The organism is Arthrobacter sp. P1_B9 (genome assembly GCF_056406495.1).
In genome coordinates, this window is record NZ_JBFUAA010000018.1 from 1 (window position 1) to 57,671 (window position 57,671).

The window sequence follows — 57,671 nt, forward strand, 5'->3', positions numbered from 1 at the left end:
GCCGGAAGGACCCTTCTGTGTTGATGGGCTACGGTGTTGCCGCGCTGCCGCTATTCGACGACGAGCAGCAGATCCCCGCCCTGGACCTGTTCGATCCCGGCGACGGCGAGCCGCGCGACGGTGCCGGCCACCGGCGTCGTGATGGACGCCTCCATCTTCATGGCCTCGATCGTGGCCACGGTGTCGCCGGCCTTGACGGTGTCCCCGGCCTTGACGGTCAGCGTGACGGCACCGGCGAACGGCGAGGCGACCTGGCCCGGCTGGGAGGTGTCGGCGCGTTCGGCGGCCTTGACGTTGCTCACCACTGAACGGTCGCGGACCACCACGGGCCGGGACTGGCCGTTGAGCGTGCACATGACCGTGCGCATGCCCTTCTCGTCCGGCTCGGAGACGGCCTCGAGCGAGGCGATCAGCCGGACGCCCTTCTCGAGCTCGATCTCGTGCTCCGCGCCGCGCTGCAGCCCGAAGAGGTAGTCCCGCGTGTCCAGCACCGAAAGGTTGCCGTAGGCCTCCACGCTCTTCTGGTAGTCCTTGGTGGGACCTGCGAAGAGCAGGCGGTTGAGCGTGCCCCGCCGGGTCTTGGAATCGCCGTTGAGCGCGGCGCTGTCCTCGGCGCTGATCTCGACGTCGCGGACCTTGACAGTGCGGCCCTGCAGCGCCTTGGTCCGGAAGGGCTCGGGCCAGCCGCCGGGCGGGTCACCGAGCTCGCCGGAAAGGAAGCCGATCACGGAATCCGGGACGTCGTATTTTTGCGGGTTCTCGTTGAAGTCTTCCGGGTCGGCGTTGAGGCCCACCAGATGCAGGGCGAGGTCGCCCACCACCTTGGACGACGGGGTCACCTTGACCAGCCGGCCGAGGATCCGGTCCGCCGCGGTGTACATGTCCTCGATCGCCTCGAAACGCTCGCCCAGGCCCAGCGCCATCGCCTGCTGGCGCAGGTTGGAGAGCTGGCCGCCCGGAATTTCGTGCTGGTAGACCCGGCCCGTGGGCCCCGGCAGTCCGGACTCGAACGGCGCGTAGACCCGGCGGACGGCCTCCCAGTAAGGCTCGAGGGCGCAGACGTTCGCCAGGCTGAGGCCGGTGTCGCGCGGCGTGTGGGCCAGCGCGGCGACGAGGGCCGATGCCGAGGGCTGGCTGGTGGTTCCGGCCAGGGAGGCCGAGGCCACGTCCACAGCGTCCACGCCGGCATCCACGGCCGCGAGGAGCGTGGCCAGCTGGCCGCCGGCGGTGTCGTGGGTGTGCAGATGGACGGGGAGGTCGAACCGCTCCCGGAGCGCCGAGACCAGGCGCGCCGCGGCAGCCGGACGCAGCAGTCCGGCCATGTCCTTGATCGCCAGGATGTGCGCCCCGGCGTCGACGATTTTCTGCGCCAGCTCCAGGTAGTAATCCAGGGTGTAGAGCGTTTCCTCCGGGTCCAGCATGTCCGCGGTGTAGCAGAGGGCAACCTCGGCGACGGCGGTACCGGTCTCACGGACGGCCCGGATGGCCGGGGCCATCTGGTTGACGTCGTTGAGGGCGTCGAAGATCCGGAAAATGTCGATGCCCGTGGCGGCGGCCTCGTTGACGAACGCCACCGTGACCTCTTCCGGGTAGGGCGTGTAGCCGACGGTGTTGCGGCCGCGGAGCAGCATCTGCAGGCACAGGTTCGGCATGGCCTTGCGCAGGGCGGCAAGCCGGTCCCAGGGGTCTTCGCCGAGGAAGCGCAGGGCGACGTCGTAGGTCGCCCCGCCCCAGGCCTCGACCGAGAGCAGCTCGGGGAGCAGCTTGGATTCTGCGGGACCGGCCGCCACGAGGTCCCGGGTGCGCACCCGGGTGGCGAGCAGGGACTGGTGCGCGTCGCGGAACGTGGTGTCCGTGACGGCCACGGCGTCCTGCGCGCGCAGGGCACGGGCAAACCCTTCCGGGCCGAGTTCCTGAAGACGCTGGCGGGACCCTGGCCGGGCCGCGGCGTCATCCAGGGCCGGAAGCTTGTCCGCCGGGTCCGTGTGGACCTTGAGTTCGCCGTTGGGCTTGTTGACCGTGACGTCGGCAAGCCAGGTCAGCAACTTGGTGCCGCGGTCGGCCGAGACCCGTGCCTTCAGCAGCTGGGGCCGTTCGTCAATGAACGAGGTAGCCACATCCCCGGCGACGAAGTCGGGATCGTCCAGGACGGCCTGCAGGAAGGAGATGTTGGTGGACACGCCGCGGATGCGGAACTCGGCGAGGGCGCGGCGGGCCCGGGCGACGGCGGCCGGGTAGTTGCGGCCGCGGCAGGTCAGCTTGACCAGCATGGAGTCGAAGTGCGGGCTGATCTCCGCGCCCGAGTAGACGGTGCCGCCGTCAAGCCGGACGCCTGCGCCGCCGGCCGAGCGGTAGCCGGTGATCTTGCCGACGTCGGGCCGGAAGCCGTTGGCCGGGTCCTCCGTGGTGATGCGGCACTGCAGGGCGGCGCCCTTGAGCTGGACGCTCTCCTGGGACAGGCCCAGGTCCGCGAGGCTCTCACCGGCGGCGATGCGCAGCTGCGCCTGGACGAGGTCGACGTCGGTGACTTCCTCGGTCACCGTGTGCTCGACCTGGATCCGGGGGTTCATTTCGATGAATACGTGCTGGCCAGCCCGCTCACCCACCGTGTCGACAAGGAATTCGACGGTACCGGCGTTGACGTAGTTCAGCGCTTTCGCGAACTTCACGGCGTCGCGGTACAGCGCCTGCCGGATGCCTTCGTCCAGGTTCGGCGCCGGGGCGATCTCGATGACCTTCTGGTGGCGGCGTTGGATGGAACAGTCACGCTCGAAGAGGTGCATCACGTTGCCCTCCGCGTCGGCCAGGATCTGGACCTCGATGTGGCGCGGGCGCAGGACGGCCTGCTCCAGGAACATGGTGGGGTCGCCGAACGCGGCGTCGGCTTCGCGCATGGCGGCCTGCAGGGCCTCCGGGAGCGCCTCGCGGGTGTCCACGCGGCGCATGCCGCGCCCGCCGCCGCCGGCGACGGCCTTGGCAAAAATGGGGAAGCCGATTTCATCCGCGGCGGCGATCAGTTCGTCCAGGTCCTTCGACGGCTGGCTGGACTTGAGGACCGGGACGCCGGCCTTGCGCGCGGCCTCGAGGGCGGCAACCTTATTACCGGCGAGTTCCAGAACCTCGGCCGGCGGGCCGACGAAGGTGATGCCGGCCTCCTTCGCGGCCCGCGCCAGGCGCGGGTTCTCGGAGAGGAAACCGTAACCGGGGTAAATGGCGTCCGCCCCGGACTCCTTGGCGACGCGCACCACCTCATCAACGTCCAGGTAGGCCCGGACCGGATGTCCCTCCTCGCCGATCAGATACGCCTCATCGGCCTTCTGGCGGTGAATGGAGTTGCGGTCCTCATGGGGAAACACAGCGACAGTCTTGGCACCCAGCTCGTAGCTCGCGCGGAAGGCGCGAATCGCGATTTCGCCGCGGTTGGCCACCAGAATCTTAGAAAACATACTTCTCCTGCTTCATCGCGGGCGTATCGGTAAGTGCTCACAGTGTCTAGGACCTGTGCGGGCAAACACAAATCATTGTGGCGACTGTCACAGCATTATCCGTCACGGACGCCGCGATGGGCAGGGCCTTGGCCTTGGAGCTTTCCCCGTCCGTCCGATTGGCGAGGTTCTGGCGCCCCACGCCGGATGAAACGGGTTTCGCCGGAGCATCAACATATGATGAGTGGGTGGGTGGCGCATGCACGCCCCGGCTCCGAAGAACGCAGGAGCCGGCACGACCCCGTCTCGGCAACCGGCGTTAGGTATTGGTTTTTCAAGTGCAAGTAGTGAGCATCAGCAGCCTCAAAGGCGGTGTCGGCAAGACATCCGTGACCACCGGACTGGCGTCGGCGGCATTGGCCGCCGGCATCCCCACCCTCGTCGTCGACCTTGATCCGCATGCTGACGCCAGCACGGCCCTGGGCGTGAGTCCGGACGATCAGCTCGATATCGGCAGGATGCTGAGGTCGCCGCGGCGGGCACATCTGGCGGACAACGTGGTCCCCAGCGGCTGGGTGGAACACGCCCGGATCAACGGCCGCAGCAACGCCAGCGGCAGTGCCAACGGCAGGATTCAGTCCGGCGCGGCAACCTCCGTCCTGGACGTGGCCGTCGGCTCTGCCTATACCGGCATCTACGACCGCCCCGACCTGGGCCGCCGCGACCTTCGCCGGCTTTCCACGGTCCTGGCCGGCGCCACGAACTACGAACTCGTCCTGGTCGATTGCCCCCCGTCACTGAACGGCCTGACCCGGATGGCGTGGTCCGCAAGCGACAAGGTGACCCTGGTAGCCGAGCCCGGGCTTTTCTCGGTGGCCGGCACGGAACGCACCATGCGCGCCATCCAGCTCTTCCGGCAGGAATTCGCCCCCAAGCTGTCCCCTGCCGGCATCGTGGCCAACCGGGTGCGCAGCAGTTCGGCCGAGCACACGTTCCGGCTCTCGGAGATGGAATCCATGTTCGGCCAACTGCTGTTGAGCCCGCATATCCCGGAGCAGGCCAACTGGCAGCAGATCCAGGGCGCCGCCCACTCCATCCACCACTGGCCCGGCGACTCGGCCAAGAATGCGGCCGGGCTCTTCGATGCCCTGCTGCAGAACCTGCTGAACCAGGGCGGCGTGGCCCCGGCCGGCGCTGTCCGAGACCGCAGCCTTCGGTAGCCCCGGACTGCCGTACACAGCCCAACAGAAATGAGGCCGCCTTCCCTGTCCGGGAGGCGGCCTCATCTTGTTGTACTCAGTTTCTGTGCTCAGTCGTTGCTGTGCTCAGTCACGTCTGCAGCTGCGGGCGCTAGCCGATCTTGCGGGCCGCCCGGCGTTTGCTCAGCTCGTCGTCGGGAAAGGACTGGTCCGCGGCGTGTTCGCTGGGAAGAGCTGCGAGGCTTCCTTCAACTTCGCGCCATACGCGGCCGACGGCGATGCCGAACACCCCCTGGCCGCCCTGGACGAGATCGATGACTTCATCTGCCGATGTGCACTCGTAGACGCTGGCGCCGTCGCTCATGAGCGTGATTTGGGCGAGGTCCTCGACGCCGCGCTCCCGCAGGTGTTCCACGGCGGTGCGGATCTGTTGCAGGGAGACGCCCGTGTCCAGGAGCCGTTTGACCACCTTGAGAACCAGAATGTCGCGGAAGCCGTAGAGCCGCTGCGAGCCGGAGCCGGCCGCACCGCGGACGGCGGGCTCAACGAGTCCGGTGCGCGCCCAATAATCGAGTTGGCGGTAGGTAATGCCGGCCGCCTTGCAGGCGGTGGGTCCGCGGTAGCCCGCGTCCTCGTCCAGAACGGGGAGATCCTCGGTGAACAGCAGGCCTTGGGCACCGCTGGCGGGCACAGCAACGCCGGCCGTTGAGGCCTGCTTCAGCTCGCCTGCTTCGCCTTTCGGACTCACGTGGACCCTCCTTGTCGTGGGTTCCCCTGGGTTTGTTGCATCGGCAGCAATAGATGTGAACAGCTGCATGACACCGGATGAATATTTCATCCGTGTAATTCAGCCGGACTGCACCTTCCAGTGTGACTTGCGCGGCTACCGTATGCAATGGGAACTTGTACCTTCGACGTTAGGCCTGCCGGGGCCCAAGGTCAAAGACGTTGGGGCTATTCCAAGGGCGTGTCGAAAGTTTCATCCTCGACTTTAACGTTTGGTGCCGCCACAGCTGTCACGCACGTATCAGAAACACCAGCAGTCACAGGCACGCCCGCAATCGCGGCAGGTTCCCTGGCGCCGGTTGCCTGGGCCGGCTCAGCCGCCGAAGTCTTCGGGTTCGACGTCGTCGAGGAACTCGCGGAAGCGCCGCAGTTCGACTTCCTCGTCCACGGCGGGTCCGGGGTGCGTGTCCTCGCCCTCGTCGTGTTCGGTGATCCGGACGCCGGCCTCGTCCATGACGGCGTCGGCGCACCAGATCCGGCACTTGGCGCGCAGGGCAACGGCCAACCCATCGGAGGCCCGGGAGCTCACGGTGGTGCCGTTCTCGAACTGCAGCTGCCCGTAGAAGATGTTGTCCTCCACCGCCACGATGTTGACGCTGACGATCGTGTGGCCCAGGGCCTCGACAACGTCCACCAGGAGGTCGTGGGTCATCGGCCGGGGCGGGATGACCCCCTGCTGGGCCAGGGCGATGGCGCTGGCCTCCGGGGTCCCGATCCAGATGGGCACGTGGCGCTCACCATGGATTTCCTTGAGCAGGACAAGCGGCTGGTTGGACGGCAACTCGATCCGCACGCCGACAATCTCCACCTCAATCATCAGATGTCCATCCTTGAGATGCGGTCGTGGACCAGCGCCTGGTGCAAGGACAGGCAGAGGTCGCTGATTTCCCGGGCCGCCTCGGCGGCGCGGGCGTGGGAGGCTGCGTCCTTGCGGGAGGTCAGGGTGGCCACAGCACGCTCCACGAGCCCGAATTCGCGGTCGGCAGCCGCCTGGAAGGGCCGCAGGTGGCGGGGTTCCAGGCCATGGCTCTCCAGCTGGACGCAGGCCCGCGCGACCTGCAGCGCGTGTTCGTCGAATTTGCCGTTGACGTGCCCGATCAGGCCGTAGCTCAGGAGCGATTCCAGCAGCGGGACGCTCGCCCCGGATTCGGCGCGCAGCTGCTCCTCGCTGAGCCTGCGTGCCCGGCTCTGCAGCTCGGAGGCGAGCTCCTCGGAGACAATCCGCGGGGACAACGTGACGCCTGCCGGCAGGTTCTCCGGCCGTTCGCCCCGGTCGATCGCATCCAGGTAGTCCTTGATGACCTTCAGCGGCAGGTACTGGTCACGCTGGAGTGAGAGGACGAAGCGCAGCCGTTCGACGTCGTTCTCGGAGTACTGACGGTAGCCGGCAGGTGTCCGCTGCGGGTTGATGAGTCCCTTTTCTTCAAGGAACCGGATTTTTGACGCAGTCATGCTGGGGAAGTCGTCGCTCAGTTGAGCCAGGACTTCCCCGATGTTCAGAACCTGGGGTCCGCGCCGATCCGCATGTGCCGTGGCCACAGGCAACTACCCCGGAATCAGACGTTGCCTGCTGCGCGGGCAGGGCTGAGGTAGAAGGTGAGGCGGAATTTGCCGATCTGGACCTCGTTGCCGGACTTCAGTTCCACCGAGTCCACGCGGTCGTGGTTGACGTAGGTGCCGTTCAGGCTCCCGGTGTCCACAACCTCAAAGCTGCGCGCAGTACGGCGGAATTCGACGTGCCTGCGCGAAACAGTGACGTCGTCGAGGAAGATGTCGGCGTCCGGGTGGCGGCCCGCCGTGGTGACGTCGGAGTCCAGCAGGAACCGCGCACCGGCGTTGGGGCCGCTGTGCGCGACGAGCAGGGCCGATCCGAAGGGAAGGGCCTCAACCGCTGCCCGTTCCTCAGTCGAAAGCTTCGGCGTGAAATTGGGTTCGTCGCGCACCGGAGTGAGGTTGATCGACGTGGTCTCCGAAGCCTTCACTCCACCCGTGCCGTAACCGTCACCGGTGTCGTTCCGTTCGTGCCCAAACATTGAGTCCTCCTCATTCGTTGCAGGTGTCCCCCCTGCAAACAACGCATGCCGTCCGGAAAAGCCTTGCAGTCCCGGTAATGAGGCCCTTCGGCTGGGCGCGGCCTTGTTTTGTTATCCCAACAACACGCGCCGGCGGCCCCGGCCCGAATGACCTCTGCCTTTAGCCTACCTGCTGTTCATACTCGGATGCACTGAGCAAGGACTCGACCGCGTCGGCTTCCGCGAGCTTGATTTCGATCAGCCAGCCTTCACCGTACGGATCGGAGTTGATAAGGGCGGAATCGGTGTCCAGCGACTCGTTCCTGGCGACTACCTCGCCCGTCACCGGGGCGTAAATGTCACTGACGCTCTTGGTGGATTCGACCTCGCCGACGACGTCGTTGGCCTTGATGGTGGTCCCGACCTCGGGCATCTGGGCGTAGACGACATCCCCGAGGGCGTCCTGGGCAAAATCAGTGATGCCCACGCGCACAACCCCGTCGGCGTTGGGGGCCGAAACCCATTCGTGTTCTGCGGTGTAGGACAGGTCTTCGGGAATGATGCTCATGACGGGCCTTTCATCGGGTCAATCACCTGGCGGCGGCAGTCGTTTGTTCTAGCCGCCGCTGAAAGTATAGGCACATCGGGCAGGGGCCGGGGAGGCATCTGCGAAGATGGTGCCATGGCAGAACATGCTCCGCTGAAGGGCGGGAATGTGAACAACCGGGGCGCCGGGACCGTCCGGACACGTGAGGGCTAGGCCGTGCCTGAGCTTCCTGAAGTTGCGGCCCTGACGGACTTTCTGGACGAGCACCTGCGCGGAGCAATGGTGCGGAAAATCCAGCCGGTCTCCTTCGCCGTGCTCAAGACGGCAGCCCCTCCCTACTCCGACCTCCAGGGCAAGGCCGTCAGCGGCGTGCAAAGGTTCGGCAAGTTTGTCAGCCTGGAAGCGGACGGGCTGCATTTTGTCTTCCACCTCGCCCGGGCCGGCTGGGTCCGCTTCACGGACTCCCCCACCGACGCCCAGCTGAAAATGGGGAAGGGCCACATCGCGCTGCGGCTGACGTTCTCGGGCGATTCCGGCCCGGTGGGCATGGACCTGACCGAGGCGGGCACGAAGAAGAGCCTGGCGGTCTATGTGGTCCGTGATCCGCACGACGTGCCCGGCATCGCGGCGCTCGGACCGGATCCGTTCAGTCCGGACTTCGACGTGGATGCCCTGGCCGGGATTCTCGGCTCCAGTTCCCAGCAGATCAAGGGCGTCCTGAGGAGCCAGGGCATCATCGCCGGGATTGGGAACGCGTACAGTGACGAGATCCTGCATGCCGCCAGGACTTCGCCGTTCGCGATCGCCAGGTCGCTGGACCGGACGGACGTTCAGCGCCTCTACGACGCCATCCACACCATTCTGGGAACGGCGGTGGCGGAGGCCAAGGGCAAGCCGCCCAACGAACTCAAGGACACCAAGCGGAGCCACATGCGGGTCCACGGCCGGACCGGCGAACCGTGTCCGGTGTGCGGGGACACGGTCCGGGAGGTTTCCTTTGCCGATTCCGCCCTGCAGTACTGCCCGACGTGCCAGACCAAAGGAAAGATCCTGGCCGACCGCCGGACGTCCCGCTTCCTGAAATAGCGGATCACCGCGGACCTTCCTGGGAACACCACGGAGCGGATGTGTCCGGGAAACAGAAAACCCCGCCATTCCTTCATCAGGAATGGCGGGGTTTCAGCTGTTGGTCGGGCTGACAGGATTTGAACCTGCGACCCCTTGACCCCCAGGTATCGGTAAGGCATTCACCGGTGTCCGCCAACGTCCATGAAAGAGCTAGATTCGGGAAGCTAGGCCGATGGCGGACACCCACGACCATCCACAAATCCTGATGCGTTGCTACACCCGTTGCTACATCTTTATTACCGACAGCTTAATGGTGCGCTCATTTGAAGTCCTGTTCCACGCCTGGAAACGTACGGCTATCCGTGGCCTTTCAAAGGGTCGTCAATGCGTGAGCTCATAACCTCGGTCCTTCAACTCTTTTGGGCCGCCATCCCCAACCAGCTGCATGAGCTGGCTGTAGTCGGTCACAACGTCGTAAGTCACCGCGTCAGCATGCTGGTGGTTCAGCTCGGCGAAGAACTTTCGGGCGCATTCGATCTTGGCCTCCTCAACTCCACGAAGCTGCATCGAGGATAGCGAGCCTTTCGTCTCTGCGACGAAGTAGACGTGCTTGACTGCGGCTTCCTGGAAGGCAATCGCCCAGTCGGGGTTATAGTCGCCAACCGGAGTCGGTATGAAGAAGCCGCGTGGGAGCTTGGCGTAGACGACAACCTCTTTGCTGGTGTCCAATTCCGTGACGAAGGCGCGTTCGCCTTTGGAGTCGGTGACGACGTAGTCGTAGATGTGCTTTGTCAGCTTCTCCCCCGCCTTGGCGAAGTCCTGCTTCGTCTGGTTGGCGGTGAAGATCGCGGTGTCGTGCCGCTCGGCAAGGGTGTCGTACGTCAGGTGCTCGATGATCACAGTTGCTTTCTGCTCGTTGATCAGGCGGGCGGCCTCGGCAATGAAGTGCTCTGGGTTCTGCCGGTATTTGGCGAACGTCGTCGGCCTTACCTTGGCCAGGACTGCACTGGCCGTCCGGCGGGTGAGCTGAGTCTTGTCTGCGATCTCCCCGAGTAGGTCGTACCTGACCTGTGAGTCCGCCGAGACGGTCTCTGTACGTGTACTTGTCGAGCCAACAGAGAATCCCGCCCCGGTCGCCAAAGCGTCAGCGTCAAGTGCAGCCCGCTGCTCGCCGGCTTGGACGACGTACTGCATCGCTGTGACGTTCAAGTGGGCGTCGAGAGCCACTACACACTTCTTGATCAGCTCGGCCGAGTCGAACTCGACCTGATAGACAGCCTTGTGATTGATCCGACCCCAGAGTTCCTTGAACTCCTTCTTTGCGAAGTTCTCTTCGTTTAGCGGGATGCGCTTGGGCTTTCGGCCGTCATCAGGCAGTGGAACGCCCACGAAAAGCGCATCGACGATTGGCAAGAGGTAGTCGACAACCGATTTCAGCACGTCGGAACTCGGCTCAGCGAGGGTACCGGTGGCGCGGGCGCTCCTGTAAGCCTCGGAGATGGTGTCATCGTCGTTAACGTAGTCGTTCTTGACCAGGTACTTGTACAGTGCGTTCGCCAGATGTTCCTCGAGGATGCTCTCGCCCGATTCAGTAGTAAACGTCTTACCTGAGAAGTATTTGACGCTGGCCTTCCGCGGACGGGAAACCAGCGATTCGCTGATCTCCTTCTGAAGGCCCGTCACGAAGTCGGTGTAGGACTCGTCGGTGACGACGGTCAGCTCGTTGATGTCGTGCACGGTGGCAGGGTTGTCCATCCGCTCGCCATTTTGGTCGACTGCAAGCCGCAGACCGCGACCGATTTCCTGGCGACGGGACACGGTATTGTCGCTTTTCTTGAGCATTCCCATGACAAATACGTTGGGGTTGTCCCAGCCTTCGCGCAGGGCCGAATGGCTGAAGATAAACCGCACTGGCTCGGCGAACGACAGTAGCCGCTCCTTGTCCTTAAGAATTAGGTCGTAGGCGCTGACATCGACGGACTGGCCCACATCGTCGCCCCGTTTTGCCACGCTCGGGTCCACTAGCCGCTTGGTCTTCTGATCAATCGAGAAGTATCCCTGATGCGTTTTCTCTACATTGACCGACTCCAGATGGTGCCTGTATGCCACTGCTTCGGTGTCGAAGTCCAACTGGCTCAACTCGTCGGCGACAAGCGCCCGGTACTCCTCCTCGAAGACTCGCGCATAGTCACCGAGCGTGTCTTCACGATCGTAGTCGCGGTACTTGGCCACTTCGTCGATGAAGAACAGCGAGAGCACCTTGATGCCTTGGGCGAAGAGCTCGCGCTCCTTGTCCAAGTGAGTGCGAATTACCTCACGGATTTGGATGCGGCGTTTGGCCTCTTCGGTCACGTCGGCGGTGATCTGCCCGACCGCCACGATGCTGCCGTTACTGAGTTCGATGACGTCCCGGTTAGCGTCTATTTCTGTGACAACGAGGTTCTTGTAGGATTCGATCCCACCCGAGATGTCATGGAGTCGGGTTCCGCGGTCGATGCGCTTGACCAACCGCTTGATGCCGCTCTTGGTCTGCACCTCCAGCTCCACCCGAGCACGCGGCTTCGCGCCCTTTGCAATCTCGATCGCATCTAGGTACAGGTAGGCTGTGCTTCCGGCCAGACCCTTGACTGTGATGCCGCGCACGGCGATCTTTTTCACGAGCCTCTGGTTGTAGGCATCGAGCGCGTCCAATCGGTGTACTTTGTTATGTTCCACCTTGTGGGTCGCTGAGTAGCGCAGCACCATGAGTGGAGCAAAGTTGGACAGCGACTCCAACGACTTTGGTGCGCCGATCTTCTGCGGCTCGTCAATGATGACGATGGGTCGATTCGCCGCGATGACGTCTATCGGCTTGCGCGAGTTGAAGTCATCGAGGCCTACCATCTCAACCACGCCGCGGGAGTTCATCTTTGGCGTTCCATAGATCCGACGGTTGTCCTTGCCGCTGGAGTTGAAGGCTTGGATGTTAATGATCATCACTTGCACGCCGGCGTCTGACGAGAACGTCTTCAACTCATGGAGGCGGGAGGAGTCGTAGATGAACGACCGCGGCTTGGTGCCGTAGGTCTGCTGGAAATGCTCGGCTGTGATATCAAACGATTTCTTGACGCCTTCGCGGATCGCCACACTCGGCACCACGACGATGAATTTGCTCCAACCGTAGCGCTTATTCAGCTCCATGATGGACTTAATGTAGACGTACGTCTTGCCCGTTCCCGTCTCCATCTCAACGTCCAGGTTGAGCGTGTTCGGTGTCGCCGCGGCTTTGCTCGGCACGAGCGCCTTCGAAAGTGGTAGGTTGCGGCTGCGCTGCACAGCCTGGATGTTCTCCAGCAACTGTCCAGGGCTTAGCGCGATCTCGGCGTTACGCAGGCCGGAGTCCGGCGTCTCGGAAATTGCCAACACGGGCTGAGCAGACTTTGTGATACGACCGGGGTCGATCCGATAGGTCACCCCATGGTCGCGAGGCTGACCGGCGAAGCAGTCGACCACCGCTTCCACGGCATCGGTCTGATACTGCTGAACCTTGAACCGAAATTTCATCGCTCAAATCGCCTTTACGTCCGTCGTCGGGGAGACCTCGGCAAATACCTGTTCGGCGTTGATGCGGTCCGCGTCGGTCGCGAATCCCGAGTCTCGGAACACAGCACGCAGCGGCTGGCGACGCGCGATTTCCCTTACGATGACGGGGCTCACCTCAGAGTTGAAGCAGGCGATCAACGTGCCGTTTTCGACGATGAATACGTCGACGTCTTCGATCTGCTCGATGGCGATGGGCATCGTCAGTTCCAGCCCCCAGTCGACCAGCACTTGGAACAGCAAGTCTTCACCCGTCCGGTCGGGCTTCACGCTGTCAGCAAAAAGGTCAAGCTCATCTTGTCCGAGCACGTCGGGCGTGCGAAGCACGTCAGCGAGGTTAGTTGAGTCGACTTTGAGTACGCGGAAGCCCACATCCCGATTCCACGCCGGACTGGACTTCCCCGCTAGCACACGTTCTCCGGAGAGTTCTAGACGAATCTTTGTAAGTTCTGATATGACGGTTGGCTTTCCGCGCTTCTGCAGGTACTTAATCGCATTCGAGATCGTCGTCTTGGCTGCGCCCGTCGCCGTGGCGAGATTGTCTTCCAGACGCTCAGGAAGCTGAACAAGAACTACGGGGCAGTTTTGACCGGTGCGAGCACACAGGTCAAATACCGCCTCCCCAGTTGTACCCGAGCCAGCAAAGAAGTCCATGACGATCCCCTCTGATCCATCAAGAACGTACTCGAAGAGGCGGGAAAGCTCCGCGTGATCCTTAGGATTATTGAATACCTTCCCGCCCATCAGGTCGCGCAGATGACGAACAGCGACTTGTGACTGCTTGTAGAAATAACTCCCACGAACCTGGTTAGCCAAGTCCACTTCGTCTGCTTCGTTTTCCTCTGATTCCGTATCCGCTTCTCCAGTAACCGGCCTTAGATGAGCCTTTCGGAATGGGGGCTCGGTATGGTCTTCACGAAATACAACGAGTCCTAGGTCGATATGTCGCTGCATCTCTGCGGGGTCGCTGTAGATCCAGCCACGCTCGGGCACCTTGCAAGGTTGGCCAGTTACGGGGTGGATGACATCGTATCTCTCGCCATCTCCACCGGGCCATGAGATGTCGCGGTCTCTCCACGGGCCGGCGGAGTCGATACGTCGATATCGCGACCACTTCTTCGCGGGCTCCGACTTAGGGAGGTCCGCGAACCACCGCGTTAGGTCTCGTTCGATCGCCGCGTCGTCTTCTTTGTGAATCTCCCGAAGACGAATGTACTCATCCCATATCTCCCGCGCACCCGGCTTTTCTTCACGCCACGATGTCCCTCTTTCCCGCAGCAGCGCCTTTGATTTCGCGTAAACGAGCACGTACTCGTGGCCGACAGAGAAAAACTTTGCATCGTTCTTCCGGCCTTTCTCCCAGACGAGCTGCGCAACGAAGTTCCGCTCGCCGAAGATCTCGTCCGCCATTCGCCGCAGCGACGCTTGCTCGGCGTCGTCGATGCTGATGAGGATCACCCCGTCATCGGTCAGGAGCCTACTTGCCAGCTTCAGGCGCGGGTAGACCATCGTGAGCCAGTCAGAGTGGAATCGCCCGTTGGACTCCATGTTGGCAACGAGCCGATATCCAGCTTCGTCGACCTGGCCAGACTTTGCCTCGTACGCGTCCTTGCCTTCCGAGAAGTTATCCCGGTAGACGAGGTCCGATCCTGTGTTGTAGGGCGGGTCGATGTAGATGAGCTTTACTTGTCCGAGGTAGGACTCTTGGAGGAGTTTGAGTGCGTGGAGGTTATCGCCCTCGATGAAGAGGTTTTGCGTGGTGTCGAAGTCCACCGAGTCCTCGCGCACCGGGCGGAGCGTCTTTGCAATTGGCGCGTTTGCGGCGAACAGGGCTTCACGCTTTCCTGGCCAGTCGAGCTGATAGCGCTCCTGCGGACCTTCAATGACGTGCGCGGAAAGCTCCTGTCGAAGCAGGTCGAAATCGATCATCTTGGTGGCGTTTCCGTCATCGTCACGCCCCTCGGTCATGACCGTAGGAAACAGTTCGGCAATCTTGTCGATATTCCGCTCAGTCAGGTCGGGTGAGTGCATCAGCAGTTTGTCCACGGGGTGTCCTCGGTCATTGGAGTTGCAGTGTCAATTAGCAGGGCCAGCTCGGCGGTTCGAGATAAGAGCTGGCGTCGCAGTTCCACCTTGCGGTTGAGCTGCGGTTCGTTTCGGAGCTTCTTTTCCAAGGTCGCGATGTCGCGTTCTAGCTTATTTGCCTGGTACATCCTGCCGGTTGCCGCCGACACGTCCTCTCCAGGACGAATCGCAGTGGGCAGGATTGGCGTCAGAAGTGCGGCGTACAGCCCTGGAAGATCGATTGCTGGGGGCAAGGGAATACGCGGCGCGCCGGCCGCATGCCATTCGGTGGTGAAGTAGGCGCTGAGCCGCGGGGTGGTACCGATGAGCTGCTTGTGCGACGCCACCATTCGCGTAATGCCGGTAGTGCGGCTGATCTCGAAAATGATCGGGAACGGCACGGCCCGGTCAATGGCGCTGAGCACATCTTCGCTGACATCATCGTCCTTGACCTCGATGGTGAAGATCTGAATCTCGGGCACGAACTCGTCACCGCGGAGGTGGATGGTCTCGTCGGCGAGCTTGTAAGCCCAAGTGATGCGCTGGACTTCGGAGACGAATTTCTCACGCACTGTAGCCGAGATGGTGGAACGCTCGTAGAACTTGGTTTTGGGCACGACGCGACCGAAATTAGCAGCCGTTGGCCATCGGTAGAGTGCCGCGCTCATCCTGCCACCACCGAGGCGGGATCCACGATGGCGAGGAACGCGATCAGCTCGAAGTCATCGAGCCCGCTGATGGTCTGGGTTAGCGCGGTCGTGTGGCCGCCTGTGAACAAGCTGTCGAGGTCACGTTCCTCGGTCACGTCGATCATTGAGCGGATCGCGGTCGTGAGCAGGTCGGAGTAGCGGCTCATGTCAGAGCCTTCAAGGGTGGCGGCGTTGAAGATTCGGCAAACGTCTGCGACAGGTTCGTCATACCCTCGGGATCCTGTGCGGATGAGGTCGAGCATGTGCTTCACCTCGGTGTGGTCGGCGATCACGTTGCCGTCGTTGTCTAGGTAGACGAGGTAGTGCGGGTGCAAGCGGTTCCCGCGGTTGATTGTCTCATCGGCGTTGACATTGCGGAGTGCGAAGAGGACGCCAGGCCGCAGGCCAATATCTGGCCGTGCGGGGACAACGGCGTGCAGACCGTTAGGGGCTGCGGAGAGGTCCCCGTACTCCTTGACATAGCTAAGGAGGTCCATGCGGAATTCATTAAGACCAAGGTCAGTGATGGACACGCMGGTGCGTACGTCCTCCAACTCGATGACCTCCTCCTGAAGCTTGCGAAGCTGTTCCTTTCGGAACGCGATGTCGCTCGACTTCTGGGTGAGGACGTTGTCGTCGGCGGTCGCGGCGAGGTCCGCGATGACCATGCGGTTCTCGACGCGCTCCTTAAGGTTGATGTACTCGTCCAAGGAGATGTCCGGCCAGAAGTTTACGAGTTGGATCTGCGTGTTGATGGAGCCGATGCGGTCGATGCGGCCGAACCGCTGGATGATCCGTACCGGGTTCCAGTGGATGTCGTAGTTGACCAGGTAGTCGCAGTCCTGGAGGTTTTGCCCCTCGCTGATGCAGTCGGTGCCGATCAGTATGTCGATGTCTCGCTGCTCGCTCGGCATGGCGAGGTGGCGGGACTTCGATCTTGGGGAGAACAGGGTGAGCACTTGCTGGAAGGCGATGCCCTTGCCGAGCGTGGTACGGGGGGTTCCCTGCCCTGTCACGACTGCCGTATGCAGGCCCTGCTGTGCGAGTTGCGGGGCTAGTTCGCGGTAGAGGTATGCGGCAGTGTCGGCGAACGCTGAGAAGATGAGCACCTTGCGGTTGCCGGCGTTGATTGGTGAGGCGATCTTGCTGTGGATGCGTTGCTTTAGTGCCTGGAGTTTCAGGTCGTGCTGCGGAGTGACGACGCTGACCCCTGCCAACAGTTCGGCGATCACGGCTGCGTCGTGGGCGAGGTCGCGCCGCCAGGATTCGATGTCCATGTCGGCGAGGTCGATTTGTACTTTTGTGCCGACGGTGCCGCTGGAGGGGAACTCAAAGTCGTCGTCGTCGACTTCGAGGTCGCCGATGGCCGCCGCGAGATCGGCCACCGAGCCGACGTGATTGTCGATCGCAGCGAGTCCTTGGTCGACTGTGCCGCCGAGCTTGCTGAGGGTGATGCGGAACGCTTCGACGGAACTCTCGAGGCGTTTGAGCAGGTTAACCGTCATGAGCTTTTGGATGCCGCGCTCACGGTTCGCGTGTCCGAGGTTCGCCATGCTTCCGCTTGTTGCCGGGTCGTAGAGCAGCTCGTATTTTTGTAGTCTGCTCGGGAACACGTAGGTCAGCGGTGCATAGACCGCGAGCGTTAGTGACGACAGCTGCTCGAACATTTCGTTGAACGAGGGCACTCCGGATAGGTCGGTCAGCGGTGACCGTACGGACTCTGGGGGTAACCGTTTGGGGAATGGTCCGATGTCGGACGTGTCGTAGAACGCTTGAATTTGTTTGCGGGAGCGGGCGATGGTCACGGCGTCGAGCAGTTCGAAGAAGTCGAAGTCCAGCCTGGAGAGGATCGCGTCCGTAGTGCGCTGCTCGGCTGGGAGCTTTGACCACTCGTTGAACACCCGCTGAGTTTGCCGGAATACTTCCTCGACGGTCGTTGAAATGTTGAGTTTGGCTGACAAGTTCWGTGAGTCGCCTTCGTAGGCCAGCGCGAGCTGGTTTCGAAGGTCGGTGAAGTGGTTGTTCACGGGTGTCGCCGACAGCATGAGCACTTTGGTCTTCACACCCTGCTGGATGACCTGCCGCATGAGTCGCCCATAGCGGGTCTCCTTTTCGGTGGTGAAGTCAGCGTTACGGAAGTTGTGTGACTCGTCAATCACGACGAGGTCGTAGTTGCCCCAGTTAACACGGTCTAGGGGGATGCCCAGAGACTCACCTCTAGTGCGGGAAAGGTCAGTGTGGGCGAGCACGTCGTAGTTGAAGCGGTCGGACGCGAAGATGTTCGTCGTAAGGTTCGCGTTGTAGTTCGTCCAGTTCTCAGCCAGCTTCTTCGGCGCGAGCACGAGCACGGACTTGTTGCGCAACTCGTAGTACTTGATGACCGCGAGCGCCGTGAACGTCTTGCCCAGGCCCACACTGTCAGCGAGGATGCATCCGTTATAGGTCTCCAATTTGTTGATCAGGCCCGTCGCGGCGTCTCGCTGGAAGTTGTATAGGCTCTTCCAGATCGCGCTGTCCTGGTACCCGGTCAGGTCATTGGGCAGCACGTCCTCGCTAATGTCGTCGAGGAATTCAGCAAATACATTGAACAGGATCAGGAAGTAGATGCGCGCCGGCGAGTTTTCTGCATAGACAGACGCGATGTGGTCGTGCACGGCCTCGGTCACGTCTTCAAGCTGCGCTGAGTTGTTCCAGATCTCGTCGAAGAGCTGTACGTACTGCGACGTCATCGGTGCGTCGTCGAGCTTGGTGATCATGTTGGACACGGCATTGCCGCGTTCATAGCCAAGATCCGCTGAGGTGAAACCTTGAAGCGGCAGGTACGCCGCCTTATCGTCAACCATGGCGAACTGCTGCATCGGTGCAGCCGTCTTGTTCGACCGGAACCGCACTTTGCGCCGCACCCACTCAGCGCACTCGCGCGCGATCGCTCGCTGAGTCATCTTATTGCGCAGCCGAATCTCAAACTCAGACCCGTATAACGTCGACTCGCCGTTCAGGCCCTGGGGGATGAAAAACTCGCGCTGTTCCTTCGGGAGCCGGTCAGTTGCTCTGGCGGTTACGAAAGAGGGCGAGGTAAAGATGAACTGCAACTCCTCGAGGTGCTCCAGCTCTTTGCGTAGCGCCTCAAACGCGAAGATTGAGAAAGAGGACGCCGCGATGCGCAACCTCGAACCCCTGACTATCTCTGTCTTAAGGTCATCACCCAGAAGTTCATTAACGTTGTCGATGATCCGCACGTCCGTCATTCCCCCTTGTCCGACGAAGTCGGTTATTGTTCGGCCGCACCGCCACTGCGCACCCACTCATCAACTTCACTGATTTGGAACTTCCAGAGACGACCAACCTTGTGGGCGGGCATGCCCTTGGTAGCAATCCAGGAATAGACCGTGTCCTTGATCACGCCTAGATGTTCAGCGATCTCTTCAGCGGACAGCCAGGACTCCGGCATCGCCACCCCTCTGTCAGAGTTAAACCAAGTTTCGCAAGCCGTGTGCAAGTGTATCCGGTCCATGCTGAGAATCCGGGCCGCTTTCCGATCCACACCGACATCGCCCCGCGGCTACCGCGCGCACCCGACTACCCTCACAGCTCCGAAGAAGCGGCTTCCTGCCCACAGTTCACGAGCCGACAATGGACAACGAGGGGCACCAATCCGCTCCCACTGCGCATCCGTCAACGACCAGAAGCGCGACGAACCCACACCGAGACCGTGCCGCGCGTCTCACCCACGAATTGGGAGACACGTCCTAACAGGACTTCGCCCCGACCAGCGGGCCATCGCCATCATCCCGATTGCCGAACGGCCTTCGACCGTAGACCCTCGAAAATTCAAGAATGAGATCCCACTCAGTTGCGGAGGGGTTCGGCACATGTTTCCAAGTGACCATAAAAGAGTCTCGGTCCGGCAGTCGTCGCAGGTCCTCCCCACCCTGGTGATTGGTTCGGGATCTGTAAACGAAACCCCGATACTCTTTGATGCGCTGCCACAGGCCAGCACGCTTGCCACGCTTATTAGGAGCGCGAAGTGGGGCTTTGCCTATGTAGAGGACGGAAGCTTCGGGAACCCATCTCTCAGCCAAGCAGGCTGTTGCCGTCACCTTTTGGTGTCTGGGGTGATCGGGGGCTCGGAAATCTGGTTGTGGTGCGGGTTCGTGCAGCACGATGTAGACGCCTTGGATGTCAGGAGCGCCGCGGTAAGAGAAGACGTCAGTCCGTTCTATGTCCCTAAACGCAGTCGGAACGACAAATCCAGCTTCACGGAGTCCAGCGGCGGTAAACAAGGTCATGACAGTTCTTTCGGATTCGTCTCGGGCTCCGTGGAATACTCCTCCCGGGGCGCTGACGCTTGATGTTTGATCCGCCTGGCTCTGGCGGATCACCTCACGTTGCGTTTGGGCGGATAATAGGCATGCGCCGCATTTGTCTGCTCAACCCAGAGTTGTTCCTTGTTGCCGCCGGGTTGGAGTAGCCCCGCGCTCTCGCCAAGACTGCAAAAACCGAGGCCAGGCTCGCCGCTATGCTTCCCGGTTACCAACGAAGTGATGAGGAAATCTGGGTGCGCAATTAGGCCTCGTACCCCGACATCTGCCAGCAGGCGGCTCATTCCTTCCAAATCGCCCGGGTTGCGGAAGTTAAATGCAGGTTGGCCTGTTTCGTCGGCAAGCTCTGCACTGAGCTTCGAGTAGGATTTCTGGCTTCGTTGTTCCGCGACGGCCGTCAGGTTTGCCATGGCTGCGTCGATGAGCTGTTCCCATTGTTCTTCGGTGCGATTATATGGCACGCTTCCCCTCTATTCCTTGCGACTAATACCAAAGGCAGACTAGCGGCAATGGAGCATAAATGGCTCTTCGCATTTCAGGGTGTAGTCGAGGTCGGCGCGTCGACCACTGGAGTCCCCAGTTTGGGGGCTATGACAACTGCCCGTCGACCGTCCGTGGCGGCGTGTCAGCGTCCTGGTTCCTGGTTCCTGATAAGCATGAACTCGCCATCGACCGAGCGATTGCTGTCCAACCGCTCCACTGCACGCCTGAGTGTCGCCTCGTCGATCGAGGAAGCCGGTTCCTCCAAGGCCGTCTGTGTCGCACTCTCCGCACTCTCACGAACTGTTACTTGAGCGAGCACCTGCCTCATCTGAGCTGCGTACTGCTCGGCCTCAAGAGCCGAGTGGAGGGCCGCCTGGTACTGGTCGGCGGTAACGCTGGGCATTTGTACTTCGAGAGTGCCGGTTTCATCGTCGATATCGGAAGTTGCCTTTGCGGGCACCGCGTCTAGCCGGGCACTGGCAGATGGGCTCGGGTTGCGAACCTCGATCCTTCGTTGCTCCGCCTTTCTCTTGGCCCATTCCACCACTTTGGGAACGCCGAGCTTGGTGTCGACCGCAATGTCGACACCGTGCATGATATGTGGCCTGAGCGCGTCCATGATATTGCTAACGACTTGGCCGGCGATCTGCTGGGCTACTGTTGGGCGCGGCGGCATGGCGGAGGTGTGCGATCGAATAATCTCGTCAATATTTGCTGGACGTGATTCGGTCGGTCCTAGGAGGTTTTCAGTGCCGTTTTCGCGAAGGAGGTCGCGGTCATAGCCGGGGGTCTCCCTGGAGCCAGCGCGATGCGTCCCCTCGCGGCGTCGCACCCAGCGCAGTTCTTCATCGTGGCTCATGCCATTGCCATCCTCATAGCCGAAGTGTAGCCGCGTTGGTTCGCAGTCCGCCGTCGCGGCTGTTGCAGGAACTGCGATGAGCGACCTAAATTCGGGCGAGTAAAGATCTGACCGCTTTCAACACATTAACGGCAACGTCGTTCTCCTGAATTTCGCAGCACCCCAGAGACGAAGGACAAATTTACGTCAGCTAGTTCTGTGTGTGGCCTGGCCGTGGTCATCGATGCGGCCAAAGACCGGCTAAGGACCGATGTAGTGTCTCTCTTCCGTGATCTGGTCCGGTCCTACTTCCCCTAGGCAAACCAAGTCAATCATGCCATCTACGATTGCTGGGAAGGACTTGGCCATGTCGCCTACGGAGAAGGCTGGTCCGCCTTTTTCGTAAGTAACCACGAAGAGGGTATCCACACCTACCGTTGCCCCGATCAGAGTCTGATCGTGATACGGCTTTGAAAGCTCAATCGAACCGATTACTTGGTTCCTCATCGTGCTTAGCCGGGGATTCGTCGCTAGCGTCCGGACGGTGGTATCGACGTCGACATCTAGCGCTAGGCCTTCTATGTCAGACCCCTGCCACTGTGCCAGAGCCGACAAGTACGACCGGTGCTTGTCAGCGATGTCCAATTTGTGAAGTTGCCAAAGAAAGCACTCTTCCTTCTTGGGAAAGGTGAAAGGCTGAAGTGTCTTAACTCTTTCCAAAATTGGCGTGGGGATTGATGCCAAATCCTTGGTGGCTTTGTCCCATGCGCTGAGCTTTTCACAAACCGGAAAGTAAATGCTCTTTGGGTTTTTTGGGGGGCCCGGAAGGTGAGCCAGCGTCCATGCCAAGTTGTCCAAAGCGGATCTAAGATTGTGGACCGCATCACCAACTGTCAGAGCAATGGCATCCAGGGGTGGCTCTGCGCCCGCCTCTACTACAATGTCGATCCGCATTCGGCTATCGTGCGGTGCGAGCCGGGCGACGATTGGGTTCGCTGAGGACCACGCATCAAGCTCAGCTTCTGCTTCTTGAAAAAGCTTCCTGGCACGGGCTGTCTTGCGTTTCGGTTCGCGGGTTGCCACTTCTAGTTTCACAAATCCACGTTAGCGGCTTATGACCATCTTGGGACGGACTAAAGACCCTACGCGTCTCCTCAGCCTAACCGAACAGCGAAGAAGGTCCGGAGGCCCGCGCAGCCGGGCAGAACGAACTTGCATTACGAGCGAGTACACGCTGGACGGTTACCAGCGTCGTGGCGGAAGGGAAGCGTAGATCACTGCAAGTCGCTGTTGAGAGTCTGCCATTCACCCACAACCTGTTTGTAGTGTAGGTCATGGTTCGACTTATCGAAGAGCCCTCGACGCTTGGCAAACCTTACGAGAGGCACGGCGGCGACCCCCTCCCACCTTGCGGCGTCCATCGGAATACGAATCGTCCATGTGCGGGTATCGTGCGCCTCTAGCCTTAACGGAAATGCCCAGTCCTCGTCGGGTTCCGTGGGAGGGAACGACATTTCTGCCTCCTCGCCAGGACGGCCACCTACATGAGAGGGACGGCACGATACAAGCACATCGCCCTTGGGAAGCATCAACAACCAACCGACATAGGTCAATGTGACAGGCTTGTCGCCATCGTTCGTGGCCTGCACGGTGAGTTCCCAGGCTGAGTTGCTTCGAGTCATGGGGAATCCTTGGGAGGCAAAGAGCCAGTCGCCCCGGACCATGACTCTCGGCTGGTCCCTCACCGCCCGTGACATTGTCCAGCCGAGGGTGCTCAAAGACACTAGGAGGGCGATAGTTGAGACGGTCTCGGCATAGTTCGGCAATTGTTTCTTCCTCCGGCGTTGTTACGGTGCACCCTGACGTTTATATACTGTGGGGCTCGTCTTCCGTTATTTGATGCACCGGGGATTGTTAGGTTTGGTTGTCGGAAAACTCTTCCTCAGCAGGCTGATAGGAGAGACGACACCCCACCCACGTGCTAACTGCCAATGCTCCCGATCACAATATGCCCGATGAGCTGCCCCACTTCGTGTCGGAGGGCCTCAAGTTCGGCCAGCACCAGCGCGCAGCAATCACAGCTATGCTCGCTAATTTTGTCCGTATCGGTGCTCATGACCCCTCCGTGCTTGAGCTTTTCCGGGTCCGTGTCGCTCCGGTGGATACACCGGTCCGTATGCTCCGGAGCTCAGATAGCTTCCCACCCGTCCGCTTCTCCTCTTTAGAATTAAGTGCCCGCCCAAGATCTTTCAGCGCTGAAAGGTAAGCGGCAATCAGTCGGGTTGATGGCGGGGACTCCGAGGGGTCGCCATCCATCTGCTCTGCGAGCTCCCGACACAAGGCCAGTAATGCCGCGTGCTTGTCAGTGAGAACACCGGCCCCGGCAGCGATGGTCCGTTCAAGAGCGTCCTGCTGTCTGTCCATAAGTTTCTTCTCCTTACAATGGCCAAGCTCGGTTGCGTGGGCAAAAATTTTCGGGGGGATTTGAACTACTGCCGGCAAAGGGGTTCCATGGCTGGAGCTCCAGCGATTTGGACGCCCCCTCCCCGGCACCCTCCTCAGCCTTGGCAAATACCCCGTTCCGTTCCCCCTGGCGTCATGACGTTGACCCCGAAGATCTCTTGTATGGGTCACGGTGCACCTTCGTCGCGGACCCGCGGTGTCGTTGATCGTCGCAACATGGATGCACGCCGCCGCTTCGAAGGGTGCTGTGCAGCGGCATTCCGCACACCTCGCACCAGTAGCCGGTAATCAGCCATTCATGGCCTTGGGCGTCCTTAAGACGCTCCGGCCTGTCGCCCATCACATGCCCACCTCGCAGCGCCCGCACATGCCCTTGAAAGTAGGCGTCCCGTGCTTCGGGCAGCGTCGCCCGGCACTGTCGGGTTGATCCGGTCTGGTATCGGTGCCAGTTTCTGCACCAAGGGTGTGCAGTAATTCAGTGCCCCTACCTAGGGGTTGGGTAAGTACTGCAATTTCTGGCACCGTGTCAGCTACTAGCTCTGGGCGTACTGCAAATTCTGGCACCGCAAGGGAGGGATTCAGCGCGTCCGGGTTTATTCCGTTGGCTAGGGAGTAATGCCAGAGCGATGTTTCTCTGCCGTTGACCGGGTTCGCAGCGTCGCGTTCGTCCACCGTCAGCACTCCAAGCATGTTGAGCGCTTGCAGCTCGCGGTCCACGGTTGCCCTTGGCAGGCCAAGACGCTTGCGGACATCCTTGGTGGGGCTGTCAGGGTTGGCCGCCACATCATCGATGATTCGCAGCCGCGGGGGCGGCATGCTGTCCCTGGCACACCGGATTGCCAACCGCAGTGCCGCCGTCCGGTCAATGCCGATGGCGACGGCACCGCGGACAATCTGCGTAAGCTGCTTCGCGAACCGTGTTGGCATCTCCGGTGCGTGGGCGTCGATGACGTCGCCACGGTAGTCGCGTTCCACTGCCGTCCTAGCCATGGTTACCACGTCGGCGGCGTTCAGGAGGATGTCGGTCTCTTCCTGGGTTACGGCGACACCATAGCTCTGCACCCCGGCCAAGACGCGGGCTACGGCAGTTGCCAAATCCTTGCGCATGGCGGTCTCGTGCCCAGTGTTGCCGATTGCCTGGCGGCCTGCTGCTTGACGGCCTTGGCTTGAATCCATGCGGATGAGCACAAACCTGTCCCCCATAGCCGATATGACGGTGTGCGCCTTGTCCCATGCGGTCGTCACGGCCCCGATTGTGACGAGTCGCCCGGTCCATTCAAGAGTCTGTCCGCCGTCCGTTCCAACGTTCCGGGACCACTGGCCGTCATAGACTTCCCGGAGAGCTCCGAGCACCTCGGCGCGCTGGTCGCCGGACATACTCAGGATGCTTGTGACGTCCTTGATAACGATGATGCCGCGGTCACCAATCTTGCGAAGGAGCCCGCCGGTTGCGTCCTTGGTCTGTTCCCGTTTTGAAGTTGCGGACAACAACGCGCCCTGGCTGGCGATAGTGGAGACAACGTGCGCTCCCATTCCGGCGAGTGCGCCGACAGTCTCAGTCTTCGCATTGCCCGATCCGGAGATGATAAGCAACCACACGGGGTCGCCGTCGAGCCGTTCCACGGCTGCAGCGGCGAGAACGGCGTCCAGTGCGTCCGTGTCGTACCCCGCACCGAGCCAGCGGTGGAAAACGGCGTGGCATTCTTCCACGCTCATGGGCGGCAGGAATCGGTTTTCGACTTCGTCACGGAGCTCATCATGAGTAGCCCTCCCGCTGTTGCCGTAATCGGTAACAGCGGTCATGCCGGGGCCCCACCCTGCATCCGTCAGCGGCATGAACACGTCCGTCATGGCCGGCCACCCCCGCGCCACGCCAGGCCAAGGCGTTTCTGGATTTCCCACGGCCCCCACCCCSCCCGCTCTAGGCGTTTGGCTTCCGCGAACAGTTCCCACGGTTCAAGGCCCATCACGACCGGTGCCATCAGGAATCCCACCGGCCGCGTGTCCAGCGGGTCCCGGCGTCCGCACTCCATTGGCGGACAACGCAGCGAAGCCTGGCGGCGGAGGAGACTAGTGGACGGTTCAAGAACTGCGGCCCTCACTCGCGTCCACCGCCCACCACCACGTTCGCCCCGCTGACCTTGGCCGCGTAAGCCCGGACGCTCTCGGCTGTGAGTAGCGACCGTCGGCCTATCTTCGCGGGGATCAACTCCCCGGTGTTCATCAGTTTGTAGACGGTGGACCGGCCAACACCCAAGGCACCAGCCGCCTCTTCTATCGTCACCAATACACGTTCCATGCGTAACCGCCTCTGTTCGTCATCAACTGCTTGTACTTCCACGATGCTTGAATATTGCGTAAGCTAAAAGCACACAGAGGGAGGCATCAGTGAAAGCACCATTTGAGTGGCGGCAGCTTGAACGCCGCTTGATCCAGCCGACGAAGAACCACGAGCGGCCGCTTGTTCTTGAGTTGTGGCCAGACGCGGACGTGCCGCGGAAGTCGTTCACGATCGAGGGAGTAACTTTTCCCGGCGGATTCATGGTTCTCGACCGCATCCGGCTTAAGGGAGATGATCTGGATCCCCGGGACATTTCAGGCGCAATTGAACGCGCCCGTTCCGGACAGTCGGGCCTGACCCTTCATATTTGGTACAAATTTTCGGCCTGGGACACGGCAGTGCGCTGCGTTGGCGTGGAGTTCTCGCTGACCGAGGACCCTGCCGCTGGCAAGTCTGCAACGACCGAAAACCTGACTGCGGCGGCTTTCGAGCACGCCCGGATCGACGACGTCCGGCGGCGGGTCATCGAGTATTTCACGCAGTTGCAGGCACTCACAGATGACCAGCCCGCTCAGCGCCGAATCGCACGGAGCATCGAGCGGCGGTCCAATGAGGTAAAACCGGACCTCATCCGACAGGCAGCCACGATCTACAACCAGAACATTGACGGTACGCCGCTCAAAGCCGTGCGAGAACTCCTGGGTATATCAAAAAGTACCTCGGAGAAGTACATACGTCTGGCCCGGGATTCCGGATACGTCACGGAGTCAGCGAAACCGGGCCGGAGGCAGCAGCCATGAGTAGACGCGCCAACGGTGAGGGCTCAATTTACAAGCGCGAGTCAGACGGACGCTACGTCGGGGCTCTGACATTTCAGGACCCGGTGACAGCGAAGAGCGGCCGGAAAGTCTTCTACGGCAAGACCCGTGCCGAAGTCCGGGCCAAACTACGCGAAGCCAGCGACCGACTCGAGGATGGCCAACCAGTCAGCGACTCGAAAGCCACAGTCTCCCAGTGGCTCCAGCAATGGACAGCGACCACGCTGGCCGTAAGCGACCGCAAAGAGTCCACCCGCTCGCTATACAGGTCGTTGGCTACCACGCACCTGACGCCTGAGCCCTTCGGCGCTCTAAGACTGGACAGGCTCAAGCCGTCCGACATCGAAGCACTGGTCCTTCGCCTCCGCGCCCGTACACTTCCTGTTCGTTGCGAAGACGGAAGCCAGGCAGAAAGACGGGCACTCTCGGACTCGACTATACGGACCACTTACACCGTCCTGCGCTCGGCCCTTGACGGTGCAGTCCGGGATGGGCTCTTGGCTCGAAACCCGGCTGCCGTCATCCGCAGGCCCGGAGTCAAGCGAAGCGAGGACCGGCACCTCTCAACATGGGAGGTCCGACGCCTGCTGAAGGCCGCTGAGACTTCCCGCTACCACCGGGCACTCATGCTGATCAGCGCAACGGGGATGCGCCGCGGCGAATGTTTGGCATTGCGCTGGCAGGACATTGACCACGACGCAGGAGTATTGAAGATTAGGGGCACGCTCTCCCGGACTGGCAAGAAAATGATAGTGACGGAGCCAAAGACGGAACGGTCCCGTCGAATGCTGCCGCTCTCCCCCGCCACGGATGCACTCCTGACGGCGCAGCGGAAAGCTCAAATCGCGGAGAGGCTGCACGCAGGCAGCAAGTGGACAGAAACCGGGCACGTATTCACCACCGAGACGGGCCAACCTGTCGACCCGCGTAACCTCCTCCGAGTCGTTCAAAACGCCGCAGCCCGAGCCGGCCTCGAGGAGGTCGGCGTCCACTCACTCCGTCACTCCGCAGCGACGGCCATGCTCGAGGCCGGCGTGAACATCAAAGCGGTTTCCGACCTGCTCGGGCACTCATCTGTCAGCATCACCGGCGACATCTACGGCCACACGTCCGATGACAGCGCCCGCGCCGCAATCGCGAAGCTGTCCGACGCCATGGGGTTCTGAGCGACTAGATCATGCGTTGCTACATTCGTTGCTACATCTGCCGAATCAAACAGAAGAGGCCGCTTCCGGAATTCTCCGGAAACGGCCTCTGACCTGCTGTTTCTGTGGTCGGGCTGACAGGATTTGAACCTGCGACCCCTTGACCCCCAGTCAAGTGCGCTACCAAGCTGCGCTACARCCCGCTGGTTCCACCGTTCTCCGCCCGGAAGTCTTCCCGGATTCGCTCCAGGTTTTCTTCCAAGCAGTCCGGCCGAACCACCTCCAAAAGCTTACACGATCCGGGAGGGTGCCTGTGACAATTTCAGGCTGCCACGGCAAGGTGTGTCGGAATTAAYGTTTCTTGCCACGCTTTTCGCGCACGCGCATGTTGACCTCGATCGGCGTGCCCTCGAAGCCGAAGGTCTCCCGGAGGCGTCGAGTGATGAAGCGGCGGTATCCCGGATCCAGGAATCCGGTGGTGAAGAGCACGAACTTCGGCGGCCGGCTCGAGGCCTGGGTGCCGAACAGGATGCGGGGCTGCTTGCCGCCGCGGACCGGGTGCGGGTGCGCTGCGACAAGTTCGCCCAGGAACGCGTTGAGGCGTCCGGTGGGGATGCGCTTGTCCCAGCTTTCCAGGGCGGTGTCCAGGGCCGGGACGAGCCGGTCCTTGTGCCAGCCGGTCTTGGCCGAGATGTTCACGCGCGGCGCCCAGGCCACGTGTGCCAGGTCCTGCTCGATTTCGCGTTCCAGGTAGCGGCGGCGCTCGTCGTCGAGGAGGTCCCATTTGTTGAAGGCCAGCACCAGGGCGCGGCCGGATTCAACGGCAAGCTGCAGGATGCGGACGTCCTGCTCGCTGAGCACCTCGTCCACGGCCAGGAGCACGACGGCGACCTCGGCCTTTTCGAGGGCGCTCTGCGTGCGCAGGGAAGCGTAGAAGTCCGCGCCCTGGGCCATGTGCTGGCGGCGCCGGATGCCGGCGGTGTCCACGAAGCGCCACGTGCGTCCGCCGAGTTCGATGAATTCATCGACCGGGTCGCGGGTGGTGCCGGCGGTGTTGTCCACCACCACACGCTCGGAACCGGCGAGCTTGTTCAGCAGCGAGGACTTGCCGACGTTCGGGCGGCCGATCAGGGCGATGCGGCGGGGTCCGCCGGAGCGCTCGAGGCCCTCAATCAGTGAGTACTCCGGGAGGGTGTCCATGACGTGGTCCAGGAGGTCCGCCACGCCGCGGCCGTGCAAGGCCGAGACGGGGTACGGTTCGCCGAAGCCCAGGCCCCAGAGGGTGGCCGAGTCGGCTTCCTGGGCGAAGTCGTCCACCTTGTTGGCCACCATGATGACCGGCTTCTTCGACTTGCGCAGCATCTTCATGACGCCTTCGTCGGTCGCGGTCGCGCCCACGGCGGAGTCGACGACGAACAGGACGGCGTCGGCAAGTTCCACGGCCATCTCGGCCTGCTCCGCCACACGGGCGTGGATGCCGCGGGCATCGTGCTCCCACCCGCCGGTGTCCACCACGGTGAAGTTGCGGCCGTTCCAGTTTGCCGAGTACATGACACGGTCGCGGGTGACGCCGGGGGTGTCCTCGACCACGGCCTCGCGGCGGCCCAGGATCCTGTTGACCAGGGTGGATTTGCCCACGTTGGGCCGTCCGATGATGGCGAGGACCGGGTCCAGCTTGACCGGGCCGTCAAAGTCCTCGTCGTCGAAGTGGCCGCTCAGCAGCGCGGCGTCGTCTTCGTCGAGCTCGTAGTCGTCCAGCCCGGCACGCAGCGAGGCCGCGCGGAGTTCCGCTTCGTCATCGTCCAGGGCGGCAAGGTTTTCAGCCACCTGGTCGGTGCCGGTGGGCGTGTATTCGTCTTCGCCGGCGCCAAAATTGCCGGAGGTTTGAGTCGTATCGCTCATTGCACTTTCCTTAGGTGGTGATCTGCCGGCGTCCCGGCTACTTCTTCATGACGTTCATGCGGTGATTCCGCGTGGGGCAGGGGCTGCCCGGTTCTTAGTACTGAGTCCTGGACATGGCGCGCTAATGCGGCCCGGATTTCGGTTCCCGCCCTGTCCATTGAAACACGCCCGGTCTCGCCGGGCCTGCGGCTGACGTTGATGGCCCCGCCGAAGCTGACATGCAGGCGCCGGCGCGGTGCGGGCACGGTGTCCAGGTGTTCGCCGTCGATTCTTGTGCCCAGGATGGCCACGGGGACCACGGTGGCGCGGGAGTTAAGCGCCAGCCAGGCGACGCCGTTGTTGATCGCGGCGGCCTCACCGCTCCCCCGCGTGCCTTCGGGAAGAATCCCGACGCACCGTCCGGCGTCGAGCAGGCTCCGGGCCGTGGCCAGCGCCGCACGGCCACCGCGGCGGTCGACGGGCAACTGGCCCGACGCCGCCAGGACGCGGCCGAGGAACCCGGTGAACATCTCCTGCTTGACGAGGATGTGCATGGGCCGGGGCGAGGCGCCGAACATGACGGGCCCGTCCAGGAAGCTGATGTGGTTTCCCGCGAAGATCACGGGACCGGCCGCCGGGACGTTGGAGCGTCCGCTGACCGAGGTGCGGTAGACGAGGTGGTCCAGGAGCCAGCCCACGGGCCGGCTCCACGCCGTCGTCCACTGACCGGGCAGGGAGGCCGGCGCTGTCCCCGGCAGTCCGGCGCGCCCCTCAGTCACCGTGGACGGCCCGGAGCGGAACGGGAGAGTGGTTGACCACGGTGTCCACGATGTCGAGGGCGGCCTGGACCGTCTCGTCAAAGTCCAGGTCGGAGGAGTCCAGGGTCACGACGCCGTCGGCGGCCGTGGTGAAGTTCACTACGGTGGAGTCCTTGGCATCGCGGTGCGTGACCTGGGCTGCCAGCTGCTCGGCATTCTGGCTGCCGCCGAGCTGGATGCCGCGGCGGCGCAGCCGGGCTTCCTCGCTGGCGGTCAGCAACATCCGCACCTCGGCATGGGGCGCGACGACGGTGGTGATGTCCCGGCCTTCGACCACCATGCGGCGGTGGTGCTTTTCGATCAGCTCACGCTGCCGGCGGATCAGTTCAGTCCGCGCGCCCAGGGTGGTGGCGACGGCGCTGACTGCCGCGGAAATGGCGGGTTCACGGATGGCGAGAGTGACATCGTGCCCGCCGACGCGGACGTACTCTTCCTGCGGGCTGGTGCTGATTTCAAGCGGCAGGGTCTCGGCGGCGGTCTCGACGGCGGCCCCGTCGTCCAGGTCCGTGCCGCTCTGCAGGCAGAACCATGTCAGGGCGCGGTACATCGCGCCGGTGTCGAGGTAGGCCAGTTTCAGCCGGCGGGCCACCTCTTTGCTCACGCTGGATTTGCCGGAGCCGGAGGGGCCGTCGATGGCAACCACAAGGCTTTTGCCGGGGCGGACTACGTCCACTGTCTCGATGAGTTCCTGGGTCATTACTGGAGTACCCGCCATCCACGGTCGTTGAGGGCTGCTATCAAAAGGTCGTGCTTGTTGGGCAGGACGGAAATTTCCACCATGCCCACATTCTGCCCCGAAGAGTGGTCGAGGCGGAGGTCTTCGACGTTGACGCCGATCTGGCCAATCTCGGTCAGCAGCTTGGCGATCTGTCCGGGTGTGTCATCCACCAGCACCGTCAGCCACGAGTATGCCTGCGGGGGTCCGCCGTGCTTGCCCGGGATCCGGGACTGGCCGGCATTGCCTTCGCTGATCAGCTGGGCAAGGTCCAGCCTGGCGCCGGGAGCGGCCGGTGCCTCCAGGGTGCCGATCAGCCGGTTGAGGTCCTCGCGGACTCCGTGCAGGATCTCCACCACCTTTTCCGCGTTCGCGCCAAGGATCTGGACCCAGAGCGTGGGATCGCTTGCGGCGATCCGGGTGACATCCCTCAGCCCGTTGCCGGCCAGGGACAGGGCGTGCAGGGGCGTGCCCTGCAGGCGGCTGGCCACGAGCGAGGACATCACCTGCGGCAGGTGTGAGACGAGCGCCACGGCTGCATCGTGCTCGTCGGCAGCGAATTCGGACACGACGGCGCCGAGATCGCCGGCCAGCGCACGCGCCACCCGCAGGGACTCCGGCAGTGTCTCCTCCGCCGGGCACACGACCCACGGCATGGAGGTGAACAGCTCGCCCCGGGCCGCGACCGGGCCCGATTTCTCGCGCCCGGCCATGGGGTGGGTCCCCACGTAGCGGCCCAGGTCCGCGCCTCGGCTGCGCAGATCGGCCAGGATCTGCGCCTTCACGCTCGCGATGTCCACCACGACGGCGTGCGGGTAGTCCTGGAGCGCCTTGGCCACGACGTCCGCCGTGACATCCGGCGGCGCGGCCACGACGACGAGCTCCGGCGCCTCCCCCTCGAGGCGCGCCAGCGGCAGGCCGGCGCCGATGTCGACGGCGACGGCCTGGTTGGTCGGCGAGGGATCCGAGAGGAACACGGGGACGCCCCGCCCCCGCAGCCCCAGCCCGATGCTGGTGCCCAGTAGCCCGGAGCCCAGGACGAGCACCGGGCCGTTCAGGTGGCCGCGGCCGTGCGTGCGGAAGGCGGACATGCTTACAGCCCCACGGAGGCCAGCAGGTGGCCGACTTCCTGCTTGCCGAGGTTGCGGATGCTGCCCTGGCGCTGGTCGCCGAGCCCGATGGGGCCGACCTTGACGCGCACCAGGCGCAGCACGGGGAAGCCGACGGCGTCGAACATGCGCCGGACGATGCGGTTCTTGCCCGAGTGCAGCACGACCTCGATCAGCACGTGGCCCGGGGTCGAGTCGACGAGCTTGAAGGAGTCCACCGAGGCGATGCCGTCCTCGAGTTCGACGCCGCCCTTGAGTTCGGCGCCCACGCCCTGCGGGAAGGGCCCGCGGACCTGCACGAGGTAGGTCTTGGGCACTTCATAGGACGGGTGCGTCAGGCGGTTGGCGAGCTCGCCGTCGTTCGTCAGCAGCAGCAGCCCTTCGGTGGCGACGTCAAGCCGGCCCACGTGGAAGAGGCGTTCGCCGTGGTGGTTGCGGACAAAGTCGCTGATGCACGGGCGGCCGTCCGGGTCCTCCATGGTGGAGACAACGCCCTTGGGCTTGTTGAAGACCATGTAGACCATGTTCTCGTCCAGCTGGATGCGCAGTCCGTCGACGTGGATCACTGCCGTCTTCGGGTCGACGCGCACGCCGAGTTCGGTGACCACCTGGCCGTCGACCTCGACGCGGCCCTCGGCGATCATTTCCTCGCAGACCCGCCGTGAGGCGACGCCGGCGGAAGCCATGACCTTCTGGAGGCGGGTGCCGTCGGCGTCGTGCAGCTCAGACTGCGGCACCTCGGCTCGGGGTCCGCGCTTGCGGGCCGGCTTGCGCACGGGCCCGAGGTTCTGGCCGAAGCGTTCACTGCCGAAGACGCGGGAACCGGTGGCCTTGGCCGCTCCGGCGCCGACGCGCGGCTTGGGCTTGAGGGCGCCGGGAGTGCCGGGGGCCTTGCCGAAGCCGGGTTTGCGGGCTGCTGCCTTGCGGGCTGCCTCCTTGCCGGAAGGCGCTTTCGACTTCCAGTCAGCGGAAGCCGGGCGGGCGGCCGTCGGCGCGCCGTCCGGACCCTGCAGGTCCGGATCGATGAAGGCCTCTTCGCGAGGCTTGGGGTGCTTGAAGGGGCGGTCTCCGCCGCCCTTGTAGCCGGCTCCGCCGCTGCGGCCGGCGCCGGCTTGGGAGCTGCGGCCTGCGCCGCCCTTGTAGTCGGCTCCGCCGCTGCGGCCCGAACCGCCCTGTGCGCCGCGGCCTGAGCCTTGCGCTGAGTTTTGTCCGGCACTGTTACGTCCCGAACTGTTACGTGGTGAACCCTGGCGTCCCGCCTGTGTCATGACCCGTCCTTCGTTTGTTGGCCGACGGCCGCTGTCTCCCGACAACACCCGCCGACTGGGCAAAATGATTCTGCCCTAGTGGATACTCGTGCGCAGGCAGTTGTTCCTGCCTACATTCTTCCAGCGTCGTAAAACTCTTCGATGCCTTCAAGCCCCGGAAGGTGGGGTGAAAGCTGTGGCAATTCCGCCACCGAGCCGATTCCCATTCGCTCCAGGAAATACGACGTCGTGCGGTACAGGATTGCTCCGGAATCAGGATCGGTTCCCGAGTCCTCGATCAGCCCCCGCTGCGTCAGCGTCCGCACGACAGAGTCAACGTTGACTCCTCGAATTGCAGACACCCGCGCCCTAGATACGGGCTGGCGGTAAGCGATGACGGCGAGCGTTTCGAGCGCCGCCTGCGTCAGCCTGGCCGTCTGTCCTTCCAGCACGAATTCCCCAACGATCTCGGCGAATTCAGCGCGGGAATAGATCCGCCAGCCTCCGGCGATATTCCGCAATTCAAAACCCCGGGCGGTGGCGCTGAAGCCGTTCAAACTGGCATCGTCCACATCCGGGGCATTAACAGTATAACCGTTATACTCCCGCTGCAGTTCAGCCAGCAGGGTCTCGACGACGTCGACCGTCAGGTTCAGTCCGGCTGCCAGGGCCTGGGCCGTGGCCGGTTCGTCGATCACCATCAGGACCGCTTCGAGGGCCGCGCAGGCACCCCCTGGCAGGCTCGCGACGTCCGGCCGCGCGTCTGTCCCGGCGTCCGGCCCGGCCTCGCGGGCAGCGTCAGGGAGTCGTTCGTTCACAGTTGGTCCTCGTATTCTTCACTCAGGTTTTCGCTGCTCCACCCCTGGGTATCGGCCGTCCAGTGCACCGTCAGTTCCCCCAGCGGCAGCAGCTGGTCAAAGCCCACTGCCCGGTCGCGGAACAGCTCCAGCAACGCCAGGAACCGCGCCACCACCACCAGCGTGGATTCGGCGTCGGCGATCAGGGCCCGGAAGCTCAGCGGCGTGCCCAGCCGCAGCCGGTTCCCCAGCAGCTCGGCCTGGTCCTTGACGCTGACGGGCGCGCCGTGCAGGTGCGCGAGGCCTACTTCGGTGGGGGCTGCCTCCTTGGGTTTGAGGGCCGCCTCGGCCAGGGAGGCGAACTGGGCAGGGGTGTGCCGCCACAGCAGTTCCGGAAGCAGGGCAGCGAAGTGTCCCTCAAGGGCAACCTGCCGGGGATAGCGCCGGGCCTCAAGCTCGAGTGTGGAGCCGATCATGCCGGCCACCTGCTTGAACGCCTTGTACTGCAGCAGCCGGGCGAACAGGAGGTCCCGGGCCTCCAGCAGGGCAATGTCCTCATCGTCCTCAACCTCGCCCGCGGGCAGCAGCCGGGCCGCCTTGAGGTCCAGGAGGGTGGCCGCAATCACCAGGAATTCGCTGGCCTCATCCAGGGCCCACTCCTCCCCCAGCTGCTGCAGGCCCCTGATGTACTTGATGAATTCGTCAGTGACCGTGGACAGCGCCACCTCGGTGATGTCCAGCTGGTGCTTGGAGATCAGGCCGAGCAGGAGATCGAACGGGCCGGTGAAGTTGGCCAGCCGCACTTCGAATCCGGGCTTTTTGACGCCCTGTTCTGCTGGGTCCTCCGGCCGCGCGGCCCGCGCGGATTCCGCGCGCGTGTCGAGCTCCGCAGGCATGTCGAGATTCGCTGGCGGAGAAAAGGCGCCTGCCACGACCCTGGCTAGGGCGCGCCGCCGCGCGAGATCAGCTCTTTGGCCAGGCGGCGGTAGGCGTCGGCACCGACGTGGTTGCCCGCGTAGGTTGTGATGGGCTCGGCCGCGACCGTGGCGTCGGCAAATTTGATCGAGCGCTTGATGACGGTTTCGAAGACCTTGTCGCCAAAGGCCTCCACGAGGCGGGCGATCACCTCGCGGCCGTGCAGGGTCCGGGCGTCGTACATCGTGGCGAGCACGCCGTCGACCTGCAGGCGCGGGTTGAGGCGGTCTTGGACCTTGTCGATGGTTTCCACGAGCAGCGCCACGGCGCGCAGGGCAAAGAATTCACAGATCAGCGGGATGATGACCCCATGGGCGGCGGTCAGCGCGTTGACGGTGAGCAGGCCGAGCGAGGGCTGGCAATCGATCAGGACGACGTCGTAGTCGTCCTCGACCTTTTTCAAGGCCCGGTCCAGCACCTGTTCGCGGGCCACTTCATTGACCAGCTGCACCTCGGCGGCGGAAAGGTCGATGTTGGCCGGGAGCAGATCCACGTTTTCCACGCCGGTCTTCTGGATGGCGTCGCGGATGTCCACCTTGCGGTCCATCAGCACGTTGTACACGGTGAGGTCGAGCTCGTGAGGATTGGTGCCCAGGCCGGCGGACAGGGCACCCTGCGGATCGAAGTCGACCAGGAGCACGCGGCGGCCATATTCGGCCAGGGCGGCGGCGAGGTTGATCGTGGACGTGGTTTTGCCCACCCCGCCCTTCTGGTTCACCATGGCGATGACCCGCGCAGGACCGTGGGAGGACAGCGGCGCGGGCTCCGGAAAGTCGCGTTGGGGCCGCCCGGTGGGGCCCATGACGGCGTCTTCCAGATCGAGTTCGGTGCCTTCCAGAGTTGCTGAACCCTGTTCGCTGCTCACGTATCTATCCACACTTTCGATGACGGTGATTGTCGTGCTTCATTTTGCCGCCTCCGGGCTCCCGGAGCCCAGCGCGTTCCTCCCAAGGTTACAGCGCCCGACACGGTATTCGCCGGACCTTGACACTGCGCCGGAGGCTGTGCCTTGACGTTCGGGTTGAAGTCGAAGGTTGCCACCGGGCTGTCACGGCAGCCCGGGCGTGCCGGCAGACAGGCCCGGAGGGACACCAAGGGGGACGCCCGCAGGCGCGCCGGGAGCGGTGAAGCAGGCGGCCGGTTCCGGCCTCCGGCGGCCCCGGACATATTGAAGTTTGTACCCCGCAGGCCTACATTGAAACGACGAGGTGGCAGCGGCTCATGCACGAACTTTCGATCACGCAAAGTCTTGTGGAGGCGGTCCTGGACCGGACCGGTGGCCGCTCCGTGACGGGCGTCAACCTGCGGATCGGACCCTTGAGCGGCGTCCTCCCGGACGCCGTGCGCTTTTGCTTCGAAGTCGTTTCAGCTGACACGCCGCTGGCCGGGGCAACCCTGACGATCGATGAATCCGAGGGCCGGGCCAGATGCCGCAGCTGCCGCGACGAGTTCGTCCTTGAGGACATGTTTCTGCTCTGCCCCTGTGGCAGTGCCGATGTCGAAGTCGTCAGTGGCCGGGAGCTCCTGGTCACCTCGGTGGAGGTTGCGTAGACATGTGTGYGACGTGCGGATGCGGCGACGACGCCGGCACCAGAGTTTCGGATCTCGACGGCACTGTGCACGACATCTTGCCCGCTGCTGCGGCCCCGCACGAACATCCGCATCCGCACGATCACGGCCATCCCCACGATCACGATCACGATCATGATCACGGCCATCAGCATCCCCAATCCCCCGGGACAGCCGACGCCGGGCACAGCCCCGCGGCGGAGGGACGGACCCTCATCTCCCTGGAGGAGAACCTGCTCGCCAAGAACGACCTCCTGGCCGCACGGAACCGGGGTTGGCTGGAAGGACGCGGCATCCAGGCCTTCAATGTCATGAGTTCCCCAGGGGCCGGCAAGACCACGCTCCTGGTCCGGACCATCAGGGAACTTGCCGGTGAGCTGGACATTGGTGTGATCGAAGGGGACCAGGAGACCTCGCTGGACGCCGACCGGATCCGGTCAACCGGGCGGCCGGTGATCCAAATCAACACCGGGGCAGGCTGCCACTTGGATGCCGGGATGCTGCAGCGGGCGCTGGGCGCGCTGGATCCAGTCCCCGGATCGACACTCTTCATCGAAAACGTGGGCAACCTGGTGTGCCCGGCATTGTTCGACCTCGGCGAATCGGCCCGGGTCGTCGTGATCTCAGTTACGGAGGGCGATGACAAACCGCAGAAATACCCCCACATGTTCCTGGCCGCCGACCTGGTGATCATCAACAAAGCAGACCTGCTCCCCTATGTGGAGTTCGACGTCGAGCGATGCGTGCGCCAGGCGCGCCTGCTGAATCCCGGCGTCGACGTCCTGACCCTGTCAGCTACCACCGGCGACGGCATGGACGGCTGGCTGGAGTGGATCCGGAAGAATCCCCACCCGGCGGCGGCTGCCGCCGGGAGTGCGCCGCGCTCTGGCGGACTACGCGTTTGACCGTTGACGCAACATTCGAGCCGCGGCCACAGGGCGGGCTCCGAAGGAGGCAACGATGCCTACAGCTACTGCATTGAAAGCGGAAGAAACCTTGATCCACGTCCTGTGGATCAATGCCGGACTCAGTTGCGACGGTGACTCCGTGGCCCTGACGGCGGCAACCCAGCCAAGCGTCGAGGAGATAGCCCTTGGGGCGCTTCCCGGACTACCCAAGATTGCCATGCACTGGCCGCTGATCGACTTCGAATGCGGCCCGCAGCAAGGCGCCGACGACTTCCTCGAGTGGTTCCGCAAGGCGGACCGCGGCGAGCTGGAGCCGTTTGTGCTGGTGGTGGAGGGGTCCATCCCGAATGAAAAGCTGCACGCCGCGGGCGGCTACTGGGCAGCCTTCGGCAACAACCTCGACACCGGACAGCCGATCACCACCAGCGAGTGGCTGGACCGGCTGGCGCCCAAGGCGACGGCGATCATCGCCGCCGGGACCTGTGCGACCTACGGCGGCATCCATGCCATGGCCGGAAACCCTACCGGCGCCATGGGGGTGCCCGACTATCTCGGGTATGACTGGCGCTCCAAAGCCGGGATCCCGATCGTGTGCGTCCCGGGCTGCCCCATCCAGCCGGACAACCTTTCCGAAACCATGACGTACCTGCTGTATCAGGCCACCGGACAGGCCCCCATGATTCCCCTGGATGAGGCGCTCCGGCCGACCTGGCTGTTTGGCCAGACGGTGCACGAGGGATGCGACCGCGCGGGGTACTACGAACAGGGCGACTTCGCCACCGAATACGGGTCCCCGAAGTGCATTGTCAAGCTCGGCTGCTGGGGGCCGGTGGTCAAGTGCAACGTGCCCAAACGCGGCTGGATGAACGGAATCGGCGGCTGCCCCAACGTGGGCGGCATCTGCATCGGTTGCACCATGCCGGGCTTCCCGGACAAATTCATGCCGTTCATGGACGAACCTCCCGGCGGCAAGCTGTCGACCGCCTCGATCATGCCGTACGGCAAGACCATCAGGACACTGCGGAACATCACGAAGCACACGCTGGACCAGGAACCCCGCTGGCGCAAACCCGGTAATGATCTGCTGACCGGCGCCAAGCGGACCTGGTAGGGACGCTAGGCAGAGAGGCAATGCAATGACTTCGACGATTCCGATGCCCTCAGCGGACGGTACCGCGGGCGAGAACCTGGTAGAGATGGCCTGGGACCCGATCACAAGGATCGTCGGCAGCCTCGGCATCTACACCAAGGTCGATTTCAAGAACAACCAAGTGGTGGAATGCCACAGCACGTCCTCGATTTTCCGCGGCTATTCCATCTTCATGCGCGGCAAGGACCCCCGGGACGCACACTTCATCACGAGCCGGATCTGCGGAATCTGTGGCGACAACCACGCCACCTGTTCCTGTTACGCGCAGAACATGGCCTACGGCGTGAAGCCGCCCCACCTCGGCGAATGGATCGTCAACCTGGGCGAGGCTGCCGAGTACATGTTTGACCACAACATCTTCCAGGAGAACCTGGTCGGCGTGGACTACTGCGAGAAGATGGTCTCCGAAACCAACCCGTCGGTGCTGGCCAAAGCCGAGAACACGCCGGCCCCGCAGGCCGCTGAGCACGGCTACCGCACCATCGCGGACATCATGCGCTCGCTGAATCCGTTTACCGGGGAGTTCTACCGCGAGGCACTGCAAGTGAGCCGGATGACCCGGGAAATGTTCTGCCTGATGGAGGGCCGGCACGTCCATCCCTCCACGCTTTACCCCGGCGGCGTGGGCACCGTGGCGACGATCCAGCTGATGACGGACTACATCACCCGGCTCATGCGGTACGTGGAGTTCATGAAGAAGGTCGTGCCGATGCACGATGACCTCTTCGACTTCTTCTATGCGGCCCTGCCCGGGTACGAGCAGGTGGGGCTGCGGCGCACCCTGCTGGGCTGCTGGGGGTCCTTCCAGGACCCGGAGTTCTGCAATTTCGCCTACAAGGACATGACGGAGTGGGGCCGGAAGATGTTCGTCACCCCCGGCGTCGTGGTGGACGGCAAACTCGTGACCACGGATCTGGTGCGCATCAACCTGGGGATCCGGATCATGCTGGGCTCGTCCTACTACGAGGACTGGGGCGACCAGGAAATGTTCGTCACCCGCGACCCGCTGGGCAACCCGGTGGACCGCCGGCACCCCTGGAACCAGCACACCAACCCGCGGCCGCAGAAGCGCGACCTCGAGGACAAGTACAGCTGGGTGATGTCACCGCGGTGGAATGACGGCGAAAGCAACCTGGCGCTGGATACCGGCGGCGGCCCGCTGGCCCGGCTCTGGTCGACCGCCCTTGCCGGCTTAGTCGACACCGGCTACCTCAAGTCAACGGGCAGCAGCGTCCAGATCGAGCTGCCCAAGACTGCGCTGAAGGGCCCGGTGACCCTGGAATGGAAGATCCCGCAGTGGAGCAACACGCTGGAGCGGAACCGCGCCCGGACCTATTTCCAGGCCTACGCGGCGGCCGCCGCCCTGCACTTCGCTGAAAAGGCGCTCGAGGAAATCCGGGCCGGCCGCACCAAGACGTGGGAGTCCTTCGAGGTGCCGGAGGAAGCCATCAGCTGCGGCTTCACCGAAGCCGTCCGCGGCGTACTCTCGCACCACATGGTGATCCGCGACGGCAAGATCGCCAACTACCATCCCTATCCGCCGACGCCGTGGAACGCCAGCCCGCGCGACTCCGAGGGAACACCGGGCCCGTATGAGGACGCGGTGCAGGGCCAGCCCATCTTCGAGGAGAACGACCGCGACCATTTCAAGGGCATCGACATCATGCGCACCGTCCGCAGCTTTGACCCCTGCCTGCCGTGCGGCGTCCACATGTATCTCGGCGACGGGCAGACGCTGGACTTGCTGCACTCCCCCACGCAGTCGCTCACCGGTGAGTAGCCCGCCATGGACCGGGAGAATCTGTTGGGCTCGGCCGGTGAACGGATCAGTTCCCTCCTGGACGCGCTGGGCTCGGGCGGTCCGGTGGCCCGGGACCGGGCGGAAGAACTGGTCCGGCAGGTGACGGAACTGTACGGTGCCGGGCTGGAACGGATCCTGCACGTGCTCGATTCGCAGGGTGCGCTCGGGCCCGGAACGCTGTCCGCCCTCACGTCCGACCCGTTGGTGTCGGGCCTGCTCCTGATCCACGGGCTGCACCCCGTGGACCTGCCCGGCAGGATTGCCGGCGCCCTGGACTCGGTCCGGCCCTACCTCGGCTCGCACGGCGGCGATGTGGAACTGCTCGGCATCAGCGAAGAAGGCGTCGTCCGGCTGAGGCTGCTGGGCAGCTGCCAGGGCTGTCCGTCGTCGTCGGTGACGCTCAAGCTCGCCGTCGAGGACGCGATCGAATCTGCGGCGCCCGAGGTGACCGGCATCGAAGTGGAGGAAGCGGCCCCCGCCGCCGTTCCCGCCCTCATCCCGGTCGGCGCCCTGCGCTCGCGGCTGGACGGGCTGGGCGGCCCGCCCGACGGCGGCATTCGCAGTGCCGCGCCGGACTGGGCGGTCCCCGACTCCGGCACACCGGCCCCAGGCACGTGGCAGGCGGTCCCGGCCCTCGCTGAGCTGGAGACCGGAGCCGTGGCCGGCTTCCTGGTGGCGGGCGTGGACGTGCTCACGTGCCGGATCGGCCCGGACATCTACGCGTTTGTGGACCGCTGCCCGCGGTGCACCCACACCATGCCGGGCGCCTCGCTGCAGCGGGCGCTGGCCGCCCCGGTGGGCGGGGGGCTGTTGCGCTGCCCGCACTGCCGCAGCCACTTCGACGTCCGGAAGGCCGGGGCCTGCCTCGAGGACAAGGGGCTGCATCTTGATCCCCTTCCGCTGCTGCTCCGCGACGGGGTTCCCTCCGTGGCCGTCCCCACCACCGCGGACCCTCTGTGAGATGCCGGCACATGAATTCCGCGGCACGGGAACGGAGCAGGGCATGACGGCGACGCCGGGAACCGGGAGTCAGCCGCCCGGCAGCGCCGGAAACAACAGCGCCCGAAACAACAGCGCCGGAAACAACAGGGCCGGAAACAGCGCGTCGGCGCTGGCCGTGCTCCGCCGGATAACGTCCACCCGCCCGGCCCAGCCTGCCGGCGAGCGCTGCGAGATGTGCGCGGAGCCCATCCCGGAAGTCCACCAGCACGTGGTGGATCTGGAGGGCCGCTCCCTGCTGTGCACGTGCCGGCCCTGCTATCTGCTGTTCACGGACTCGTCGGCCCATCTGCGCTACCGCTCCGTCCCTGACCGCTACCTCTCATTCGAACCCTTCGAGCTCGGCCAGGCCCAGTGGGACGAGCTGGAAATCCCGGTGGGGCTGGCATTCTTCTTCTTCAACTCGACTCTTGGCCTGACGGCCGCTTTCTACCCGAGCCCCGCGGGCGCCACGGAGTCCGAACTTCCCCTGGCTGCCTGGGCGTTGGTCGAGGCGGCCAACCCGGCCATCACCGTGCTCGCCCCCGACACGGAAGCCCTGCTGATCCGCGCCCCCGGCCCGGACCGGGACCGGGCGGACTGCCACCTGGTCCCCATCGATGCGTGCTACGAGCTGGTGGGCCGCCTGCGGCGGGTATGGAAAGGCTTCGACGGCGGCCAGGAGTCCCGCCAGGAGCTCGCGGGATTCTTCGACCGGATCAGCCGCCGCAGCAGGCCGGGCGCCCCCGCGGCAGACTTGGAGGGACGCCATGGTTGAGCTCGAATTCAGTGTGCTGGACATCGCCCCGGAGCCCTACGCGGCCGCACCCCAGCTGACCGCGCGCCTGCGGATCCAGGAGAAGAGTGGCGCCGCCGTCCATGCCATGGCCCTGCGGTGCCAGGTGCGGATCCTGGCCCAGCGCCGCGGCTACGATGCCGACGAGGAAGCCGGGCTGCTGGAACTCTTCGGCACCCGCGGACGGTGGCCCACCACACTCAAGCCCTTCATCTGGATGCACAGCGGCGTCCTGGTCCAGGGATTTGCGGACAGTGCCGACGTTGACCTGCCGCTGCCCTGCACGTTCGACTTCGACGTCGCAGCGGCAAAATACCTGAACTCCCTGCGGGACGGGACGGTCCCGCTGGAGTTCCTCTTCTCCGGGACGGTCTTCACGCGCGGCGCGGCGGGCTTCGGCGTCGAGCAGATTCCCTGGGACCGGGAAACCCGGTACGCCCTGCCCGTGGCGGCCTGGCGCTCGCTGATGGACGCATTCTTCCCGAACCAGGGATGGATCCGCCTGGACCGCGACGTCCTCGCGGCCCTGGCCAGGTACAAGGCGGTCCACGGCTTGATTTCCTGGGAGGCCGCTATCGAGGGGCTGCTGGCCGGGGCGGGCGACCCGGTGCCGTGAACACCGGACTCAGCCTGGCCCGCGCCGTCGCCGACGCCGTCCTCTACGAGGGATACCTCCTGTACCCCTACCGCGCCTCGTCCGCCAAGAACCAGGCCCGCTGGCAGTTCGGCGTGCTCGGGCCGCCGGGCGCGGCTGAATCCGGTGCCGGCGAAGCGCCGGACATGGCAGCGGATTGCCTCCTCGAGCCGGGACCCGCGGCCCGGGTCGACGTGCACCTGCGCTTCCTGCACCTCCAGAGACGGTCCGCCGAACGCGCGGATGACGGCGGATTCACGCCCGTCGACGAACTCACCGTCGGCGCCTCCCGGTGGCTTAGCTGGGACGAGGCAACGGATCAGGAGATCACCCTCGGGCCGTACAGCCTCGGCCAGCTTGCCGCCGGCGTGTCCGCGCCGGTGAACGTGCCGGCGAACGAGGACATCGAGCCCGTGCTGGATTCCGCCGGCGCCATTGCCGGCCGGCTTGTGCGCCGGCGGCGGGAGCTTCGTGGCGAGGTGCGCCTGCTGGCGGCGCAAGTGGTGGCGCCGGGGCAGGCCGCCGGAGCAGATGCCGCGGCCGGGCCGGCCCACGGGCCGCTGTGGCGGCTCAGGGTCACGGTGGAGAACACGGCGGCAGCGGCCACCGACACGCGTTCCGCCATCGAGTACTCGTTCATCGGAGCCCATGTCCTGCTCGCCGTCCACGATGCCGACTTCCTGTCGGTGATTGATCCGCCGGGATGGGCAGCGGCGGCGGCCGCTTTGTGCAGCCAGCACCGCTGCTGGCCCGTGCTCGCCGGCCCTGAAGGGCAGCGCGATGTCCTGCTCCTGTCCCCGATCATCCTCTATGACCATCCGGCGGTGGCACCGGAAAGCACCGTGGAACTGTTCGACGCGACGGAGATCGATGAAATCCTGACCTTGCGGGTGCTCACCCTGACCGATGCGGAAAAGGCGGAGGCCCGGTCAACCGATGCCCGGGCCGCGGCGATCATCGAACGCTGCGAAAACATGACGGCAGAGGAGCTCCAGCAGTTGCACGGCATCCTGCGGAACCCGCACGCCGGTGCGCCCCTCGGACCCGGGAGCATCGGAGGCGACGGCTTCCCCGGCCCCGCGGTCCCGGCCTATCCGGAGTTCTCAGTTCCGGAATTCTCGGTTCCGGGCGCCTCCGACGCGGACACCGGCACGCCGTGGTGGGATCCGGCCCGGGACGCCGCCGTGGATCCGGGATCGGACACCGTCTTCATCGACGGCGTCCCGATCTCACGCGGCAGCAGGGTGCGGGTTGTCCCGCTGCGCCGCGCCGACGCCCAGGACCTCTTCTTCGCCGGCAAGTCGGGGCGTGTCACCGGAGTCCACTTCGACGTCGACGGCGGAACGCACGTCGCGGTGGTCCTCGAGGCCGACCCCGCCGCCGAACTGCAGGAGTGGTACGGACGGTATCTGTATTTCGCCCCCGAGGAACTCGTGCCGCTCACCGCGGCGCCGGCCCCGGACAACGGAAAGGAACCATCACCATGAAAGCTCTGGGCATCATGACAGTCGTGCTCTTGCTGGCCGCGGGCCTGGCAGCAGCCGTCGTCGGCCTGCGTTCAATTCCGGACATCAAGCGCTACGTGCGAATGCGGAGCATGTGAGGCCCGGTGTGAGCGGGGTCCTCGTGGCGGGCGTGGGGAACGTGTTCCTTCGCGACGACGGATTTGGGCCGGCCGTCGCCCGCCGGCTGGCCGAGGAGGTGTCCGGCCTGCCCGGCTGGGCGCCGGAGGAGGTCCAGGTGCGGGACTACGGGATCCGCGGGCTGCACCTCGCCTACGATCTTCTGGACGGGGTGGATGCGCTGGTGCTCGTGGATGTGCTCCCGGCCCCGGCGGACGGGAGCGCAGGCGCGGGAACGCTTCGGATCCTGAAGATCCGGGTGGAGGACCTGGAAAGCGGCGGTCCGCTGACGCCGGCCGGCCTGCGGGCCAATCCGGCCTTCGATCCGCATGGCATGGACCCGCTGGCTGTCCTCCGCCGTCTGCGTGTTTTGGGCGGATCGCTGCCGGAGACCTACCTGGTCGGCTGCATCGCGGGGCGAACGGACGAGGGCATGGGACTGTCCGAGGACGTGTCCCGCGCCGTTCCGGCAGCCGTGGAAGCAGTCCGCACCCTGGTCACAGCCCGCATCACGAACGCAGACGCAGCGCCCGCGAGCGCGGCTCCGGATGAAACAGGCTGAGGAGGAACCACGGATGTGTCTGGGAATACCGGGCCGGATCATCGAAGTGATCGACGGCTACAACGGGCAACTCGCCCTCGTGGATGTGGCCGGAGTGGAGCGCAAAATCAACATTGGCCTCCTCGATGACGGCCCCGTGGAGAGCGGCACGTGGGTCCTGATCCACATGGGCTTCGCCCTGGAACGCGTGGACCAGGAAGGCGCCGACCGTGCGATGACGGGACTTGAGCTCATGGGACGGGGCCCGGACCCCACCGACACGGTCCCGTAGCCTTCACTCCCCCACTGAAGGAACTCTCCCACTGAAGGAACTCCCCCACTGAAGGATCTGAAGGCGCCGCTATTCGAGGGCGATCGCTGCGCCGCGGTGCTCCACGCCGGAATTCGCGATCTTGAGGTGGCGCGCAAAGTAGTGCTGGAGCCGGTGGAGCTGGGCGGCCGAGAGCCGGTCGCACACCCAGTCCCAGTGGAGGGACACCATGTCCCCGGGCATGAGGTCAGCGATGAAGCCGGACCCGGCCACGGCGTACTTGGCCGTCTCGATCACCGGTTCCCCCAGCGACAGCGCCATCCCGTCCCACGCCAGGGGCCGCGAGCGCACGAGGGCGCTGTCCGCTTCGACGGCCACCACCTCGCCCCACCGGATGCGGCATTGGTCAAGGACATTCAGGGCCGTGGATGAGCGCCTGTCATCGCGCAAGAGTCCCGTCCACGGATAGATTTCCAGGACGTGGAAGCTGTGATGCGGGACGCCGCCGGCCAGGACCCCTTCCATCAGATGCGGGAACTGATGCCCGGTCCGTGCGCGGAACCGGTCCTCCATGGAATTGCCGATGCTGCGCACACCCACGGAGTCCAGCAGCGTGTTTCCCACCCAGTAGGCCTCCACCACCGCGTAGTCCAGCGGGTCCGGGTTGCCGGTGGCACCTGCGATGAGCTCCAGGTACGGCCAGGCGCCGGCGAACCCCTTCGCAAGTTCGCGCAGGCCCGCGTCGGTCACCCCGGACTGGCCATAGTGCAGCAGCGCGTCGCTGTCAGGCGGCCCGCAGCTGCCCCGCGAATTCGGCGGATACGCGTAGCGGACAAACAGTTGGGCGCCGTTGATTTCCATCCCGTGGCCTCATTTCACAGGGGATATCAGCGAGGCTAGCACCGGCGCCCATCGGCGAACAATGCCCGTCGTGACCGGCATTGACACCCCTGCGCATTCGGCGGATGCTGTGAGGAAATGCCGCACCGGGACCATTGCTGTGGCCGGCGCGGAGCGAATGGCCGTTGCGCGCGGTCCTTCCCGGGAGGTAGGCCGATGAGCGTCCCCGAAGCCAACCGACGATCTGTCCTGGCAGCGGCCCTCTACGGCGGAGGGGCGCTGTTCCTCGCTTCCTGCGCCGCGGCCGGCACGGCGCCACAGTCGTCGCCGCAGTCAACGCCGCCGGCAGGGGCTGCCGGTACTGCGCCCCCGGGTTCCGCCTCCGGCCCGGACGGGATCCAGGTGACGGACCAGCGCGGGACGGTCCTGAGTTTCGACCGCCCGGTCACCCGTGTGGTGACCATTCCCATGCCCGCCGCCTCCCTGCTGGCCGCCGTCGACCAGGGCGCCGGCCATCTGGCCGGGATGCACAACGCCTCATGGGTCGCCATGCGCGACGGCGCCATGGGCACCATGTACCCGGAGGCCCTGAACATCCCGCACGACATCGCCACGACCGACTTCACGCCCAATGTCGAAAGCATCCGGGCCCTGAACCCCGACGTCGTGGTCCAGTGGAGCGATGCGCAACTGACGGCACCCCTGGAACAGGCCGGGATGAAGGTCCTGGGCATCACGAACACCGGCACGCAGCAGGACGTGGACACGTGGACCGCGCTTTTCGCAACGATGCTGGGCCGGCCGGACCGGGCCGTGCAGATGAAGGCGCGCAGCGACGGGCAACAGAAGGCCATCCAGGCCGAGGCCGCCGCCCGCGGCACCGGCGGCCCGGGCATCATCTACTTCAACAGGTTCAGCGGCGGCCTCAAGGTAGCCGGAAACGGCAGCTACAACGACTTCTACATCAAGCTCATCGGGGCACACAACCCCGCCACCGGCCCGCAGGGCCTTCAGGGCAAGGGCATGGTGGGCGTGGACGTCGAACAGGTCCTGGCCTGGGATCCGGAAATCATCCTGCTCGGGAACTTCGACGACGCGATGCCCGCCGACGTCTACGGCAACCCGGTGTGGCAAAGCGTCTCCGCCGTGCGCTCCCGCCGCGTCTACAAGGTCCCGCTGGGCGGCTACCGCTGGGATCCCCCCGGCCAGGAATCGCCACTGATGTGGCGCTGGCTCACAGATGTCAGTTTCCCCTCCGGCAACCTCTCCACGCTGAGGGACGAGACAAACGACTACTTCGACTTCCTGTACCGCTACCGGCCATCGGCGCCGGAGCTGGACAAGATCCTCTGGACCGAAGCCAACGGCACCTCGGCCAACTACCGGCAGTTCGATGCTTCGTGAGGCCCAGCCTCTGACCACGGGACCCCCCGGCGGCCGGGGACCGGGGCTGCGCCAGGTCATCGGTCCATGCCTGCTCTCAGGAGCAGTCCTGGCGGCCGTGTCGGCGGTTGCACTCGCCAGCGGCCGCTACAGCGTGTCCCTGGACCATGTCGTGCAGATCCTGGCCTCCCGAATAGTTCCCTTCGGCCCGGGCCTTCCCGCGGCCGAGGAAAACGTGGTGCTGCTGATCAGGTTGCCCAGGGTCCTGCTGGCCCTGCTGGTCGGTGGCGCCCTCGCAATCGGTGGCGCGGCCCTGCAGGCCGTGTTCCGCAACCCCCTGGTCAGCCCGGAGGTCATCGGCGTCTCCTCGGGCGCCTCCTTCGGCGGTGCCCTGGCCCTGCTGCTGGGCCTGGGCCCCGTCGCCCTCGTGGGCGGATCGTTCGGCTTCGGGCTGCTGGCACTGGGAATCGTCTTCCTCATCACGTCCGGGCGGGGCGGCGCCCACATCCTCATGGTGGTCCTCGGAGGAATCGTCACGGCCTCCTTCTTCTCCGCCCTGGTGGCCCTGGTGACGTATCTGGCGGACCCGTTCACCACCTTGCCCGCCATCGTATTCTGGCTGCTTGGCAGTGTCTCCACCGCCACCTGGGCGAAAGTGCTGGTGGCCCTCATTCCCATCGCTGCCGGCGGCGTCGTCCTGCTGGCCCTCCGGTGGCGGATCAATGTGCTCTCGCTCGGCGACGACGACGCCACCGCCCTGGGGCTCCGGCCCCGCCCCCTGCGCTGGGCGGTCCTCGCCGCCGTGGCTCTCATGGTCGCCGGGGCCGTCGCCGTCAGCGGCGTCATCAGCTGGGTGGGGCTGGTCATCCCGCACCTCGCACGCATGTGGGTGGGACCGGACCACCGGGTGCTGCTGCCGGTCTCCTTCCTGCTGGGCGGGGCCTACCTGATCGCCATCGACACCATCGCGCGCACCGCCACGGCCGGGGAAATCCCGTTGGGCGTCCTGACCGCCCTGATCGGCGCACCGGTGTTCTTCGTGCTGTTGCGCCGGAACCGGGAGAGGATCTGGGACGGTGCTTGAGCTGCGCGGGGCCGGGTTTGGCTATTCGCCGCAGAACTGGGTGTTCAAGGATCTCAGCTTCTCGGTGCCGCCGGGCACCGTGACCGCGGTCCTGGGGCCCAACGGCAGCGGCAAGACGACCCTGGTGCGCTGCGCGGCCGGCATGCTGGCCGTACAGGAGGGTGCGGTGCGCAGGTCCGAGACGGCGGGCTATGTTCCCCAGGCGCGCGGCAGCACGTTCGGCTACCCGGCCCTGGACATGGTGGTCATGGGCCGTGCCCGCCACATCGGCGTTTTCCGCTCCCCCGGCAGCCGGGACAGGGCCGCCGCGCTCCGCGCCATGGACCGGGTGGGGATAGCCGCCCTGGCCGACCGGCTGTTTCCGACGCTCAGCGGGGGCGAGCAGCAGCTGGTCCTCATTGCACGGGCTATCGCGGGCGGTTCGCGGCTCCTCGTCCTGGATGAGCCGTCCACCGGGCTGGACCTGAAGAACCAGGTCCGGGTCCTCCAGCTGCTGAGGGAACTCGTGCGGACCGGGATGTCGCTGCTCGTGAGCACCCATCACCCGGACCACGCCCTGTTCCTCGCGGACTCGGTGGTCCTCATGGGCGCCGCGGGTGTGGTGACCGGGCCTGCCGGGCCGCTCCTCGCCGATGCGCAGCTTTCCGCGCTGTACGGCGTCCGCGTCAGCACCCTGAACTACGACGACGCCGGGACGCCCCGCCGCACGGTGGTCACCCCCTTCGGCGCCGACGAGGGCTGAACCGAACGCCCAAGCGCCCGGCAGCTGGGCTGCCGGGCGCTTGGGCGTCATCGAGCGGTAGTGCGTCCTGTCAGTTTAGGGCCGGGGTGCGGCCCTGGCCGGTTCCGGCGTGGTTCGGGACGGTGCAGGCGTCGGTTCAGGCGTGTGCCAGGACCGGTTGTGCCGGCTGTGCGGGCTGTTCGGCGGCATCCTGTGCGCCGGAGTGGCCGGCCAGCATCGTCTCTTCGTCGAACGGCTCGGCACCGGCCAGGACACGGTCCACGCGTCCGCCGTCGATCTCCTTGACCCAGGTGCCGATCAGCACCGTGGCGACGGCGTTGCCGGTGAAGTTGGTCAGGGCGCGCGCCTCGGACATGAACCGGTCGATGCCGACGATCATGCCCACGCCGCCCAGCAGTTGGGGTGCGTGCGCCTGGAGTCCGGCGGCCAGCGTGGCCAGGCCGGCACCGGTGACGCCGGCGGCACCCTTGGAGGCGATGATCATGAAGACCAGCAGGGAAACCTGGGCGCCAAGGTCCAGCGGCGTGCCCATGGCGTTGGCGACGAACAGTGCGGCCATGGTCAAGTAGATGGCGGTCCCGTCGAGGTTGAAGGAGTACCCGGTGGGGACCGTGACACCCACGACGGGCTTGGACACGCCGAGGTGTTCCATCTTCGCGATCAGGCGGGGCAGCGCGGCTTCGGAGGAGGACGTGGAGAAGATCAGCAGGTATTCGCGGCCGAGGTACTTCATGAGCTTGAAGATGCTGACGCCTGCGACCGCCTTGAGCAGGCCGCCGAGGATCACGACGATGAACAGGGCGCAGGTGATGTAGAAGGCGCCCATCAGGGTCGCCATGCTGATGATGGCCTGGAAGCCGGTTGCACCGACCACTGCGGCGATCGCGCCGAAGGCTCCGACCGGGGCCAGCCACATGATCATGATGAGGATGCGGAACACGAGGGCCTGGCCGTAACCGACGGCCTTGAGGATCGGGGCTCCCTGCGGGCCCATCTTCTGCAGCGCGAAGCCGACCAGGATGGCGGCGAGGAGGGTCGGCAACACGGGAATGTCGCCCGGGATGATGCCCAGAAGGAAGTCAACGGTGCTGTCGACTGCCGCCTTCTTGTTCGGATCATAGGGGGCGAGCTTGAGGCCCTCGCCCGGGTGGATCAGGTTGCCGACCACCAGGCCGATCCCCAGGGCGAACGTGGACATGACCACAAAGTAGGCGAGCGCCAGGCCGCCGACCTTGCCGACCGTGGCGGCCTTGGCGATGGAGCCGATGCCCAGCACGATGGTGCAGAAGATCACGGGCGCGATCATCATCTTGATGAGTTTGATGAAGCCGTCGCCGAGTGGTTTGAGGGATTTGCCGACCTCGGGGAACAGCAGGCCGATAACGGCACCTGCAATCACGGCTACGATGACTGCGATGTAGAGGTAGTGGGACTTGTCCAGTCCCTTGCGCTTCTTGGCCGGAGCGGCGGCCGGTGCTGCTGACTCTCCTCGTTGAGAGGCCATGGTGTTCTCCTTGGATAGGCTGGACTTGGTGCGGTCCTGGCTGTGGTCCGCTCTTGTCCTTCTTGCGTGTAACCCCATCATTGATGAGAAGGTGACGCGCATCACCCTTGCGTTCATATTGGTCATGGAAGGTGTTGATGATCCGGCGCTGGAGCATCGCCCGCAGGCTGTTTGCGGCCAACCTGCTGTTCGTGGTGGCCCTGACGGCCATCGTTGGCACGGCCGTGTTCGTGGACGCGCGCGATCACGCCTACGACGAGGCCGGACGCCGGATGGCCGGCATCGCCACCGCCGTCGCCGACGCCCCCTTCGTCCTGGCGGCGGCGGACTCGGCCGATCCCACGGCCCTGCTGCAGCCGTATGCCCTGAAGACCATGAACGACGCCGACGCGGATTTCATCACGATCATGGCCCCGGACCGCACGCGCTGGACCCACCCGCGGGATGAGGAACTGGGCAAACCGTATATCGGCTCCATTGACGCGGCCCTCCATGGCCAGGTGTTCACGGAAGTCGTGGCCGGCACCCTCGGCCCGTCGGTGCGCACCATCGCCCCGGTCAAGGATGCCGACGGCAAGGTCCGGGCGCTCGTGGCCGCGGGCGTGACGGTCCGGACGGTGGACGTCGCACTCTCCGGCCGGCTGCCGGCGCTGCTGGCCATCAGCCTGGCGCTGCTGGCCGGCGGGTCGGCGGCGGCCTGGCTCCTGGGACGGTACCTGCGCCGGGTGACCCGCGGCTGGGGCCCCGAAGAGCTGGGCCAGCTCTTCGCGTACTACGAATCGGTGCTGCATTCGGTGCGCGAGGGCGTGATCCTCATCGACCCCAAGGGCAAAGTGGTGATGTACAACGACCAGGCCGCCGAACTGCTCGGGTTGAGGAAGCAGTCCGCCGACGGCGGTCCCACCTCCGGCGCTGACCGCGGGGTTGCGGGGGGCGGCCGCCAGGCGGCGCCCTCCCTCGCGGAGTTGCCGCTGGCCCCCAGCCTCAAAGAGCTCTTCGAATCGGGGCGGACCGCCCTGGATGAGATCCACCTGACCGGCTCGCGGATCCTGGTGGTCAACCAGGGCCCCGCGGTGGGACCCGAATCTGCCAGCGCCCGCCCGCGCGGAGCGAAGTCCGGCGCTGCCGGCGCTGGCACTCCTGTTTATGGAACGGTCGCCACCATCCGGGACCGTACCGAGATCGAATCCCTGGGCAGTGAACTCGAGACCATGCGCACGCTCTCGGACGCGCTCCGCGCCCAGACCCATGAACACGCCAACCGGCTCCACACCATCGTCTCGCTCATGGAACTGGGCCGGGGCCCCGAGGCGCTGGACTTCGCCACCAAAGACCTGGAACTGAGCCAGCGGCTCACGGATGACATTGTGAGCTCCATCGAGGAACCCGTGCTCGGCGCCCTGATCATGGGCAAGGCAGCCGAAGCACACGAACGCGGCGTCGAACTGACCCTCAATACCAGCGGTTCCACGGCCGTGACCGGACTGGCCGTGCAGGACCTCGTGGCCATCCTGGGGAACCTGCTGGACAATGCCATCGACGCCGCGGCCGAGGCGCCGGCACCCCGGCTCGTGGAGCTGACCGTCGAGACCACCGGCTCCGCCCTGGAGATTACCGTGGAGGACAGCGGCCCCGGGATCGATCCCGCGGCCGTGGAGGACGTCTTCCGGCATGGTTTCAGCACCAAGGCCCCGGGACCGTTCGGACGCGGCCTTGGACTGGCCCTGGTGCGCCAGGCGGTACAGCGGCTGGGCGGTACCATGACAATCACCAGCCCGGCCGGGGCGCTGTTCCGCGTCACTCTGCCCGTCACAACACCGCCGGTCACTCCGCTGCCGGTCACTACCGAGGGACAACCATGAGCGAGATCCGGGTACTCGTCGTCGAGGACGAGCCCATCGCTGCCGCAGCGCACGCCGCCTACATAGAAAGGCTGGACGGTTTCACCCTGGCGGGCTCCGCGCCCGACGGCCAGTCCGCCCTGCGCCTGCTCACCGAATTCTCCGCGGCAGGCAATCCGGTGGAGCTGGTCCTGCTGGACATGAACCTCCCGGACCTCCACGGGCTGGACATCGCACGCCGGATGCGGGCGGCCGGACTGTTCGCGGACATCATCGCCATCACCGCGGTGCGGGAACTGAACATTGTCCGCAGCGCGGTGGCCACCGGCGTGGTCCAGTACCTGATCAAACCGTTCACCTACGCGACCTTTGCGGACAAGCTCGCCAGCTACCGGCTGTTCCGCGAGCAGCTGGCCGCACCCCTGGCCGGGGAAGCCGGAGCCCGGGCGTCCCAAAGCGATGTGGACCAGGCCTTCGCCAGCCTCCGTGCCCCGTCCGAGCTGTCGCTGCCCAAGGGCCTGGCCGTATCCACGCTGGAATCCGTCCAGGACTACATCAAGCAGCAGGCCGAGGCGGTGTCGGCCAGCGAGGTCATGGAGGCGCTCGGGATGTCCCGGGTCACCGCCCGGCGCTACCTCGAATACCTCGCCGACGCCGGAACGGTCTCCCGCGCCGCCCGCTACGGCGCCCCCGGGCGGCCGGAGAACGAATACCGCTGGAACCGGCCGCGGACGTAGGCCTGCCGCTCCCCGTTACCGTCACCGGGAGGGCACTTGCCGGCAATCCCGGGAAACACTGCCGCGAAATGCCGTCCCGGCGGTTTCCTTGTGGCGGGATCATCGCGAATGCTTAGTGCCATGCGGCCGCTGTTGACGTGTCAGGGCAGCGGGGCGGCGCGCGTTGCGAATAGGCGATGATCCGGGTGATCATCATTCGCCGCCCCACTGCGGTCTGGTGCCGGCGGACACTGTGTGTCCGGGCCTTCTGCGTGGTTACTTGCCGCAAACGAAGACTTCATTCAATGCGGCGGGGTCGGCCCGGCTATCGGTAGCCGCACCGCCGGTGGCCGCTCGGTTACATGATGCCGGTGGGAACCAGCAGGACCCAGGCGAGGGCCGGGGCTACGAGCACCACTCCCCCGGCATACGCCATCAGCTGCCGGTACACTCGCTGCCTGTCATTGTCGCGGGCGTTGGCGACCACCAGCGCACCGTCGGTGGAGAAGGGCGAGACATCCACCACCGTGGCAGCTATAGCCAGCGCCGCGACCGTTCCTGATGCGCTCAGCGAGCTGGTAGCCAGGAGCGGACCGGCCAGGGGAATGAACGCGGTCAGCAACGCCGTGGAGGAGGCGAAGGCTGAGCCGACGCCAATGACATAGCAGAGGACCAGCGCCACCAGCAGCGGTGCGCCCAGTGCCAGAGCCTGCTCGGCGAGGGTGTCGATGACGCCAACGTGCTGGAGCAGGGAGACATAGGTGATCATGCCGGCTACCAGCAGGACGGTGGACCAGGAGACGCCGCCGATGAACGTCTGGTGTTCTTTGATATTGACCAGCGCCAGCAGGAGTCCGGCGGAGAGTGCGACAAAGCCGATCGGCAGGTGGAAGCCCAGGGTGCACACGAGCATCACCGCGATCAGGGCCAGGGTGAGGATCTGCTGCCCGCGAGGGCGGCTGGTGCGGGCGGTGTCGACGTCGGCATGCTGGCCGCCTTCGCCGTCCCGCAGCCTGCCCAGGAGGGCGAACAGGACGATGGTGAGCACGGAGAGAATGAGGTTAAGAGCGAAGCTGGCGATGAAGAGTGCGCCCTGGGAAATGGGAAATCCGTTCTTCAGGGCGATGTCGTGCACCAGCACGCCGGCGACGGACAGCGGGGAAAAGCCGCCGGCGTGGGCTCCGTTGATGATGAATGCGCCCATCAAGACGGGATGGATCCGGGACTCGTAGGCGAATCCGATGGCCGCCGGCGCCAGCAGCGCGACGGCGGCCGGCGAGAAGGTACCCAGTGACGTGAGCGCAGCAGCAATCAGGAAGAACACCCAGGGCAGCAGCATCGTCTTGCCCCTGACGAGGCGTACACAGGTCTGGACGATGATGTCGATGGTGCCGTTCCGCTGGGCCATGCTGAAGAAGTACGTGACTCCGATGATCGTCACGACGATGCTGGCGGGGAACTCTTCGAGGATCTGCTTGTCCGTCATTCCGAGCATGAAATAGCCGACGCCGAAGGAGGCAACCAGCCCCATCACGCCGATGTTCAGCGGCCATTTCGTGGCGACGATGAACATAATGACGAGGATGACGAGCGGGATGATTTGGACAGCGGTCATGGAGTGCTCCGGTTGCGGGGTGGCCGAAGGGTTGAAGATATCACCCCCCAGCACGAGCGCAATCAAAGCCAGGAACGCGAACCCGGCGGCCGCCGCCAGCAGGATTCGGCGGCGGCGGGTTGGACGCGGGGCATCGTCGTCCCGGGTCTGGTCCGCAGCGACAGCGGTGCGGTGCTCAGTCTTGGTCATGATGGTCTCCTCAGCGGGTGGCTCCCGCGAGGGAGGCAGCGACGGCGCTGCCGGGGACCTCGGGGAGATGGATGATGGTTGTGGCGATGGTGCGGGCCGTGCGGTCGACGCCTACGAGGAGCGTCCCGTCGTGCTCCTCGCTCCAGGTCTCGATGACCCCGGCGGGGGTGCGGAGCCGGAGCGTGCTCCCCAGGGAGTCGCCCGTAATGGTGTGCAGCACGGTGCCGGGGGTGCGGGCGGCCAGGGTCAGGGCGATGCTACCGGTGATGGCCAGGGCCGGGTGGGGCTTGCCCATGGAGAGCATCATGACGTTGGCGTCGCAGTCTGGGTCAGCCTGGGCGGCCGCGGCGACGATGGCGAGCTTGGGGATGGCCCGGGCCGCTTCGGCTGTTGTGCGGACCAGCCCCATCCGCACCGCCGCCTGCCGCCGGATCTGCTCCAGGGTATCCAGCTGCAGCTCCACTCCGGCGCGCCAGCGGTCGTACCTGGCCGGGTCCAGGCCCAGTTCTTCGGCGTTGACGATCACGACGGGCGCTCCGGCGTCGACCATCGACACAGTCCAGCGGGTTCCGCCGGCGGTGAGGGTGTCAGTGGCCGCACCGGTGGGCAGCAGCGCACCGGTGGTCCTGCCGGCAGGGTCCTGGAAGCCGAGCCCCACAGCGTAGCCGGGGAAGGGTACGCCTGGCGTCCGGGCGTCCGGAACGGAGGCCAGGGCTCCGGCAGGGGTGGCCACGCGCTGGACGATGATTTGGTTGGTGTTGGTGTTGCGGGTGACGATCCGGGTGACGTCTCCGTTGGGGAGCACCCAGCCCTTCTCGATGGCGTACAGACCCACCACCGCCGAGCCGTTCCCGCAGTTGCTGCCCCAGTCCACCGCGGCCTCTTCGACACCGACTTGGGCAAAGGTGTACTCAACGTCGACGTCGCCACTGACGGGCCGGTGCACGATCACGGCCTTGCTGGTGGTCGAGGTGGCGCCGCCGACGCCGTCGATCTGGCGCGGATCCGGGCTGCCGAACAGCCGCGGCAGCAGCACATCCAGGCTGATGCCGCCCGCCTGAAGATGCTCCGCTTCGAACACCCAGCACTTGCTGGTGCCTCCGCGCATCCATTGGGCTTCGATCTTCATGGTGTTTCCCGCTTCTCCTCGTGCCTCAGACTTGAATGAGGACCTGAAAAGAGATTGAGCCAGATCACAACTTTAGACAATGTTGGATTTTTTCAGGGGGATGTAGGATTGCTTAATTCATAGAGCGCTGGAGGATTATTCCCCAGCTGCAAAGCGTCCGTTGCCAGGAAAAGTGCTCGAAGTCCTCAAGGCAGGCCTCGTCCCGGCAGGGAATGAACCAAAGGCGAAGAAGGGTGAAGCGTTGCTAAAAGACGAAGGTCAGGATTTGTTCGACATAAGGCGGCTGGCGCTTCTGCTGGAGGTGGTGGAGCAGGGCTCGATCACCGCGGCGGCCGAGTTGATGATGTACACGCCCTCGGCCGTCTCCCAGCAGCTGCGCAAGCTCGAACAGGAAGTGGGGCAGCCTCTGCTCACCCGCCGCTCCCGCGGGGTGGTGCCCACCGAGGCCGGCCAGGTTCTGGCCGGCCACGCCCGCAAGATCGTCTGGCAGATGCAGGCAGCCCGGTCCGACCTGGGCCAGATTGCCGGCCTCAGACGCGGTTCCCTGACCGTGGGTACATTCCCAACCCTGGCCGGATCCTTCCTGCCCATCGTCATCCGGACCTTCAAGAAGCGCTACCCGGCCATCAGCCTCTCTTTGCGCAGCGCCCGCTTCGACGAACTCGTCGCAGATCTGCAGTCCGGGGTCACGGGTCTGTGCCTGCTCTGGGATTACCCCTGGAACCCGTTCCGGGACGATTCCATCCGCGTAACCGAGGTCTTCCGGGAGAGCACCGTTATCCTGGTGGCCCGCAGCCATCCACTCGCCGAGCGGGAGCAGGTACGCATGGAAGACCTGCGCAACGAGTCCTGGATCGTGCGCGCCGAGGCCCACCCCGTCGTGGAGGTGCTGCAGCGTTCCGCTCACGACGCCGGATTCGAACCGGAGATTGCCTTCCTGGCCAACGACTACCAGGAGGCCCAGGCCATGGTCAGCGTGGGAATGGGCGTGGCTATGGTGCCCAAAACCGCCGTGGCACTTCAGCATCCCGACGTAAAGGTACTGAGCCTGGGTTCCGCGGCCCCGCTGCGGAGAATACTGCTGGCGCAGCGGGAGG

At 64.7% G+C, this 57,671-nt stretch carries 51 protein-coding genes and 1 tRNA gene (1 of these 52 running past the window's edge); 21 read left to right on the forward strand and 31 right to left on the reverse strand.

Translation table 11 applies throughout. The features are described from left to right. Positions 1 to 50 precede the first annotated feature (50 nt). Positions 51 to 3,446: a pyruvate carboxylase gene (locus AC1D1A_RS19010; RefSeq protein ID WP_476870563.1), complete on the reverse strand. Its 3,396-nt coding sequence runs from the start codon at positions 3,444 to 3,446 to the stop codon at positions 51 to 53. A gap of 317 nt (positions 3,447 to 3,763) precedes the next feature. On the opposite strand from AC1D1A_RS19010, the gene AC1D1A_RS19015 reads away from it, so the two are divergent. Then, positions 3,764 to 4,645, forward strand: coding sequence for a ParA family protein (locus AC1D1A_RS19015; RefSeq protein WP_476948446.1), 882 nt, complete (start codon positions 3,764 to 3,766; stop codon positions 4,643 to 4,645). Positions 4,646 to 4,775: 130 nt separating this feature from the next. On the opposite strand, the gene AC1D1A_RS19020 is transcribed toward AC1D1A_RS19015, so the two are convergent. From AC1D1A_RS19020 to gcvH, 5 genes are all read right to left on the reverse strand, one after another. Further along, positions 4,776 to 5,372 carry a MerR family transcriptional regulator gene (locus tag AC1D1A_RS19020; RefSeq protein ID WP_028275903.1) on the reverse strand — a complete coding sequence of 199 codons (597 nt, stop codon included), beginning with the start codon at positions 5,370 to 5,372 and terminating at the stop codon, positions 4,776 to 4,778. Positions 5,373 to 5,723: 351 nt separating this feature from the next. Then, positions 5,724 to 6,227, reverse strand: a complete 504-nt coding sequence (locus AC1D1A_RS19025) for a bifunctional nuclease family protein (protein WP_230009361.1) — start codon at positions 6,225 to 6,227, stop codon at positions 5,724 to 5,726. Next, on the reverse strand, positions 6,227 to 6,949 hold the full coding sequence (gene ftsR / locus AC1D1A_RS19030; protein WP_026266235.1) for a transcriptional regulator FtsR: 723 nt from the start codon (positions 6,947 to 6,949) through the stop codon (positions 6,227 to 6,229). The genes AC1D1A_RS19025 and ftsR overlap by 1 nt, the downstream gene beginning before the upstream one ends. A gap of 17 nt (positions 6,950 to 6,966) precedes the next feature. Beyond that, positions 6,967 to 7,443 carry an FHA domain-containing protein gene (locus AC1D1A_RS19035; RefSeq protein WP_028275906.1) on the reverse strand — a complete coding sequence of 159 codons (477 nt, stop codon included), beginning with the start codon at positions 7,441 to 7,443 and terminating at the stop codon, positions 6,967 to 6,969. Positions 7,444 to 7,603: 160 nt separating this feature from the next. Continuing rightward, positions 7,604 to 7,990, reverse strand: a complete 387-nt coding sequence (gene gcvH, locus AC1D1A_RS19040) for a glycine cleavage system protein GcvH (RefSeq protein WP_079553886.1) — start codon at positions 7,988 to 7,990, stop codon at positions 7,604 to 7,606. 195 nt (positions 7,991 to 8,185) lie between these two features. Between gcvH and AC1D1A_RS19045 the strand changes: the two genes are divergently transcribed. Beyond that, the gene (locus AC1D1A_RS19045) at positions 8,186 to 9,055 is read left to right on the forward strand and encodes an Fpg/Nei family DNA glycosylase (RefSeq protein ID WP_476948447.1); all 870 of its coding nucleotides are present in this window, start codon (positions 8,186 to 8,188) and stop codon (positions 9,053 to 9,055) included. Between the two features lie 363 nt (positions 9,056 to 9,418). On the opposite strand, the gene AC1D1A_RS19050 is transcribed toward AC1D1A_RS19045, so the two are convergent. The 12 genes from AC1D1A_RS19050 to AC1D1A_RS19105 form a co-directional block, all read right to left on the reverse strand. Beyond that, positions 9,419 to 12,580 carry a type III restriction-modification system endonuclease gene (locus AC1D1A_RS19050; RefSeq protein WP_476948448.1) on the reverse strand — a complete coding sequence of 1,054 codons (3,162 nt, stop codon included), beginning with the start codon at positions 12,578 to 12,580 and terminating at the stop codon, positions 9,419 to 9,421. A gap of 3 nt (positions 12,581 to 12,583) precedes the next feature. Next, complete coding sequence (locus tag AC1D1A_RS19055; RefSeq protein ID WP_476948449.1) at positions 12,584 to 14,662, reverse strand: site-specific DNA-methyltransferase; 2,079 nt, start codon at positions 14,660 to 14,662, stop codon at positions 12,584 to 12,586. Next, positions 14,647 to 15,348 carry a DUF4391 domain-containing protein gene (locus AC1D1A_RS19060; RefSeq protein WP_476948450.1) on the reverse strand — a complete coding sequence of 234 codons (702 nt, stop codon included), beginning with the start codon at positions 15,346 to 15,348 and terminating at the stop codon, positions 14,647 to 14,649. Before AC1D1A_RS19060 ends, AC1D1A_RS19055 begins: the two co-directional genes overlap by 16 nt. Continuing rightward, positions 15,345 to 18,608, reverse strand: coding sequence for a helicase-related protein (locus tag AC1D1A_RS19065; RefSeq protein WP_476948451.1), 3,264 nt, complete (start codon positions 18,606 to 18,608; stop codon positions 15,345 to 15,347). The genes AC1D1A_RS19060 and AC1D1A_RS19065 overlap by 4 nt, the downstream gene beginning before the upstream one ends. A 32-nt stretch (positions 18,609 to 18,640) precedes the next feature. After that, a complete protein-coding gene (locus tag AC1D1A_RS19070) occupies positions 18,641 to 18,820 on the reverse strand; it encodes a helix-turn-helix domain-containing protein (protein ID WP_476948452.1) in 180 nt (59 codons plus the stop codon). 927 nt (positions 18,821 to 19,747) lie between these two features. Next, on the reverse strand, positions 19,748 to 20,152 hold the full coding sequence (locus AC1D1A_RS19075) for a hypothetical protein (RefSeq protein ID WP_476948453.1): 405 nt from the start codon (positions 20,150 to 20,152) through the stop codon (positions 19,748 to 19,750). A 164-nt stretch (positions 20,153 to 20,316) separates the two neighbouring features. Beyond that, positions 20,317 to 21,033: a hypothetical protein gene (locus tag AC1D1A_RS19080; RefSeq protein ID WP_476948454.1), complete on the reverse strand. Its 717-nt coding sequence runs from the start codon at positions 21,031 to 21,033 to the stop codon at positions 20,317 to 20,319. 240 nt (positions 21,034 to 21,273) lie between these two features. Continuing rightward, complete coding sequence (locus AC1D1A_RS19085; protein WP_476948455.1) at positions 21,274 to 22,107, reverse strand: hypothetical protein; 834 nt, start codon at positions 22,105 to 22,107, stop codon at positions 21,274 to 21,276. 179 nt (positions 22,108 to 22,286) lie between these two features. Beyond that, positions 22,287 to 22,694, reverse strand: coding sequence for a hypothetical protein (locus AC1D1A_RS19090; RefSeq protein WP_476948456.1), 408 nt, complete (start codon positions 22,692 to 22,694; stop codon positions 22,287 to 22,289). Between the two features lie 299 nt (positions 22,695 to 22,993). Next, entirely contained in the window at positions 22,994 to 23,128 is a 135-nt protein-coding gene (locus tag AC1D1A_RS19095; protein WP_476948457.1) for a hypothetical protein, read from the reverse strand. Positions 23,129 to 23,814: 686 nt separating this feature from the next. Next, positions 23,815 to 25,326, reverse strand: coding sequence for a hypothetical protein (locus AC1D1A_RS19100; RefSeq protein ID WP_476948458.1), 1,512 nt, complete (start codon positions 25,324 to 25,326; stop codon positions 23,815 to 23,817). 247 nt (positions 25,327 to 25,573) lie between these two features. Continuing rightward, on the reverse strand, positions 25,574 to 25,759 hold the full coding sequence (locus AC1D1A_RS19105) for a helix-turn-helix domain-containing protein (RefSeq protein WP_476948459.1): 186 nt from the start codon (positions 25,757 to 25,759) through the stop codon (positions 25,574 to 25,576). A 104-nt stretch (positions 25,760 to 25,863) separates the two neighbouring features. Here AC1D1A_RS19105 and AC1D1A_RS19110 point away from each other — a divergent pair, with 104 nt between their 5' ends. Both AC1D1A_RS19110 and AC1D1A_RS19115 read left to right on the forward strand, forming a co-directional pair. Beyond that, the gene (locus tag AC1D1A_RS19110; RefSeq protein WP_476948460.1) at positions 25,864 to 26,556 is read left to right on the forward strand and encodes a hypothetical protein; all 693 of its coding nucleotides are present in this window, start codon (positions 25,864 to 25,866) and stop codon (positions 26,554 to 26,556) included. Next, positions 26,553 to 27,740, forward strand: a complete 1,188-nt coding sequence (locus AC1D1A_RS19115; RefSeq protein WP_476948461.1) for a tyrosine-type recombinase/integrase — start codon at positions 26,553 to 26,555, stop codon at positions 27,738 to 27,740. Before AC1D1A_RS19110 ends, AC1D1A_RS19115 begins: the two co-directional genes overlap by 4 nt. 105 nt (positions 27,741 to 27,845) lie before the next feature. Here the strand turns inward: AC1D1A_RS19115 and AC1D1A_RS19120 are convergent. The 9 genes from AC1D1A_RS19120 to AC1D1A_RS19160 form a co-directional block, all read right to left on the reverse strand. Continuing rightward, positions 27,846 to 27,922: transfer RNA gene (locus tag AC1D1A_RS19120), tRNA-Pro, on the reverse strand. A 148-nt stretch (positions 27,923 to 28,070) separates the two neighbouring features. Continuing rightward, positions 28,071 to 29,621 (reverse strand): ribosome biogenesis GTPase Der, encoded by a 1,551-nt coding sequence (gene der / locus AC1D1A_RS19125; RefSeq protein ID WP_476948462.1) that lies wholly within the window; start codon positions 29,619 to 29,621, stop codon positions 28,071 to 28,073. Next, positions 29,618 to 30,298, reverse strand: a complete 681-nt coding sequence (locus AC1D1A_RS19130; protein WP_476850474.1) for a lysophospholipid acyltransferase family protein — start codon at positions 30,296 to 30,298, stop codon at positions 29,618 to 29,620. Before AC1D1A_RS19130 ends, der begins: the two co-directional genes overlap by 4 nt. A gap of 73 nt (positions 30,299 to 30,371) precedes the next feature. Continuing rightward, the gene (gene cmk, locus AC1D1A_RS19135; RefSeq protein WP_028275911.1) at positions 30,372 to 31,115 is read right to left on the reverse strand and encodes a (d)CMP kinase; all 744 of its coding nucleotides are present in this window, start codon (positions 31,113 to 31,115) and stop codon (positions 30,372 to 30,374) included. Further along, complete coding sequence (locus AC1D1A_RS19140; protein ID WP_476948463.1) at positions 31,115 to 32,224, reverse strand: prephenate dehydrogenase; 1,110 nt, start codon at positions 32,222 to 32,224, stop codon at positions 31,115 to 31,117. Before AC1D1A_RS19140 ends, cmk begins: the two co-directional genes overlap by 1 nt. Before the next feature lie 2 nt (positions 32,225 to 32,226). Further along, a complete protein-coding gene (locus AC1D1A_RS19145; RefSeq protein ID WP_476948464.1) occupies positions 32,227 to 33,510 on the reverse strand; it encodes a pseudouridine synthase in 1,284 nt (427 codons plus the stop codon). A 110-nt stretch (positions 33,511 to 33,620) separates the two neighbouring features. Beyond that, positions 33,621 to 34,307, reverse strand: a complete 687-nt coding sequence (gene scpB / locus AC1D1A_RS19150; RefSeq protein ID WP_476948465.1) for an SMC-Scp complex subunit ScpB — start codon at positions 34,305 to 34,307, stop codon at positions 33,621 to 33,623. Beyond that, entirely contained in the window at positions 34,304 to 35,182 is an 879-nt protein-coding gene (locus AC1D1A_RS19155; RefSeq protein ID WP_476948466.1) for a segregation and condensation protein A, read from the reverse strand. The genes scpB and AC1D1A_RS19155 overlap by 4 nt, the downstream gene beginning before the upstream one ends. Before the next feature lie 44 nt (positions 35,183 to 35,226). Next, positions 35,227 to 36,126 (reverse strand): ParA family protein, encoded by a 900-nt coding sequence (locus tag AC1D1A_RS19160; protein WP_018772307.1) that lies wholly within the window; start codon positions 36,124 to 36,126, stop codon positions 35,227 to 35,229. A 356-nt stretch (positions 36,127 to 36,482) separates the two neighbouring features. On the opposite strand from AC1D1A_RS19160, the gene AC1D1A_RS19165 reads away from it, so the two are divergent. The 11 genes from AC1D1A_RS19165 to AC1D1A_RS19215 are packed head-to-tail and all read left to right on the forward strand — an operon-like array spanning position 36,483 to position 45,552. Then, positions 36,483 to 36,812, forward strand: a complete 330-nt coding sequence (locus AC1D1A_RS19165) for a hydrogenase maturation nickel metallochaperone HypA/HybF (RefSeq protein WP_028275916.1) — start codon at positions 36,483 to 36,485, stop codon at positions 36,810 to 36,812. A 2-nt stretch (positions 36,813 to 36,814) separates the two neighbouring features. Beyond that, on the forward strand, positions 36,815 to 37,735 hold the full coding sequence (hypB, locus tag AC1D1A_RS19170; protein ID WP_476948467.1) for a hydrogenase nickel incorporation protein HypB: 921 nt from the start codon (positions 36,815 to 36,817) through the stop codon (positions 37,733 to 37,735). 55 nt (positions 37,736 to 37,790) lie between these two features. Further along, positions 37,791 to 38,849, forward strand: a complete 1,059-nt coding sequence (locus AC1D1A_RS19175; RefSeq protein ID WP_476850398.1) for an NADH-quinone oxidoreductase subunit B family protein — start codon at positions 37,791 to 37,793, stop codon at positions 38,847 to 38,849. A 25-nt stretch (positions 38,850 to 38,874) separates the two neighbouring features. Beyond that, positions 38,875 to 40,668, forward strand: coding sequence for a nickel-dependent hydrogenase large subunit (locus AC1D1A_RS19180; protein WP_476948468.1), 1,794 nt, complete (start codon positions 38,875 to 38,877; stop codon positions 40,666 to 40,668). Between the two features lie 6 nt (positions 40,669 to 40,674). Next, positions 40,675 to 41,649, forward strand: a complete 975-nt coding sequence (locus tag AC1D1A_RS19185; protein ID WP_476948469.1) for a NifU family protein — start codon at positions 40,675 to 40,677, stop codon at positions 41,647 to 41,649. Position 41,650: 1 nt separating this feature from the next. Further along, a complete protein-coding gene (locus tag AC1D1A_RS19190; protein ID WP_476948470.1) occupies positions 41,651 to 42,445 on the forward strand; it encodes a DUF5947 family protein in 795 nt (264 codons plus the stop codon). Continuing rightward, positions 42,438 to 43,079, forward strand: coding sequence for a DUF6084 family protein (locus AC1D1A_RS19195; protein WP_476857885.1), 642 nt, complete (start codon positions 42,438 to 42,440; stop codon positions 43,077 to 43,079). Before AC1D1A_RS19190 ends, AC1D1A_RS19195 begins: the two co-directional genes overlap by 8 nt. Beyond that, positions 43,076 to 44,584 carry a hypothetical protein gene (locus AC1D1A_RS19200; RefSeq protein ID WP_476932328.1) on the forward strand — a complete coding sequence of 503 codons (1,509 nt, stop codon included), beginning with the start codon at positions 43,076 to 43,078 and terminating at the stop codon, positions 44,582 to 44,584. The genes AC1D1A_RS19195 and AC1D1A_RS19200 overlap by 4 nt, the downstream gene beginning before the upstream one ends. Further along, positions 44,581 to 44,700, forward strand: coding sequence for a DUF6893 family small protein (locus tag AC1D1A_RS19205; RefSeq protein WP_018772298.1), 120 nt, complete (start codon positions 44,581 to 44,583; stop codon positions 44,698 to 44,700). Before AC1D1A_RS19200 ends, AC1D1A_RS19205 begins: the two co-directional genes overlap by 4 nt. Next, a complete protein-coding gene (locus AC1D1A_RS19210) occupies positions 44,697 to 45,281 on the forward strand; it encodes a hydrogenase maturation protease (protein ID WP_476873043.1) in 585 nt (194 codons plus the stop codon). The genes AC1D1A_RS19205 and AC1D1A_RS19210 overlap by 4 nt, the downstream gene beginning before the upstream one ends. Positions 45,282 to 45,294: 13 nt before the next feature. After that, a complete protein-coding gene (locus AC1D1A_RS19215; RefSeq protein ID WP_230008283.1) occupies positions 45,295 to 45,552 on the forward strand; it encodes a HypC/HybG/HupF family hydrogenase formation chaperone in 258 nt (85 codons plus the stop codon). A 69-nt stretch (positions 45,553 to 45,621) separates the two neighbouring features. Here the strand turns inward: AC1D1A_RS19215 and AC1D1A_RS19220 are convergent, their stop codons facing one another. Next, on the reverse strand, positions 45,622 to 46,392 hold the full coding sequence (locus tag AC1D1A_RS19220) for a DUF6390 family protein (protein WP_230008282.1): 771 nt from the start codon (positions 46,390 to 46,392) through the stop codon (positions 45,622 to 45,624). Positions 46,393 to 46,587: 195 nt separating this feature from the next. Between AC1D1A_RS19220 and AC1D1A_RS19225 the strand changes: the two genes are divergently transcribed. From AC1D1A_RS19225 to AC1D1A_RS19235, 3 genes are all read left to right on the forward strand, one after another. After that, entirely contained in the window at positions 46,588 to 47,775 is a 1,188-nt protein-coding gene (locus AC1D1A_RS19225; protein ID WP_476948471.1) for an ABC transporter substrate-binding protein, read from the forward strand. 97 nt (positions 47,776 to 47,872) lie between these two features. Continuing rightward, on the forward strand, positions 47,873 to 48,838 hold the full coding sequence (locus tag AC1D1A_RS19230) for a FecCD family ABC transporter permease (RefSeq protein ID WP_476859873.1): 966 nt from the start codon (positions 47,873 to 47,875) through the stop codon (positions 48,836 to 48,838). Further along, a complete protein-coding gene (locus AC1D1A_RS19235) occupies positions 48,831 to 49,580 on the forward strand; it encodes an ABC transporter ATP-binding protein (protein WP_476850388.1) in 750 nt (249 codons plus the stop codon). Before AC1D1A_RS19230 ends, AC1D1A_RS19235 begins: the two co-directional genes overlap by 8 nt. Before the next feature lie 136 nt (positions 49,581 to 49,716). Here the strand turns inward: AC1D1A_RS19235 and AC1D1A_RS19240 are convergent, their stop codons facing one another. After that, the gene (locus AC1D1A_RS19240) at positions 49,717 to 51,084 is read right to left on the reverse strand and encodes a cation:dicarboxylate symporter family transporter (protein WP_476850387.1); all 1,368 of its coding nucleotides are present in this window, start codon (positions 51,082 to 51,084) and stop codon (positions 49,717 to 49,719) included. Between the two features lie 137 nt (positions 51,085 to 51,221). Between AC1D1A_RS19240 and AC1D1A_RS19245 the strand changes: the two genes are divergently transcribed. Together AC1D1A_RS19245 and AC1D1A_RS19250 are read left to right on the forward strand one after the other, a co-directional pair. Then, on the forward strand, positions 51,222 to 52,946 hold the full coding sequence (locus AC1D1A_RS19245; RefSeq protein WP_476850386.1) for a sensor histidine kinase: 1,725 nt from the start codon (positions 51,222 to 51,224) through the stop codon (positions 52,944 to 52,946). Continuing rightward, positions 52,943 to 53,662, forward strand: coding sequence for a response regulator (locus AC1D1A_RS19250; RefSeq protein WP_223916554.1), 720 nt, complete (start codon positions 52,943 to 52,945; stop codon positions 53,660 to 53,662). Before AC1D1A_RS19245 ends, AC1D1A_RS19250 begins: the two co-directional genes overlap by 4 nt. A 337-nt stretch (positions 53,663 to 53,999) precedes the next feature. On the opposite strand, the gene AC1D1A_RS19255 is transcribed toward AC1D1A_RS19250, so the two are convergent. Next, entirely contained in the window at positions 54,000 to 55,445 is a 1,446-nt protein-coding gene (locus AC1D1A_RS19255) for an SLC13 family permease (RefSeq protein ID WP_476857880.1), read from the reverse strand. A 10-nt stretch (positions 55,446 to 55,455) separates the two neighbouring features. Continuing rightward, positions 55,456 to 56,574: a PrpF domain-containing protein gene (locus AC1D1A_RS19260; protein WP_476948472.1), complete on the reverse strand. Its 1,119-nt coding sequence runs from the start codon at positions 56,572 to 56,574 to the stop codon at positions 55,456 to 55,458. Between the two features lie 241 nt (positions 56,575 to 56,815). On the opposite strand from AC1D1A_RS19260, the gene AC1D1A_RS19265 reads away from it, so the two are divergent. Next, positions 56,816 to 57,671, forward strand: partial view of a LysR substrate-binding domain-containing protein gene (locus AC1D1A_RS19265; protein WP_476948479.1) — the 5' portion only. 83 nt of this gene lie beyond the right edge of the window; the window shows 856 of its 939 coding nt (coding positions 1-856); it begins with the start codon at positions 56,816 to 56,818; the stop codon falls past the right edge of the window.

What these genes read in the sequence shown, in the direction of transcription:
- AC1D1A_RS19080 (WP_476948454.1), bottom strand. Translation starts at nt 21,033, where the DNA reads ATGAGCCACGATGAAGAACTGCGCTGGGTGCGACGCCGCGAGGGGACG.
- AC1D1A_RS19255 (WP_476857880.1), bottom strand. Translation starts at nt 55,445, where the DNA reads ATGACCAAGACTGAGCACCGCACCGCTGTCGCTGCGGACCAGACCCGG.
- AC1D1A_RS19245 (WP_476850386.1), top strand. Translation starts at nt 51,222, where the DNA reads ATGATCCGGCGCTGGAGCATCGCCCGCAGGCTGTTTGCGGCCAACCTG.
- AC1D1A_RS19180 (WP_476948468.1), top strand. Translation starts at nt 38,875, where the DNA reads ATGACTTCGACGATTCCGATGCCCTCAGCGGACGGTACCGCGGGCGAG.
- AC1D1A_RS19095 (WP_476948457.1), bottom strand. Translation starts at nt 23,128, where the DNA reads ATGAGCACCGATACGGACAAAATTAGCGAGCATAGCTGTGATTGCTGC.
- AC1D1A_RS19225 (WP_476948471.1), top strand. Translation starts at nt 46,588, where the DNA reads ATGAGCGTCCCCGAAGCCAACCGACGATCTGTCCTGGCAGCGGCCCTC.
- AC1D1A_RS19165 (WP_028275916.1), top strand. Translation starts at nt 36,483, where the DNA reads ATGCACGAACTTTCGATCACGCAAAGTCTTGTGGAGGCGGTCCTGGAC.
- AC1D1A_RS19090 (WP_476948456.1), bottom strand. Translation starts at nt 22,694, where the DNA reads ATGACTCGAAGCAACTCAGCCTGGGAACTCACCGTGCAGGCCACGAAC.
- AC1D1A_RS19060 (WP_476948450.1), bottom strand. Translation starts at nt 15,348, where the DNA reads ATGAGCGCGGCACTCTACCGATGGCCAACGGCTGCTAATTTCGGTCGC.
- AC1D1A_RS19175 (WP_476850398.1), top strand. Translation starts at nt 37,791, where the DNA reads ATGCCTACAGCTACTGCATTGAAAGCGGAAGAAACCTTGATCCACGTC.
- AC1D1A_RS19035 (WP_028275906.1), bottom strand. Translation starts at nt 7,443, where the DNA reads ATGTTTGGGCACGAACGGAACGACACCGGTGACGGTTACGGCACGGGT.
- AC1D1A_RS19190 (WP_476948470.1), top strand. Translation starts at nt 41,651, where the DNA reads ATGCCGGCACATGAATTCCGCGGCACGGGAACGGAGCAGGGCATGACG.
- AC1D1A_RS19240 (WP_476850387.1), bottom strand. Translation starts at nt 51,084, where the DNA reads ATGGCCTCTCAACGAGGAGAGTCAGCAGCACCGGCCGCCGCTCCGGCC.
- AC1D1A_RS19155 (WP_476948466.1), bottom strand. Translation starts at nt 35,182, where the DNA reads ATGCCTGCGGAGCTCGACACGCGCGCGGAATCCGCGCGGGCCGCGCGG.
- AC1D1A_RS19145 (WP_476948464.1), bottom strand. Translation starts at nt 33,510, where the DNA reads ATGACACAGGCGGGACGCCAGGGTTCACCACGTAACAGTTCGGGACGT.
- AC1D1A_RS19205 (WP_018772298.1), top strand. Translation starts at nt 44,581, where the DNA reads ATGAAAGCTCTGGGCATCATGACAGTCGTGCTCTTGCTGGCCGCGGGC.
- AC1D1A_RS19220 (WP_230008282.1), bottom strand. Translation starts at nt 46,392, where the DNA reads ATGGAAATCAACGGCGCCCAACTGTTTGTCCGCTACGCGTATCCGCCG.
- AC1D1A_RS19115 (WP_476948461.1), top strand. Translation starts at nt 26,553, where the DNA reads ATGAGTAGACGCGCCAACGGTGAGGGCTCAATTTACAAGCGCGAGTCA.
- AC1D1A_RS19195 (WP_476857885.1), top strand. Translation starts at nt 42,438, where the DNA reads ATGGTTGAGCTCGAATTCAGTGTGCTGGACATCGCCCCGGAGCCCTAC.
- cmk (WP_028275911.1), bottom strand. Translation starts at nt 31,115, where the DNA reads ATGACCCAGGAACTCATCGAGACAGTGGACGTAGTCCGCCCCGGCAAA.
- AC1D1A_RS19050 (WP_476948448.1), bottom strand. Translation starts at nt 12,580, where the DNA reads ATGAAATTTCGGTTCAAGGTTCAGCAGTATCAGACCGATGCCGTGGAA.
- AC1D1A_RS19140 (WP_476948463.1), bottom strand. Translation starts at nt 32,224, where the DNA reads ATGTCCGCCTTCCGCACGCACGGCCGCGGCCACCTGAACGGCCCGGTG.
- AC1D1A_RS19215 (WP_230008283.1), top strand. Translation starts at nt 45,295, where the DNA reads ATGTGTCTGGGAATACCGGGCCGGATCATCGAAGTGATCGACGGCTAC.
- gcvH (WP_079553886.1), bottom strand. Translation starts at nt 7,990, where the DNA reads ATGAGCATCATTCCCGAAGACCTGTCCTACACCGCAGAACACGAATGG.
- AC1D1A_RS19100 (WP_476948458.1), bottom strand. Translation starts at nt 25,326, where the DNA reads ATGACGGACGTGTTCATGCCGCTGACGGATGCAGGGTGGGGCCCCGGC.
- AC1D1A_RS19250 (WP_223916554.1), top strand. Translation starts at nt 52,943, where the DNA reads ATGAGCGAGATCCGGGTACTCGTCGTCGAGGACGAGCCCATCGCTGCC.
- AC1D1A_RS19025 (WP_230009361.1), bottom strand. Translation starts at nt 6,227, where the DNA reads ATGATTGAGGTGGAGATTGTCGGCGTGCGGATCGAGTTGCCGTCCAAC.
- AC1D1A_RS19070 (WP_476948452.1), bottom strand. Translation starts at nt 18,820, where the DNA reads ATGCCGGAGTCCTGGCTGTCCGCTGAAGAGATCGCTGAACATCTAGGC.
- AC1D1A_RS19010 (WP_476870563.1), bottom strand. Translation starts at nt 3,446, where the DNA reads ATGTTTTCTAAGATTCTGGTGGCCAACCGCGGCGAAATCGCGATTCGC.
- AC1D1A_RS19260 (WP_476948472.1), bottom strand. Translation starts at nt 56,574, where the DNA reads ATGAAGATCGAAGCCCAATGGATGCGCGGAGGCACCAGCAAGTGCTGG.
- AC1D1A_RS19185 (WP_476948469.1), top strand. Translation starts at nt 40,675, where the DNA reads ATGGACCGGGAGAATCTGTTGGGCTCGGCCGGTGAACGGATCAGTTCC.